A 46,821-nucleotide genomic window follows, 5' to 3' on the forward strand; every position below is an offset into this window, starting at 1 on the left:
GTTGTTGGCCCTATTATTGCTGGCAATTTTCTTCGGGCGTGATCCCAGCGGTGATTGGGCATTCACCGGTGCCAGCCTGTGGTCCGAGGTTCTACCGTATCGCATTCCGCGGGTGATCGGCGCTTTTGCGGCGGGCCTGATGTTGGGCACGGTGGGAACCTTGCTCCAACGGCTGACGGGAAATGAAATGGCGAGCCCGGAAGTGCTCGGTATCTCCGCCGGCGCCACTATGGGCGTGGCAGTAGCGTTGTTTATTCTGCCCGTCATGGGCTTGTTTACGCAAATCGGCTTTGCTGCAATTGGCGCATCGATTGTGCTCATCATCATCATTGTGCTTGGATTGCGTTCGGGCTTTGCGCCGGAGCGCGTGCTGCTAACAGGCATTGCGCTTACCGCCATGCTGGATGCAGCGGTTGGGATTATCGCAGCCAGCGGTGATCCGCGCGCCATCACCTTGCTGCAATGGATGAGTGGTTCAACCTATCTCATAAAAACTCCGATAGCGCTCATCGCTGCGGGAATCGGGCTAGCAGGTCTGTTGCTGGCACTGCTGATGCGTCGATGGCTCGACATGTTGCCGCTCGGACCTGTGGTAGCGCAATCGGTGGGTATTCATGTGATGCTCGCACGCTCGGCACTGCTGATGCTGGCAGCTTTTTTGACAAGTGGGGCAACGCTCGTGGTCGGGCCGCTGAGCTTCATTGGATTGATGGGGCCTCATGTCGCTCGCGAACTTGGCTTGCGTCGTGCAATTCCGCAGGTGCTTGGCGCTGCGCTGGCCGGTGCCGGGCTGATGGTTCTTGCCGACTGGATTGGCCGCATGATCGCCTTTCCTTATCAGATTCCCGCTGGCCTTGTTTCGGCATTGATCGGAACGCCGCTATTGCTGGTTCTTTTGTTGCAGCACAGGCGTTCAGTCTGAGTTCACAACTGGCTGCTTTTGACAAGTCCGAGTTGACAACAATCTGGAGAAAACGAAATGCGTAAAGTCGCTTTGGTAACCGGAGGCACACGCGGTATAGGAGCTGCCATATCGATAGCTTTGCACGAGGCGGGCTACAATGTCGCCGCCACCCATATCCGCGACAAAGAAGCTGCAGCTTCATTCTCTGAAAGCACCGGCATCCCGACATATCAATGGGACGTTTGCGATTATGCGGCCTGCGAAGAAGGAATCAAAAAGGTTGAGGGAGAGTTGGGTGCCATCAACGTTCTTGTCAACAATGCCGGCATTACACGCGACCGGATGTTTCACAAAATGACGCCGGGCGAATGGCATGAAGTGATCAGCACCAATCTCGGTGGTCTTTTCAATATGACACACCCGGTCTGGCAGGGAATGAGAGACCGCAGTTTCGGCCGTATTATCAATATCTCGTCTATTAATGGCCAGAAGGGTCAGATGGGACAGGTGAATTACTCGGCTGCAAAGGCCGGAGATCTGGGGTTCACCAAAGCTCTGGCTCAGGAAGGCGCGGGGAAAGGTATAACTGTCAATGCCGTATGTCCCGGTTACGTCGGAACGGAAATGGTCAGGCGGGTTCCTGATAATGTCATGAACGAACACATTCTCCCGCAAATTCCTGCGGGCCGTCTGGCGACACCAGACGAGATTGCGCGTTGCGTATTGTTCCTTGCTTCCGATGCGGCTGGCTTCATCACTGGCTCGACGCTATCAGTGAATGGCGGTCAGTATTTCGCCTGAGGTAAAGATCAATGGCGACCATTGGGCAGCGGGCACAATTGCCCGCAGCCGGCGACGCCCGGAAGAGTATAACGCAAGCAGCAGACCTTGCGCTGCACGATGGCATGATGCGCACCGCACGCCGGGCGTGCGGTGCGCATCATGCCATACATGGGGTTCTTTCCTCCGTCCGGCCATAGCGGTTCATCAAGGAGCGCGCGTCCTGCAAGGCCAAGATCGGGATTTACATGGGTGCCGATCTCATCGACAATCCACGAGTAATAGCCCGCGACATTGTTCCATAGAAGCTTTGGCGCAACCTTTGCATTGGAGCAAATGGCTTCAATCAATGGTTCTATATGGTCCCGCATCAAAGCGAGAAGATCGAAGATGCGCTCCGGAGCATTTGCGTCGTCGCCGGAGTGGTCGAGAAGGAGTGCAGTTGGTGCAGCATTGGCAGGTTTGCAGACGAGAACGGTCCTATCCAATTTTAAAGGCAGGCGTTTTCCACAAACGAGCCGCAGCACTGTCGGCGTGATGGAAACGATGCTGAAATAATACATCGTCCACATTGAAATTATGGCCCGACGGTCGCCGCCCGGGAATGAGGATGCGAAACGCTCGATGACCTCACTGAACACGGGGGCATCGGTCAGGTCGCTGCACGGAATTATTGCGTTCTCTTCGGGAGAAGCGAGCAGCATTTTGCCGCGACAGTAAGCGAAGCGTTCGTCAATCGCTTTGTCCAGCACATGGGGGTCCCAAGTCTTTGTGGTAAGAGCGTCCCGATGTGTTGATTTAGATACAGCCATCTCGCTTTACCAGCGATATTTGAGCGAGCCAGTCACGTTGCGGCCCTGACTGAGATAACAAAACCCGCTCTCGCAGACATCAAGGCGACGGTCGGCGATGTTGCGAACGTTAACGGCCGCTGTCAGACCGTCAAGATCACGATTGATCGCGCCGAAATCATACTTCATGCCTGCATCGACATAGAGCGCCGACGGGTTCTTATCGGTGTTGGCATTGTCGGTATAGCTCTTGCTGTTGAAGCGCAGGCCTGCACCGAGGCTGAGCCCCTTAATCACCGAAGCCTCGTCGAAGGTGTAGTTGGCCCAGAGCGACGCGGTATGCCGTGGGCGTGCCGCAACCTCATTACCGGAGTTCTCGCCTTCGGAGATTTCAGACTCGCTCAACGTATAGGCAGCAATGAGATCGAGCCCGGACGAGATTGCCATTCTCGCTTCGAGTTCCAATCCCTTTGTGGTGACTTCACCCAGTGATTGATAGGAGAGGGTGAGCGGATCAACTAATTGTGGCTTGTTCTGCTCCACAATGTGATAGGCCGCGGCGGATAGAAGAATATCCGTTCCGGGAGGCTGGTACTTCACGCCAACTTCGTATTGTTCGCCTGTGGTTGGTTTCAGCGTGTCGCCGGATGCAGAGCGCTGGGTGACGGGATCAAAGGACGTGGAATAGTTTGCATAAGGGGCTATGCCACTGTCGAACAGATAGAGCGCACCCAACTGCACCGATGTTGCGCTGTCGTCGACGTCCTGGCTTTCTTGCGTTCCTGAACTGACATAGGTGGTATTGCGCTTCTGGTTCACCCAGGTCTGGCGTGCACCCAGTGTAAATCGCCATCGGTCTAGTTCGATCTGGTCGAGCGCATAAATGCCGGTTTGGCGCAGGTCCATATCCAGCAAAGAGTAGTTGAAGTCAGGCGTCGCGCCGGTGATGCCGTATTGCGGGTTGGAAATGTCGAGATCGAAAGCTGGATCGACGGCGCCTATTCCATAACCAAAGGATGACGACAGGTTTGTGTAGTCCAGCCCAAACAACATCGTATGCGAAAGAGGTCCAGTGTCGAATTTGGCTTCGAGCTGGTTGTCTATCTGAAAGATGTTCGCCTCATCCTTGAGCGCGGTCGCACCGCGATGGGCAATCGTGTCAGTCCAGCTATAAATGCTGAGATAACGTGCGCGCAAATCCATATGTGAATAACGTGCATGTTGCCGGAACGTAATTTCATTGTCGAATTCATGTTCAAAACGATAGCCGACCTGCTGTTGCCGCACTTTCTGATAGTCATATTTCGGATCGCTGGCACGAAGATCAAATACTCGTCCATCGGCCGTAACAACGGCGCTGGGGCTAGCGTCGGATTCGTCTGACTGTATCAGCCCATAAACCGTAAGCGACGTCGCGGCATCCGGTTTCCATGTGAAGGACGGCTGGAACATATAGCGATCATCGGCAATATCGAAATTGGTTTCTCCAGCGCGTGCAAGACCGGTGAAGCGATACAAGAAATTGTTGTTGTCTTCATTAGCCGGTCCTCCAAAATCGAAGGTCGCTTGCGCGCGGCTTTGTGTGCCGTAGAGCACGCCTACTTCTCGGAACGTTCCTTCGGTCGGCGCTTTGGAGATCTTATTGATGATACCGCCCGGTGAGCCTGCGCCGTAAAGCACCGACACTGGACCTTTGATCACTTCGACACGTTCGAGCGAATATGGCTCGGTAGGGAAATTGCCGTAATTGACATAATACTGGCGCAAGCCATCGCGGAAGTCGCCATTGAGTGACAGGATTTGACCGCGCAACATGATGACATCGTAGCGGGGATCAAAACCGGTAGAGGCCGTGGTCACACCAGCGGTATAGTTGACCGCCTCGACGATGCTGTTAGTGGCGCGTTCTTCAAGCTCTTTTTGTGTGATGACCGATACCGCACGAGGCGTTTCGAGAATGGGTGTCGCAATCTTGGTAGCGCCATCGCTTCGTTTGGCCACGACGGTAGCATTATCCTCACTTACGCCGCCGATACCGCCACCGTCGATAACGATAGGCGCAAGCTGGGTAGTATTACTCGCACTATCCTGAGCAAAAGCAGAGCCAGCCAGGGCAAGTGTAGCTCCCACCGCCGAAGTTGATTGCAACAGTTGAAGAGTTATAAAGCGGAGAGATTTATTCTGAAGGCGAAGTCTGGTCACGTCAAACAAATCCTCTCCAGAAGGCTGCGCACGCGCGAAGCCAGTCAAGTATATCAACTGAATATATTGTTCACGTCGTAACGTGGCAGATTGTGTAACCGAGATATATAATCAACATGGAATGCCGTCAACTTATCATGACAAAATTTATCCACTTTTTATGTGAAATTGATGACAGATAGATTGATTCTATTAGAAAGTATATTTCGATTCTCTGTAATGTGTTTCGGAGACATAATTAAATAATATGCACGTATAGCGAAATCTAAACTAAGATGTATCAGTGCATGTTTCAAAAATTAAGATCATATTTTTACATCGGATGGCTTGTTAAGTTCTATTCCCAAGCTCTCAAATAGCACGGATGCCAGGCGCGCAACCTCAAGGCAGAGTGGCGGTTGGTCCAAACTCAAGGGGAGTTTAGCTAAACGTGGGTCGTTGGGAGCAATGATAAGCGGCTCTAGCGCCGCTTATCATTGCTTGAGCGACCGTTGCGAGGCGCTACCAGTCACGGGTCAATCGGGTTGGCGCCGTCATTGAGAGAGATCAACGCCACTGGCGTCGCGAACGAGCGAAACAGCCTGCAGCGAGATGAGTGTCAGTGTTGAAATATAGGCTCCGATAAGCCAGGAGCTTCCGAATGTTGTCATTACCCATTGCGCAATTGTCGCTGCGAAAGCGCCGCCGATGATTGTGCCCAGTGCGTAGCCTACCGATATGCCAGAGAAGCGGATTTTTGCGGGAAACATTTCGGCATATAGCGCCGCCTGAGGACCATAGGTCAGGCCGAGCGGAATGGTAAGAACCACGACTGCGACGAAGAACAACCTCATGTCACCAGTATCTATCAGGAACCACATCGGTATCGCCCAAAGCAATAGTGAAACATATCCGATCTGAAACGTGCGAACGCGTCCGATCTTGTCTCCAATGATGCCGCCAACGATGGTGAAGACAAGCCATGCTCCTGCCGCGATGGTGCAGGTAATAAGAACGGAACTGCCCGGCAGATGAAGCACGCTTTGGCCGTAGCTGACGAGGAATGCGATCAGAATATAGCCTGCCGCATTGTTGGCCATGAATATGAGCGCCGTCAGTATCACTTCGCGCGAATGGGTATGAAACAGCTGTCGGAGTGGCGCCGAGGCTTCTTTTCGCCGCTCACGGATTTCCTTGAACACAGGAGATTCTTCGACTGCGCGACGTATCATCCACCCGATTGCTATCAGTACGATTGAGAACAGAAAGGGTAGCCGCCAACCCCAACTCTGAAAGTCGTCATCACTCAAAACGCTTCTCAACGTGAACAGTGTTCCGGTTGCCATAATCAGCCCGATTGGAACTCCAATCTGAGGAAAAGCGCCGAAATAGCTCCGACGATTGACCGGCGCATGTTCCACGGCCATCAAGGCCGCTCCGCCCCATTCGCCACCGGCGGAAAAGCCTTGCAGGATGCGTAGGGTCACAAGAAGAATGGGTGCCCAAATGCCGATCTGCGCGTGGGTTGGGAGCAGGCCGATTAGCGAAGTCGCCATGCCCATGAGTATTAATGTGGTTGCGAGGACGAATTTGCGCCCGAACCGGTCGCCCAGATGGCCGAATATAGCGGCACCCAACGGCCTGAACAGAAAGGATATTCCGATGGTGGCAAAAGACAAAATCTGCGCGAGCTGCGGATTGTCCTGCGCGACAGGAGCAAAGAACAATGGCCCCAGCACCAATGCTGCAGCCTGAGCATAGATAAAGTAATCATACCATTCTATGGACGTGCCCACGAGGGTAGCAGTGAGCACTTTTCTCTGTTCGCTGCCGGAAATCTCGGCATGCGTTTCATTCATGGCTATGGCTTGCAAGTAAATTCCTCCCGGTTCCCTGCAGTCAGACGTAGTCTGATGCTCACTCCTCCAGCGAGATATTCCTATTTACGCTTGGATATGTAGTCAAAATGTCAAATAATAATGGTAATAAACTCCATTGTGAATGCATATTATTCTGTAGTTTCGGTTTGTTGTAGATATAGTATTCTAATCGTATTTCGTAAATTCGAACAATATTAGGCATATTTCTACGAAAATATCTTGCAATTTCGTGAGGTTCTCGATGAGAAATGCAATTCTGTTTCGTTTTAACGGACAGTATTGTGAGTATTTATGCGCCAGCACGTAAAGATGGGTGTTTAGCTTTCACTATGCTATTCATCAAATATTGTTCAGCACGAGATTTCGAGCCACGCCACGTAGGTGGCGACTGGAGATTGCCCGAATAGTGCGAGCGTGAGTTGTGTATTGGGGCGCGTCGATTTTCTGGAAACGATCGATGGGGCAATTTTGACACAGGCTGAAGACCGTTTATTATACATTGTATAATTATGGAGCTGAAGATGGTCACAGGACACGTATTCATTGCAACAAGCCTTGATGGCTTTATCGCCCGCGAAAACGGGGACATCGATTGGTTGCTAGCGCGCGACGACGCTGGGGAGGACCATGGCTATAATGACTTCATAAATGAAATTGACATTATCGTAATGGGACGAGGGACTTACGAGTCGATTCGAAAGATGGGGGATTGGTTTTATACCCGCCCGGTATTGGTCTTATCCGCGCAACTTGCAAGGCAAGCGGTTCCCTCCGATCTGGCCGGGCTGGTTCGCTTTTCGGACAAGTCACCGGAAGAAACGATGATGATGCTTAAAACGGAGGGTGCAAAACGCGCCTATATCGATGGTGGGCGGATCATTCAATCGTTTCTCTCGCGCGATCTGATCAGCGACATGGTGATAACGAGAGTGCCAGTCCTGCTCGGGGCCGGTCGCCCGCTTTTTGGCGGTGGTCAGCGCGATGTATCACTCTTGCATATGGGAACGAGGTCTTTTCCGTCCGGGCTCGTCCAGTCGCATTACGAGGTCATGAAATGACGGCGAGAAGAAGAGGTCGACCACCCACTCACGGAATGACCGTTGAGCCGAAAGCCATTCTGAGTGAGGCATTGTCTATGCTCGATGAAAGTGACCTCGACGGTGTGACAATGCGGGCGCTGGCGACACGTGTTGGCATTAATCCTATGACGATTTACCACCATTTCAGGGATAGGGATGGGTTGATCAAGGCGCTGGCGGAGCGCGTCTACGCGGACATTGGCGCGCCGTACAAAGGTGACGCGCTGGCGCGCGCCCACCATCTCATGACAGACTATTACGTCAAGGTGGTCCTTTACCCCTCACTGACCTTGGCAATTTTTGCCCGGCCAGCCACTTTTCCCGATCAAGCCAGAAGGATCACGGCTGAGTTGAAGGGCCTGTTGGGTGAACGCAGCGATTCTGCGCAACATATAGCGCGCTGGACGCACATCCTCGTGGATTACACCCATGGAGCTGCTCTCGCTGCTTCAAGCCAAGATGAGGGTACAGGACGTCGCGCGGTAGATAAATCGGTGCTTTCCGACTTCCAGAACGGACTTACCGAGCTATTGCACGGTTTTGACCGCTCTGGGGAGGGCCGAAATGCTTAGATCGCAATCTCGACCCTCGGAAGTATCTCAACGTACATCGATTACTACGAACCGCGTCAGAGCCCATTGAAGAATGTGCTGAGCCGGTCCATTGCCTGTTCAAGCCGTTCGTAGCTTTCCGAGCCGAAGCAGACCCGCAGGTGGTTGTCACCCGACTTGCCGTAGAAGCCGCCAGCCTCCACAACCACACCGACTTCCTCAAGAATCATGTCGGCAGCCTTTTGGGAGGTGAGGCCCGTGCCGCTAATGTCCGGAAAGGCATATATCGTGCCTTCCGGGCTCTCACAGGTCACACCCGGCATCTGATTAAGGCGGCTGACGACGAGGTCACGCTTGCGCCGGTCGTCGGTGACCATATCGTCCAGAATAGCCGCCGGGCCGGTAACCGCTGCCAGAGCGCCATACTGAATAAAGGTGTTGACGTGGGTGATCTCGTTCGCCGTTAGCTTGAGAAAGGCTGGCATAAAGGAGGCATCAGCAACGAGATAGCCCAGCCGCCAGCCGTCCATAGCATAAGCCTTGGTGAAGGCGAACATCGAGACGGTGCGCTCTTTCATCCCTGGCAGTGAGGCGATGGAGATATGTTCGGAGCCGTCGAACAGGATCTGCTCGTAAACTTCGTCGGAGACGATGACGAGATCGTGCTTGATGGCCAGATCGGCCAGAATTTCCAGTTCGGCGCGACTGTAGACGCGGCCAGTCGGGTTGGAGGGATTGACCAGCACGATCATGCGCGTGCGCGCCGTAATCAGCGGCTCGATCGACTCGCGGCTGATGCCGAAATTCGTTTTGGGGTCGAGCGGCGCCAGCACGACGCGGGCACCGGTCATCTCGATCTTGTTGATGTGCTGGGGATAATAGGGTTCCAGCAGGATCGCCTCGTCGCCCTCATCTAGAAGGGCCATGAACGCGACGAATGATGCCTGGGTGAGGCCGTTGACCATGAGAATTTCATCGGTGGTCACGTTGATCTTGTTGTATTCGAAGAGCTTTTTCTGCAGGGCGTTGCGCAGTTCTGCTTCGCCACGCAAGTCGCTGTAATGAACGTGACCGTCGCGCAAGGCCTTGATCGCAGCGTCTTTGATATGTGCGGGCGTATCGTGGAAGGGGCGGCCAAGCTCGAGATGAATGAGATCGACGCCGGAGGACGCCAGCGCCGCAGCCTTCTGGAACATACCGAAACTCTTGGGAGAAGTTTGCGTTATCCGCCGTGCAAAACGCGCCATCTGATCATTCCTGTGCTGGTTTGTCTCGGTCCGGATTAGGGGGGCCGGGGCTTTGATGCGCAATCTCTTATCGAGTTTTGAGCGTTTGATCAAATGATATATCGGCTTGTTTTCGGTTCTGCGACATGTAAATGTTTGGCTCAGTATTGTTCATCTATCAAAGAAGGAGTCCGGTTGTTGTCACTCGACGAAGGATTTGGTCCCGTTTCCGGCCGAGTGACCGTGCAGGACGCCGTCTACCTGCAGTTGCGCGAGGCGCTGTTGATCGGTCGTTTCGATCCCGGTCAGGTGCTGACCATCGCGTCGTTGTCGCAGACATTCGATACCAGCCATATGCCAGTGCGTGAGGCGCTCCGGAGGCTTGCAGCGGAAAACGCCCTCGAGGTGGCGCGCAATGGTTCGGCGCGGGTGCCGCCGGTGAGCGTCGCCAGGCTTGACGATCTGTGTCAGGCGCGGGCCACGGTGGAAGGTCTTGCAACCGAATTAGCGGCGCAGGCGATTACTGCGGAGGAAATTGAGGCGCTCGAAGCCAATATAGTCCTGCATGAAGCTTGTGCTGGCGAGGAGCAGGTTTACGCGATGCTCGACCGCAATCGCGAGTTTCATTATCTGATCTATAAGGCCTCCCATTCCGAAGTTCTCATGCAACTCATAGACACGCTATGGTTGCGGTATGGTCCGTATATGCGCATGTTGTCGGCCTATGTGCAGCCGCGCATGAAGGCAGAAGGCGACAAGGCTTATACGCGGAATCACCGTCGCATCGTGGCGGCGATGAAATCGCGTGACGCTGGCCGTGCCCGCGAAGCTATGGTGTCGGATATACGCGACACACAGGATCTTTTGCGCACACTTATCGTGGAGTAGCGCTCGCCATTTTTGCCGTCGCGCACGTCTGCGCATTTAAAATCTTCAATTATTGTATATAAAACAGTGACTTGAATGTTGATTGGTGAAGCGCGAGCTACAATTGTTCTGATCACTCAGGTCGCCGGATTGACGTCGCCCAAATACTGTGATCTTTTGATCAAAATATTTGAGGTTTGAAATGTCTGACTACTTCCTCTATCATTCGATCGGTACTTTCCCCGGCAAGGCGGAAAAGATGGGGGAGGCTTTGTCCGCTTTTTCCGCCGTTTGGTCTGCAGAGGATGATGGCCAGTGGCCTGCCGCGCTGGCGGCACGTCAGACTTTCATTGATGCTTGGCGCGGTGTGATCGATGCACCGGAAGGCTCGCTGACCACGGCCGAAAATGTCACAACGGCTCTTTACAGCTTCATTGGCGGCCTGCCGGAAGAGCGGCTGCGTGGTAAGCGGCTGCTCGTAGCCGCTGATTGTTTCCCCAGCCTGCATTTCATGCTGGCCGGTATCGCAGAGCGCTTTGGTTTTACATTGGACACGGTGCCCATGCGCCCCGGCGAAGCTTGGGTGCGTGACGAGGATTTCATTGCGCGCTGGCAGGATGATGTGGGTGTTGCGCTGCTGACATTCGTTTCATCGACCACCTCACATAAGGTCGATGTTGAAGCCCTTTGTGCGCATGGTCGGGCGATGGGAACACTGGTCGGTGTCGATATCACGCAAGGTGTCGGCGTTCTGCCATTCTCGGTGCAGACAATCGATCCGGATTTTGTCGTCTCTACCTCGCTGAAATGGCTATGCGGCGCTTCGGGTGCAGGGATTGTACAGGTCAGGCCATCGTTGCTGGCTGATTTGCAGCCAGAGCTTCGCGGCTGGTTCAGCCAGGAAAACCCGTTTTCCTGGGATCTCGACGGGTTTAGCTTTGCGGATGATGCGCGACGTCTGGATCACGGTACGCCCGCGATACTGGCCTCCGTCGCCTCTCTGCCCGGTATTCAATGGGCGATGGAACAGGGTGTCGATAATATTCGCGCGAACAATCTGGTCAGCGCTCATGCCATTATCGCACGTGCACAGAATCTGGGTTGGAAGCTCGTCTCACCGGTCGATGACGCTCGGCGCGGCGGCAGCGTAATGCTGAATCTGCCAGCCGGTGTCGCACCGGCCGCAGTGATATCGGCGCTGCGCGAGCAGAAAATCTATTGCGATGCGCGCGGTAGCACGATGCGGCTATCGCCCGGTTGGGTTACGTCAGCCGATGCGGTCGACCACCTCTTTACTGCGCTGGAACGTATCGTACCCAAACAAGCCGCCTGATGCAGGTGACAGGCACAGATAACTATCGATCATAATCAGAGACAAGAAGTCCAGAGAGGAACCATGTTTAAGAAAGTCGCTATTCTGACAGCTGCAGCACTGTCGTTGATGGTTTCGTCCGCATTCGCGGACGGCAAGATTGTTGTCGGCTCGTATGCCGCCAACCCGCCATGGGAATTCAAAAACGAGAAGGGCGTCTTCGAGGGATTTGAAGTCGATGTGGCTACCGAAGCCGCAAAAAGACTTGGCATGGATGTTGAATTCCAGCCCCTTGGTTTTCAGGCGCTGTTTGCCGCGACCAGTTCGGGTCGCGTCGATTTTGCCATTTCGTCGATCTCGGTCACGAATGAACGCCTGAAGACGCAGTCGTTCACGCAGCCCTATTACGACAGCGACGGCACAATCGTCGGCAAGGCAGACTCCTCAGTCAAGACGCTCGAAGACCTCAAGGGCAAGGTGATCGGCGTTGTCGCTGGCACCACCGGCGAGAACTGGGCAAAGGAAAATGCCGACAAGCTTGGTATTTCTGAAGTCAAAAGCTATGCGGCTCAACAGGATCTGCTGCTCGACGTGCAGACCGGTCGAATTGTCGGCGGCGCCGGTGAACTGGCTGGCTTCCAGTACGCGATCCAGAAAATGCCAGCTCTGAAGGTGCTCGTTCGTATTCCGACGGGTGAACGCTTTGCCATGATGGCCAAAAAGGATCTCGAAATCCTGCCAAAGGTCAATGACGAGATCTCCAAAATGAAGGAAGACGGCACTCTGGCCGCCATCCACAAGAAGTGGTTCGGTGTCGAACCGGATGCCGGCACCTCGACCGTCAAGCCGATGCCGGTTCCATCCGCACAGTAAACACAAGCAGCTGCGTCAGGTTCACTGGTGCAGCCGCCTCTCAAACCACCTCAGGATTTCCGGATTGACGCCATGGGTCTGATCGAAACGTTTTTCAATTGGGACATTCTCGTCCGGTCCTTTCCGATCCTGCTGCTCGGGCTGGGTAACACACTGCTGCTGGGCATAACCGCAATTTTCTTCGGTAGCCTTTTCGGCCTGCTCCTCTGCTTTGTGCGCCTCTACGCGCCCAAGCCGTTTCAGTATATCGCCATCGGCTATATCGATATTTTCCGAGCACTACCGGTTCTGGTGGTTTTGATCCTCATCTATTACGCGCTGCCTTTCGTCGGCATTTCATTCTCGTCCTTTACCTCGGCGACGCTGGCGCTATCCATGGTGCTGGCGGCCTTTACGGCCGAAGTCTGCCGCGCTGGCATTGAGAATGTGCCAAAGGGACAGTTCGAGGCAGCGGTTTCGCTGGGCCTGCCTTTCTGGCAGGCAATGCGCAAAATCATCCTGCCGCAGGCGCTCAAGGTCATGGTGCCGCCACTGACCTCCAATTGTATCTCGACCTTCAAGGATACGGCGCTGGCCTCAGTCGTTGCCATGCCCGATCTGCTCAAGCAGGCCAATGACACGCAAGCGCTGATGGCCAACCCAACGCCTTTGATTGGCGCTGCAATCATCTATTTCGCTTTCCTCTGGCCGATGGTTCGTCTGGTCGGCTATCTCGAGAAGCGCAGTGCTACCGCAAAGACTGCACGCTGATCTCGACAGAACTGGTTTCCCCGATGACCGATCAAAACTTCGCACAATCGACCGACCGACCAGCCATCATCATGAGTGGCATCAACAAGTGGTACGGCAATTATCACGCGCTTCGCGACGTCACCCTTTCCGTCGCGAAGGGCGAGCGTATCGTTATCTGCGGGCCGTCAGGCTCAGGAAAGTCGACCACCATCCGCTGCATCAATCAACTGGAAAAGCACGAAAGTGGCTCAATCGTCGTTGACGGCATAGAGCTTAACGGCAAAGGCCAGCAGCTGGATGCAATCCGTCGCGAAGTTGGCATGGTATTCCAGCATTTCAATCTGTTTCCGCATCTGACGATCCTCGAGAACTGCACCATTGCACCGATGACGGTGAAGAAGATTGGCAAAAAGGAAGCTGAAGAGATTGCTCGAAAATATCTCGAGCGTGTGCGGATCGGCCATCTGGCGGATCGCTATCCTTCACAGCTTTCGGGCGGCCAGCAGCAGCGTGCGGCAATTTCGCGGTCGCTTTGCATGCAGCCCAAGGTGATGTTGTTTGACGAGCCGACCTCGGCGCTCGATCCGGAAACCGTGGGCGAAGTACTTGATACGATGATCTCGCTGGCCGAAGACGGGATGACCATGCTGGTCGTGACCCATGAAATGGGCTTCGCCCGTCGCGTTGCGGACCGGGTGATCTTCATGGACCATGGCGCGATCTGCGAGGAAGCCAAGCCGCAGGATTTCTTCACCGCGCCAAAGAGCGAGCGTGCGGCAGCCTTCCTTCAGCAGATCATGCACTAGCCGCGAAAGCGGCACCGACATTTCGTTTGGGAGTATCTCGATGACCACAGCTTTTGAAAGCGCCGGAGCGTTTCCGGTGGATCGCGCGCGCGCGCATTTTCCGGCTTTATCCCTGCCGGGCAATCCGGTTTTCTTCGACAATGGTGCAGGCGCGCAGGTGCCTCAAGGTGTTATCGACGCTGTCAGCAACCATATGCTGCATCGCATGGTGCAGCGGGGAGGGCGATATGCTTCGAGCCGCGCGGTGGATCAGGCGATAGCCGACGCGCGTCAGAGCGTTGCCATTCTCGTCAACGCCTATGACCCAGCCGAAATTTCCTTTGGCATGAACGCTACTTCGTTTATCCGGCTTGTCAGTCTGGGCATTGCCAAAATGATCGATCAGCGCAACGAGATTGTCATTACCGACATGGATCATGACGCCAATATCTCGACATGGCTGGCGCTTGAAAGTCAGGGTGTGAAATGTGTCTGGTGGCGAATGCGCGACGATGGCAACCTGCATATCGATGACTTGAAGCCGTTGCTGAACAATCGCACACGTCTGGTAGCAGTGACGGTAGCCTCGCATTCCATCGGCTCGCTTGTCGATGTTCGCGGCGTGGCAGAACTGGCGCATGCTGCTGGCGCAGAAGTATTTCTTGATGCCGTCCATTATGGACCGCATGGTCTAGTTGATGTGCAGGCTTGGGATTGCGACTATCTTGTCTGTTCCGGCTACAAGAATTTCTCACCGCATATGGGTTTTCTCTGGGGCCGGTTTGAGTTGCTTAGAGCCCTGCCTACTTTCAAGGAAGATTTCATCCCCGATGTGCCCCCACATAAGATCGAAGTGGGCACCTTCACCTATGAAAATGCCGCGGGCATGGGTGCGGCAGTTGATTATCTGGAAGCGCTTGGCCGCAATTTCGAGGCGTCGTCCGGACGGTCACGTCGCGACGATCTAGTTGCTGGTATGGCAGCTATCAGGGCCTATGAGACGACGCTTTCGCTTGCTGTCCTGAAAGTACTCAAATCACACGGCGCTACCATTTATGGGGTGACAGACGAAACGCGTATCGCCGAACGCGTGCCAACCTTCTGCTTCAATCTGCCGGGCCAGCGGCCAGCTGATGTCGCTCAGGCCATGGCAGATGCAGGCATAATGATCCGCGACGGCCACCTGTTTGCGCCGCGGCTGATGGCGAGATTAGGGCTCGGCATGGATAGCGGGGCTATCCGCGCCACCTTGGTGCACTACAATACGATGGAAGAGATTGCTCACTTCGACAGGGTACTGACGTCAATTCGGGATTGAAACCGATATGGGCTCTTAGAGTGATGTACATCACCAGCAATGCGGGCCTAAATGACTAGGCCCGCATACTGATCTTAACGAATGATCACATCCGTCTTCTCGAAACGTGAGACGTCTATCAGACCGATATCGGAAATGCGCAGTTCTGGGATCACCACCAAAGCGAGCAACGAGTGTTGCATATACGCGTTGTTGAGCGTGCAACCGCATGAACGCATCGCTTCCACAAGACGTTTTGCCTTGTCCGCGACAATTTCGGCCCGCTCATCCGACATCAAACCCGCAACGGGAAGTTCGATCAACGCCAGTTCCTGGCCGCCAGCTATCAGCACAATTCCGCCGCCCACTTCCTGCAGGCGGTTGGCTGCCTGTGCCATGTCGGACTTGTTGGTGCCGACAACGATCATGTGGTGGCTGTCATGTGCAACCGTCGATGCCATAGCGCAATCGGTGTCATAGCCGAAACCGGAAACGAAGGCATTCACCACACCGCCGGTCGCCCGATGACGCTCGACCAGAGCGATCTGACAGACATCTGCATCCCGATCCATCTGAACGATGCCGTTCTTGACCGATAGCCTGCTTTGCAGCGCCTTTGTCGGGGCCTGATTTTCCACGACGCCGATCACCCGCACATCTACCTCTGCGGCGTTATCCGCAGCAATGTCAAAGTCTGCGGCGGCAAGGGTCTTGCCAAGCTTTACGGTGTTCTTCGCGCTGGCGGGATAGTCATAGGGCGGGATGTCGGCCACAAGCGAACCGTTTTCAGCGAGCAACAGCCCGCGCGCGAATACCATCTCGACCGGCAAACTGGAGAGATCGGAAGTTACGATTAGGTCGGCGCGTCGTCCAGGCGCAATTGAACCCAACTCCCGTTCCACTCCGAAATGTTGTGCCGTATTGAGCGTCGCCATCTGGATCGCGGTAATCGGTTTGAGGCCCTGCGCAATAGCATGGCGCACGACGCGGTTCATATGCCCCTCATAAACCAACGTGCCGGAGTGACTGTCGTCGGTGCAAAGCACAAAATTGCGCGGGTCAATGCCACGTTCTGTGATTGCCTTGACCGGTGTGGCAACATCGAACCAGGCAGAACCCAGCCGCAGCATGGCACGCATTCCCTGGCGCACACGGGCAATGGCGTCATCCACGCTGGTTCCCTCGTGGTCGTCGGCCGGGCCCCCCGCCGCATATGCGTGAAATGGCCGACCGAGGTCGGGAGAGGGGTAGTGACCTCCCACTGTCAGTCCGGCCTTTTGAGTGGCGGCGATCTCCGCAACCATCTTTGGATCATTCGACGCTACGCCTGGAAAATTCATCATCTCGCCAAGGCCGATTATGTTGGGCCAGGCAAGGGCCTCGCGCACGTCCTCAGCGGTGAGTGTCGCACCGGCGTTTTCGAGGCCCGGCGCGCTTGGAACGCAGCTGGGTACTTGTACGTAAATGTTGACGGGCAGGCTCTGAGCTTCATCGTTCATCAGTTTTACGCCGGCCATGCCGAGGACATTGGCAATTTCGTGCGGATCTATGAACATGGTTGTTGTCCCGTGAGGGATAACCGCACGGGCAAATTCGGTTACGGTAACAAGTCCGCTTTCGACATGCATATGTCCGTCACAAAGACCGGGAACGAGATAACGACCGCCCGCATCAACGACCTTGGTTCCCGCGCCGATCGTATGACTGGCATCAGGCCCCACATAGGCGAAGCGCCCGGCAGCAACCGCAATATCGGTGTTCGGCACGATCTCGCCCGAATACACATTGACCCATCGACCGTTGCGAATAACGAGATCTGCGGGCTTGCGTCCCATCGCAACATCCACAAGAAGCGGTGCGGTTTCAGACCATGATTGCAGCATTTTCGCCCTTTCCAATTCGACAGCAGTGAAGCGGCGGCGCTCACCGCGCCGCCAGCTCATAAACTCATTGTACCTGTGCAACCAGCATCGCGGCCAACACAGCCACGAACCACATTACCGGGCGCACTTCCCTCGCTTTTCCAAGGACAAGCTTCATCACGACAAAGCCGATTATGGCAAGCGAAAGACCCAGCGTGATCGAAAATGTCAGGGGAATGAGAACGATGGCGAGGAATGCCGGTATGGCATCTTCCATACTCTCCCAGTTGATGCGGCCCATTGGTTCCGACATGAAGAGACCAGTAAGGATCAGTACGGGTGCCGTTGCAATCGCTGGCACCAGCGAGAGCAGCGGCGAGAGGAAGAGAAAAGGCAGGAAACAAATGCCTGCGATGAAGGCGACCAGTCCCGTGCGACCGCCTTGTGCGATACCCGCGCCCGATTCCAGATAGACCGTGGCGGGGCTGGTGCCGAGCGGCGCTGAAATCAATGCGGCAACAGCGTCGACATGCATCGATTCCCGCACATTGCGCGGCATCCCATTTTCATCTTTCAGATTGGCCGCTTCAGCGAGGCCGAGAAAGGTGGATAGGGCTTCCACGAAATTGGTGAAAAGGAACACGAAGATGAACGGGATATAGGCGAATTGAAGTGCGCCGATGAGATCGATTTTCCCAACGAAACTGAAGTCGGGCGCTGCGAAGAGACCGCTCCAGTTGACCAGCGTATGCAGGTCCGGCGTACCTGCGGCAAAAGCACTGCCATCACCCCACCACCGACCGATTGGGAAAGCAAGAATGGTGGTGATGACCATGCCTGCCATCATGGCCCCCGGTATCCGTCGCACGACAAGTGCAGCGGTAATGATAAAACCGGCAATGAACGTCAGTGTAATTGGCGTGAAGGGCGTTAGTGCTACAATGGTATCGGGATTGGCCACGATGAATTTTGCGTTCTCAAACCCGATCAGGGCAATGAACAGGCCGATACCACAGGCAATTCCATAACGAAGGTCCTTCGGAATTGCATCGATGACAGCTGTACGAAGGTTCAGAATGGCGAGGATCGTAAAAAGTACGCCAGCCCAGAAAACACATCCGAGTGCGATTTCAAGCGGCACATTGGCCCCCATGACCATCGTATAGGCAAAAAGGGCGTTGATACCCATGCCAGGTGCGACGAGGATCGGGCTGCGGGCATAAAGCCCCATGGCGCAGCTGCCGATCAGACTTACCAGCACGGTCGCTGTCACGCCCGCAGAAAAGGGAATACCTGCGTTTTGCAGGATTGATGGATTAACCACGATGACATAGGACGCCGCCAGAAACGTTGTCAAAGCGGCGATGACTTCGGTGCGGATCGTTGATCCGCTCCGGGTGACCTCAAACAAGCGGTCGATGGTTCCACCGAGCCGGGTTTTCGCCCGACTGGTGGAATCTTCCGCGACTTTCGACTGATAGTTCATATTGTTGTTCCCCTTATTGAACTTCATCGAGTCGCTGGACGGTTTAGTTACTCCGCCGCCAGCGTGTTCGCCGCGCCGGTCCCGTCGGGATCGAGTGGCGAAATAATGCGCAGATTAACGCAGTCCACAACGCCCAGATCGGTGATGGCATAATCGGGGATCGCTGTGATCTGCAAAACGAACATATACATGAACGGCCAGGGCAGGTCGCAGCCAAGGCTCTGTGCTGCTTCATCAAGCCGCTTTTCTGCTGCCGCCATTTCGTGCGGATCGATATCGGATACGATGCCGCCGATTGGAAGATGCAGGAATTCAATCACCTTGCCCTTGTCGACAACGACCTGACCGCCATTGTTGGTAATCAGATGGTTGATGGCAACCGCCATATCCTCCGGATCTACACCAATGCAAATGATGTTGTTATCGTCGGGTGCGGTGGAACTGGCGATAGCACCTGATTTCAGATTGAAACCAGATGTAAACGCGACGGGACGGTTTTCCGTCTTGCCGTAGCGTTCAACGACAGTCACATATTGTATATTCCGAACTGGATCGGCAAGGACATTCCCGCCGACGACTGGCAGGACGACGTCACGCCGCGTCCGGACGAAGATTTTCTCTGGGGTAACGGCGATTGCCAACACGTCCGCGGAAGATGTTTTGCCATCGAAGGGAACTGCAATATCCGCAGCCTTCACGAGCTTCGCCTTGACCGACTGCAAAAGCCCGGCACTGCGTTGCGGCGCCACCAGTTCCACCGCCATTCGTCCCTCACGGGCGGCAAGCGTGCCATTGGCAACCACAGCGTCGACGCGGAAGTCGCGCAGATCGTTGACGATAAGAATATCGGCAGTGCGGCCCGGCGAAATTGATCCAACCTTGTCGTCGATGCGCAGGGCCTCGGCACCATTGATCGTCGCCATCTGGATTGCAGCCATCGGCGAAATGCCCATGGCAATCGCCATACGGACCATATTATCGAGATGGCCACGCGAAAGAATGTCGCTTGCAACCACATCATCAGTACAGAAGCTGATGCGGCGCAACGCTTTGACGCCCATCTCCGTCACAATGCGCAGATTGTCTGAAAGGAAGTGAGAGATGGATGATTCACGGACGACAACATGCATGCCAGCCCGCAATTTCTCCAGCATTTCCTCCGGCGTATAGCTTTCGTGATCGGCGCGAACCCCGGACTGCATATAGCCATTCAGGCGTGCGCCACGGGTCATGGGGCAGCAACCGAGGACCGGCAGGCGGCTCGCCTGACCGATCTCGATAGCCTGGAGCACGTCTTCATCTTCCTCCTGAATGAACTCGCGCACGGTTTCCCAAATGCCGACGCATTCCGGCCAGCTGTGCGTATCGCGGTGATCCTTCGGGCTGAAATAGTGCCCCACCGTTGATCGAGGCATGGTGTAGGGCGTCTTACAGGGCGCGCCCCAGAACACCTTCAACGGTGTCCCCTTGACCTCATCGAGGAATTCGCGCGCAGCATCAGGACCGCCAACGACGATAATCTGATCGAGGCCTGTCACGATCGACGTCGTGCCGAGCGGGACGACCGCCTTTGCGAAGCTGGTCAGGGATAGTTTGGAACATTCCACATGGAGATGTCCGTCGATCATGCCGGGTGCAAGATATTTTCCGGTCGCATCAATGATTTCAGTGGTTTGCCCTATATAATCGCTGATATCGCCCACCGCGATAATGCGCTCATTATAGATGGCGACGTCAGCCAGATAAATTTCTTCGGAAACGACGTTGACCAGTCGACCACCGCGAATAGCGACGGTTGCCTTTATATCCCCACCGGATGCAGCGCGGATGAATTCACGAATGTCGGACATTCTAACCTCCCTTGTTGAAGGGGAGTATCCCAGCCGTATAACGTTTGCACAACTGGCCGAAGTTGGCTTATTATAGAACGTATCGTCCAATAATATGAACGAAATGGATATGAAATGGATTTGTCGGTCATCGATTGTTTCGTGAAAGTTGCCGACGCGAAGTCGATTTCCGCTGCATCGCGTTTGTACCGTTTACCGAAGTCCACGCTCAGCCATCGCATTCGCCAGTTGGAAGATGAGTTCGGCGTTGAGTTGTTCGTGCGCGAAGGTCATCAACTGAACCTGACCGACGCCGGATCGGAACTTTTGCGTCACGCGCGAAAAATCCAGATGAGCTGCGATGACGCCGCATCAGCAATGGCTGACATGCACGAGGTGGTGGCTGGGACATTGCGGGTCGGATCGACGGGCGAATTCGGCACGACCATTACCTCTGAACTGCTCTATGCGTTCCAGAAGCAATATCCGCAGGTCATTCTCGACGTGGTGTTTCTCACAGCGCGCCAATCCTTCACCGACGTATCCGATATGGCGCTGGACGGCATTTTTCACTGGGGCGAACCATCAGATGTCGACTATGTCAGTCGTCGGCTGGCTACGGCCTCTTATGGGCTTTATGCTAGCCCCGAATATCTTGTGCAGTTCGGCCGGCCGACGAGTCCTGACGATTTGTCTCGTCATCGCGGACTGATCTTCCGTAACACGACCCGGCTTCAACCCTGGTATCTCTCCAGGCAAGGCAACGACGAAACGGAAATTTTGCCGACCGCGAGTCTGGTGGCCAACGACTACTGGACCCTGAAATATTTTGCGGTCGCAGGGCAGGGGCTGGCTTATCTTCCCGGCTTCTTTGTTGAAACGGAATGCCAAAGTGATTTGCTTCTCCCGGTCCTCCCGGAATGGCGTTCTCGGGAAACGGGTATCAACCTCATCTATTCGCGCCGCAGACACGTCTCGCGCCGTTTCAAAGCCTTTGTCGGATTTTGCCTCGAGTTCTATCGTCGACGGGAACGCGATCAGATTCCCCGTTATTTTGTTGAGAAGATCAGCCGATAAGCCTCCAAGTGCTGATCACCAATCCAAGCGGACGCCGAAGGTGCCAGCGGTTGCTGTTTGGTGACTGCGCCCGCTATCGGGCGACCAGCGATAGCTGGCCTGACCATACAGGCTCACATTCTGCTTCACCCGCGCGGTAAGGCCGCCTCCGACTTCAAAGGCTGTATCGCCGAAGCGGTTCTCAATTGCGGGCGAGGATGGTCCGAAGAACACAGTGTCATTGCCCGAGAAGGAATGCCAGACATTTAATCGCGCATAGGGCTGCCACAGTGTACCTCGCTCGTCGCGGGCTGAATATTGCAGCCGTGCTCCAAGCCGTCCGGTCCATGCTTTGCCCGCATCCCAGTCCACACTCGAATATTGATCGTGGGAGCCGTCCACCGACATGTCCTGATAGACGATCTGTGCTTGCGGTTCGATCAGCCAGCGATCATCCTCACCAAAGCGGATCGGATAGCCTGCTTCGAGCGATGCCGTATATCCGGTCGCATTTGTCGAGAGACCGGCGTTATAAGCCGATGTCGCGTCCACGTCGTACCAGCTTCCCTGAACCACTGCATCGAGATACCAGCCGGTCGGGCCAAAATGCGTCCAATAGGCTCCGAGCGATGGGCCTTTCAGCGTCAGCTCGCCCACAGCCAGGTTCTGTATTCCTTCCGCAAAGCCGCGCACCGAGCTCGAATTGTAGTTCGAATAAGCGAAATACAGGCCAGTATGGTCACGATGGCCGCTATCCGTTGTTCGACGCAGAATGTCGAGGCCCGTTTGGAAGCCGGTCAGATCGCCCGTTGCGCTGGCATCCACCGAACCGCCCCATCGGTTGCTGAGGTGCTCTCCGAATACACGTCCCCAGGCGCCGTTTACATAAGTCCGCGACTCCGGCACCCCGCGCAGGTTCTCTTCCTCGCCGACGCGCTCATGCAGCGTGCCCAAGGTGGCGAGACCCATCTGTCGCGCAATCGCGGGGATTGGCGCATAAAGCGCGACTTCCGGGCGATAAAGCGGGATGTCAGGTCCTTCCGTCGTGGGACCTGTCGGTGTATCGATGATATGGGAGCGGAGGAACCAGTCGTTCGCATCTGTGCTGCCACCGCGGAAAAGCTGATACTCGTAAGCGCCCGCAGCCACACGCTGGCCGAGCGTGAAAGTGTCGGCCGTGGTGGTGCCGCCATTGGTCACGTCCACCAGCATAATACCATCAGCGAGGGTCTGTGCTCCCGGACCACCGGTATTGTTCACGAACACCGATGTCGTGCCGCTGGCCTGGCCGCCATCGATCACCAACAGATTGCTTGGTGAGTTGTCCGCACCAAGATAGGTATTGAAACCGATACGGCTGCCAGCGCTACCGGTGTAGCTGCCAACTGTCAGGGTACTATAGGCGTCTGTCCGGGGCAGGAACTGGATCAGACCAGCATTCACAACCGCATCGGTTGCGTTGGAATCGCCAGTGACGTTCCAGATACTGCTGGCATCAATCGTGATATCCGTCGCGTTTCTGGCCAATCCCGTCCAAAGGCTGCCCTGCGCCAGTGAGAGATCCGCAGTGTTGCCAGTGTCGGCCAGCAGGTCACCCGTCCATTGCGATGCGGTCAGGCTGGCGCTGGCAGTATTGCGCGGGCCGGTCAGCATAAGATTGCCGGTCCAATGGCTGTTGCCGAGATTATAGGTGAGCGTCGAAGGATCAACGACGATGTCACCGGTGAGCGATGATATGCTATCAATATTGAGCGTCAGATTGCTGGAAGCACCCGCCGTATCCTCGGTCACCTTTGCCAGCAGGAGCTGCCCGTTGACCATAGCCGGGTTGATGGCTGTGTTGCCATTGATCGAGACAGTGCCGACGCCCCCCTCGGCCAGGATGATCGCGCCGTTGGCGGCGCTCAGGCTACCGCCAGTAAACGACACAGTGCTCGGCGTACTGCCGGTAAGATAAATAGCGGCAGACCCGGAGCCGTCTACCGCCACTACAGTGCCGGACGCGGTGATCGTACCGCCAGTGCCGGCTGAGAGACCATGGGCAGCGCTGCCCATGGTGGTAACGGTTGCACCCGTAGCGGAGATCATACCGCCCGCCATTGCGTGGAGACCGATGGCGTTATTGTTTTGCGTGGTGACTTCGGTGCTGGTCAAGGTGACAGTGCTGCCGGCATCTGTGGTACGGACACCGTCCGCGCCGCCAATTGAGGCGCTATCGCCACCCTTTGTTGTTATGGTACCGCCTGTTATCAACGCCGTGGCGCCCTGACTGACAAGAACGCCAATACTGCCGTTGCCAATCGTGGTTATGTCCGTATCTTGAGCTTGCAGTTTGCTGTCTGTCCCGACCACATCTGCGCCATGGCTTTCCAGGCCTATCTCAGCAACCGGAAACTGCAGGACTGGCGGGCTGCTGCCGGTCACAGTGTACCCTGTTGTGACCTCTGTTCCAGTCACGGTGATCGTGCCAGTATCGGTGATGCGCAGACCCGCGCTGGAAGGGCCGGTCGTCCGGATTATGGTGTTGGTCAGAATGATTGTGCTGTCCGCGCCACTCGCCTCTGCGCCGGTGGAATTGGGTTGGTAGGTGAAAATGCCATAACCAGCGTAGTCAATACTGCCTCCGGCATCAGCCCATATGCCCTGGCTGTTTGCACCATACGTGGCAGAGCTGGCGCCATTGCGGACCACGATGCTACTGTCGGCACCGCGGGCAAGCATGCCTGGCGCATCAGCGTTGATTGTTCCGCCATAGTAATCGCCGGAGGCGATGGCGCCGCCATACATGGTGACTGTTCCGCCGCCGGTTGCGAACAGCACAGCGCCACCGCTCCCATAACCGTTGATGTAACTATTATTGAGGATGAGGTTGCTGTCGGCTCCAGAAGCCACTGCGCCCGGAGCATTGTCGCCGTAGTTATAGGTATTCAGATCATTGAGAGTGATCGTTCCTCCGACATCCGCGAACACGGCAGAGGAGGCCGTACCGTCAATCATGAGGTCGGTGCGGGTAAGCGTGATAGTCCCGCCGCTGGCTGCATAGGCGCCGTGGGCGTTATCCAGCGCCGTGTATACATCGCTATCATTCAGTGTGACGCTGCTGCCTGCTCCAACTGCGCTGATGCCATAGGCACCGATGCCATAGGTGCTGATTGTCGCATAGCTGCCTGTAACCGCCCCGCCGTTCTCGGCGTAGAGGCCATGGCCGCCCGCGCCGTTGGTGGTAATCTCGGCACCCTCCGTCGAGGTGCCGATCAGACTGACGGTCCCGCTATCACTCGCGCGCACGCCATAACCGCTGCCAGTTGCTGTTAGCAGGACGGAGGTGCCGCTATAGCTTCCGGTACCCGAAACATCGACCACCGGCGCAGCACCAGCGCTTTCTCGCGTGGTGAGGGCGGGATCCGAACAGCTGCCTGAAGAAATACTGACAGACGCCGGTGCCGATGGAGCACATTGCGCCAACGCCTGCGCGGAGGGCAACAATACCGTTATCGCCGCGGCCAAGGTCGCAGGATGACAGCAAATAGAGCTTAATAGCGCCTTTTTCCGCATGTTGCAGACCCGCGCGCCACGGCTTGGAACGGCAACAGGTATTCCCATATGGTCAGCACGCAATCGACAGCCCCCTCTTCCGCAATGCATCCTGGGCAGGAAGCATTTCGAGAATCAATTAAATATATTAATATAATATACTTAGAAATGAGCAAGCTGGATAAGATGCTTTCGACGGAAACCTCAAGTTGCAACCGTTCGAAGCGATTTTTCTATTTCACCGCCGCAATAGGCAAGGCCATAATCGTTGAAGCTTTTGGTATTAAGCGCAGCAAGAGTAGGTATAGCCTGCACCCGTTTGGAAAGGCCTCCGATTATCGGCGAGGTTTCTTGAATGATCGTTTTGATCACTGCGAAGCGATCAGCCATCGTGGCCCAGAGGATGGCCGTCACTATATCGGCAACGCCGGGCTTTTCCGTTCCCAGCATAAAGCCTGCACTTTCCTTGAGCCCGTGACGTTCGCCGGTATCCTGAAAAATGCACAGCCATTTTTGCAGCCGGGGAATGAATTCCTTCCACTTTTCATGCGTCCACATCTCCCGACCGCCATTGAGCGTCAACTCGTCAATGACATCGTTCGCATCGTTTACGATCTTGGCAGTCAGAGCGCGGCCCTCTGCCGTCGAGGGGAGGAGCTCCAGGCGTTCTCCAAGATATATGGCAATCGCCGACATCTGCGATACCGCAAAATTGCGATGGTGATCGATCAAAACCGGTGGCCCCATGAATGCTATGGGTTGCTCTTCGACATCACGTCCCATGAGTTCTTCGATCTCGTCGAAGCCATGTTCATCCCACGAACAATCGCCATAGGCCAAAATCCCCCGAATAAATTGCCCACGGAATGGCACAGGCCAGTAATAAAGATCGAAATCGCTCAATTTCACCTCCTCTTGTCGTGCTCAGGAATAACTGACCAGATCACTTGCGGTTCCATGAAACCAAGATACCATGTTTCGCGAAAGGTCGATTCACGCTATGTGTAATTCGTAGGCACCGTCCTGCTGATTCAAACAACAAAGCGCATCATCTCGACCAGCACTGTCTGGAGAGGGATCGTGACTTTGCAATCAGAGGCTAAGCGATGAAGGATATCGCCGGTCAGGGCATCCGTTTTGGACGGATTGCCGCCACATTACCTGTAAGAGACATGAGCAAGGCACATGATTTTTATACTCAGCTGCTCGGGTTCGAGAAAACTTTCGAAAACGGCAACCCTGTTGGCTTCATGATCCTGAAGCGCGATCAGGGTGAACTGCATTTGACGTTACAGCCCGGACACAAGGCCGCGAATTTTAACGTAGCTCACCTGATGGTGGACAACATTGATGCGCTCCACGCTGTTTGTCAGCGACATGGTGCAAGGATTATCAAAAGCCTGCAGGACAAGGACTTTGGCTTGCGGGCATTTGTGTTCGCTGATCCGGACGGGAATCGCATCGACGTCGGCCAAGCAATATAAATCCAGGATCGCCATGTGCATAATCGCGCGTGGTTGTCGCAAGGCGCAGCAGCTGCGCCTTGCGTAAGTCAGTCGCCTAAAGACGGCTATTTTCCTTCGATTTTGTTCCAGCCATCCACAATGGACTTAACGGCGGCTGAGAAGCCGGTCAGATTGCTGGGGAAATGAACCTTGTCATAGCTTGCCTTTGGCAACATCTTTTCTGTGGTTTCTAACGGTAGCTCAATGTCACGGGTTGGATGAGCATAGCCTTCGGCCAACATGGCCTGACCTTGATCGGAGAAGAGAAAGTCGAGAGCGCCTTTGGCGGCATTTGGGTGAGGTGCAACCGAACTCACATACTGTGCAAACAGCATTCCAACCGTTCCGTCGGTGGGAATGATAACCTTGAGCGGCAGTCCTGTCGCATCACGCTTGGCAAATCCGTCAAAATCGTAAACCAGCGAGATCGGGCATTCGCCTTTCTGGATCGAAGCAACATTGAGGACAACGCCCTGGCGTAGATTTCCGCTGTCGCGCAGCTTCTTGAACCATTCAAGACCGGGTTTGGTGTTCTCCTCGCTGCCGCCATTGGCAAGAGCTGCCGCCAGAACCGAAGCGGTTGCATAGGTGGAAACGCGCGGATCGCGGCTGCAGACCATATCCTTGTATTCCGGCTTGAGCAGGTCGTTCCAGGTCGACGGCAGGGTCTTGATCTGATCGGTGTTTACAAGAAATGCGATGGCACCCCAATATGAGGAGGCCCAACGTCCTTCCGGGTCCTTGAATTGTGGCTTGATCTGGTCCCAGCTGGAATTCTTGTAGGTGTCGGCGAGCTTCTCATCGAGAAGACGGCCAAGAAAGTCGTAGCCAATATCGGCAATGTCCATGACCGGAGCATTCTTTTCGGCCAACAGATGCGTGATCTGTTCACCCGAGGTCATGTCGGTGTCGACATGTTCCACGCCATAGATCTCTTCGATCTTCCCGAAGATGGCACCCAGATTGACCCAATCGTCGGACATGCCATAGGAGACCAGTTTGCCTTCCTTCTTGGCGCCAGTGACAATGGCTTCCGGGTTTTGAGCAAAGGTTGCAGTCGAGATTGCACATAGAGCAATGGCGCCCAGGCTGTATTTCAAGGCTTTTGAGATCATGACATCAGTCCTTTCAGATTTCTGGTAAGGGAGGAATTTCAACGAGCGGCAAAGCGCCTTTGTTTTTTGGGAGAGGACGCTCGGCGTTTGCCGGCCGAAGACGAGAGAACCGCTAGCGAAATCATCCAGGCGCAAGCAAAGCTGATGAGCGCCAGTGCGCTGGCCTGACGGCCATCGAAGCGGGTGAATTCAACGAGATACATGGGGAAAGTCTTGAAGCGCGTACCGACGAGTAGATTTGCCAGCGCGAACTCAACGAACGCTGCGGAAAAAACCAGAAGGCTACCATTGACGATGCCGCTGCGAATGTTGGGTAGAATGACGAAGAGGAAAGTCTGGTATTCAGCAGCGCCAAGGCTGCCGGCTGCTTCCGTCATAAGCCCCGTATCAAGGGTCTCCAGCGCGTTCATGATCGGGCGATACATGAATGGCAGTGTTATCGCGACATAGGCGCAAACAAGCAGAACAGGTGAACTGACGAACGAGCCCGACATTCCGCCATAGAAGCGGATGAGACCGAGGGCGAGTACCACAGCCGGAAACCCGAATGGGATGATCGCCAGTATTTCCAGAAGCGGCTTGGCACGCGGCAGTTTCGTATGAACCCAGTAAGCGGTCGGAGCCACGAGTGAGAGTGACAGGAGAACCGTTACTATGGACACGGTCAGCGAGTTGGTCAGGGTTGTCCGAAACGCTCTCTTTTCTACCACCTTGCTCCACCATTGCATGGTGAAACCTTCGGGCCAAAGGCTCCGGTCCCAGCGGATTGATATGGCGAAAAGACCGGTTGCGATGATCGGGACAATCATGAAGAGCAGAAAGATGATGATCACCGTTACCCGCGCAAACGCGGTAGAACTGCTCGGTTTGCCAAATGCGTGATTGTTCATCGTGTATATGTCCGGGCGGAACGCACGAGCCATTGATGCACGAAGACGCAGATTGCCATGACCAGCAGCGACATGACCGCGATGGCATCCGCAAAGGCTGGCTCAAGTTGCACCTCACCACGAATGAGCGCGGCTATCTGGACCGTCACCAGATTGACCGATGAGCCGGTCAGGGTCCATGCGGTAGCATATGCGCCGAACGCATTGGCAAACAGCAGGAAAAAGCAGCTGACCAAGGCAGGTCGCAGGACGGGAAGCGCAATGAGAAGCCAATATTGCGTCTTTCCCGCGCCGAGGCTGGAAGCAGCCTCAGCCCATTCTTTGCGCAGTCCTTGAAAGGAAGGGATGAGCAGCAGGATCGCTAACGGAATCTGGAAATAGAGATAGGCCAAGGCCAAACCGCCGAGCGAATAGATCCTGAAGCCGGGATAGAGGTCGATACCGATCTTTTTCAGTATGAGCGTAATCACACCGGTCGAACCCAGTATGATGACGAAAGCGAAGGCTAGCGGCGCACCGCCGAAATTGGCAGTCACGTCGGCGAGTGCGGTGAGAGCCTCCCTTACTCTGGCGTTGCGACTTGTGACGATGATGTAAGCGATGACGGCACCGGCAATGGTTCCGGCAAGCGCAGTTCCAAGTGACAGGCCGATACTGTTACCGAAAGATGCCAGAACGGCCGATTGCATGACCCGTTCGAAGTTTGCAAGCGACAAGCCGTTGCCGGAAAGAAAGGCCGATTTCACGAGACCCAATAGCGGAATGATTTCGAAAGCGAACTCAAAGACGAGGAAGGGCACAAGACCCAGCCAGGCTCGATTACAGGACTTTACCGATAACTGCCTCAGCATTGGATTCTAGTCCCATCTGTCGCAATGGTGACTTGACCAGAAAAGCGTGCCGCCGCCTGTGTGTGTATCCGAGCCAGATCGACATGTGGATAGGTGTGGATGAGAACAAGCTGGCCTACGCCGGCTACACTGGCAATCGTCGCTGCGTCCTTTGGGGTTAGATGGTCTTCCGTGATGGTGTCATCTTCAAAGGAGCATTCGCAGAGGAAAATATCTGCCTGTCTTGCGATGTGTTCCATAGCCGTCTTGTCAATTGCATCGCCCGAATAAACGAAGATGCCGACTGGCGTTTCGATACGAAAGGCGATGCTATTGGAGGTATGCCCGGTCAGGCCGGTTTCGACGGTCAGATTTGCGATCTCGTGTCGACCGACCGACAGTTCGCGGATGTCGAGCGTGTAGGTTTCCGGCACTGCGTCGCGAAATATTTGGAGCAGTTGTTCGATAACGGCTTTCAGCCCGTAACAACCAGCAATGATCCGCGGCTCTCTACGAACCCAGCCGGGTGTTGCATTCAACGCATGCAGCAGAGTTACGATATCCAGCACATGGTCGGGATGAAGATGGGAAATGAAAACAGTGCTGATTTCGCGATAATCGACGCCGGCCAAGGCAAGGCGATTGAGTGAGCCCGGTCCAAGATCGAAAATTGCGCATTGCGAGCCGTATCTGAGCAAATGGCAAGACGGGCTGCGGCCTGTCGTGGGCAGAATTGTTCCCGCGCCGATAACCGTGACAACCAGTTTCTCACTATCGGCTGGTGCGCTGGCGCAACTTACTTCTGTGTTCGTCATCTCGGCCCCCTGTCGTTCACAGGGGTTTAAACATGCCTACGTAACAGGCCGGTGACATTCTTCATATTATTCATATTATTTGATTGTATGATCGACAGTATGATGATGGATGTCTCTTGGTATGGGCTCAACCCCCGAACAAGTTTCAAGAAACTGCGTTAGAGAGATATCGCAATGCCAACCTCCTCGGACCGTACAATGCAAAAAGACACATCGCAAAATTATGCCAGTTATCCGAGCCTGAAGGGCCGCAGTGTTTTCATAACAGGCGGAGCAAGCGGTATTGGCGAAAGCCTTGTCAGGCATTTTTGTGCGCAAGGCAGTAAGGTCGCTTTTGTCGATTTTGCTGAGGAAGCCAGCCATGCTCTCGTGCAATCCATTGCCGATTTGGGTCATCCCGAACCGCTCTTCCTTGCCTGTGACCTACGTGACATTACTGCTCTTCAAGCTGCGATTTCAAAGGCTGTTCAGGTCAATGGCGCGATACAGGTCTTATGCAACAATGCAGGAAACGACGACAGGCATCGAACGGAAGATGTAGACGTCACTTACTGGGATGATCGCATGGCGGTCAATGTGAGACACCAGTTCTTCGCGGCGCAATCAGTATTGCCGCACATGCGGGCCAAGGGTGGAGGTTCTATCATCAATTTCGGGTCCATCACCTGGATGGTCGGCGATCCGGACTGTCCGGCCTATGTCACTTCAAAGGCTGCAATCTATGGCATGACTCGTGCGCTGGCTCGCGAATTTGGCCCGCACAATATTCGTGTCAATTGCCTCGTCCCCGGCTGGGTCATGACTGAACGTCAGATGAAACTATGGCTTACACCTGACGGCGAAAGGCAGATTGACGAACGGCAATGCTTGCCAGCGCGTCTGCAGCCTTCGGACATCGCGCGCATGGCGCTCTTCCTAGCTGCCGATGATAGCGCGATGTGCACAAGCCAGCAGTTCATCGTGGATGGCGGCTGGGTTTAGGTTTGCACTTGGCCTTCGGTCATGGTTAGAAGGCTCGTATAGAGAACGGGGGCGCAAGCTATGATAGCTTTGCCTTCAGTCAGGTCGTCGCCTGGCAAAAAGCTACTGATCCGGCCTCCTGCTTCTTCCACCAGCAAGGCGCCTGCCATGACGTCCCAGCTTTGCAGTAGCAATTCACAATAGCCGTCCAATCGGCCTGCCGCGACATGGGCAAGGCCGATGGCAGCAGATCCATTTTGCACGAAGCCGAATGACGCGGATGTTAATCGGCCAAGCAGAGCAATATAATCCGAGACGGGACGTTTAGTGGAATAACCTGCGTCGATCACGGCGTCTTCCGGTCCTGTGGGCGTGCGTACCGACAGACGAGTATCATAAAGAAATGCGCCACGACCGCGTTGTGAACAAAACAACTCCTTGGTCGCCGGGTTATAAACGACGCCGATCTCGCACCTGCCATGGCTTACAAAAGCTATAGAGATGGCGAAGTGGCCGATACAGCGTGCGAAATTCTGCGTGCCGTCAATTGGATCGATGACCCAGAGATGAGGTGCATTTGTGCCGCCCAACTCTTCGGAAAGAATGCCGTCTTCTGGAAATTGTGCTTGAATTGCTTGTCTTACATGCCGATCAACAGCAAAATCAGCTTCCGTGACGAGATCATGCAATCCCTTGAATCTTGTTCCGAGTGTCGAGGGATTGCGAAAGTAATTCATGGCAATGCCGCCAGCTTCCAGCGCCATTTCCTTGGCCACAGCAAATCGGGCGTTCAGGTCTGGTGGTGTCATGTGGGTATCTCTGTCTAGCGCGTGCGACTACGCCTTGCCTCAAGCGAGCGGTTGACGTCTGCTTCCGAACCATCAAGAAGTTCAACGAGTGCTGCGCGTGCTCCTTCGGCATCATGCCTGCTAATGCAATCACAAACCTTTTCATGAAGGGGCAGAGAAGGACGCTGCCCCTGAGGATTATCATCTGAAAGACGAAAGCTGATGACCATAGCTGCTTCGGTCAGAGCGGCTAAGGAGCCGAATAGTTCGTTGCCACTCATTCGCAAAATTGCTTGATGAAAAGCAAGGTCAGCTTCGGAGAAACGTTCGTTGTCATCGACCCAATACTCCATTTTCTTATAGAGCTCGCGGAGTATCTCGGATTGTTCGGAATTTGCCCGTTCGGCCGCCAGTGCCGCCGCGGTTGGTTCTATCGAACGCCTTAACTCAAATAACTTCCGGACATCTTCAGGATCGGACGTACTGCCAAAACGCCAGAACAGGACGTCAGGATCGAGAAAATTCCAGTCATCTCGTTTTCTTATCCGCGTACCCGTTCTGGGGCGCGATTCCACCATGCCTTTGCCGGTCAAGACCTTGATGACTTCGCGCAGAACCGTTCGGCTGACACCATGGGCCGCGCTCCAGTCATCGGCGTTTGGGAGCGGATCACCCGGCAGAAGGTCGCCGCGCACGATACTTAGTCCGATTTCGTCAAGCAGTCTCGCGTGAAGGCTAACTGCTGCAGATCCGATAGCTCGATGATGCAAGAGGCGCATATCTCATCCGTCTATTAGTATGAATGATATGATTAATACGTGGATCGGAACGCTGTCAAACTTCTGTATCACGGGTGTGACAAAGTGAAATTTTCAACATGCTTCTCAGTGCAAATCAACAGCTGGGCAACGCGGTCAGCCTCATGCGTTGGACATGATCGCCCGGCGGGTACGAACATCGCGTGCGAGGCTGGATGGAGGATGGCGAAGGACGGCGCATCGATTTCCGCAACACTATCATAGTTCTGACCTCCAATGTCGGTGCCGATGTGATCGCCTGCATATGCAGTGATCTGCAGCTGATGCCAGAACCAAAGGTGTTAAGTGGTGTTCTTCGCGATCCGCTCTTGGTGGTATTCCCGGCAGCTTTGCTTGGTCGCATGTTGGTGGTGCCCTACTATCCGCTAACAGATGTTGCACTCGCCAATATCGTGCGCTTGCATCTGAACCGCGTGCAGAAACGCTTGGCTGAAAATCAGAATATCGTCTGCACTTTCGATGATGTCGTGATTGATCAGATTGTCGACCGTTGTACGGAGCTGGATTCTGGTGGGCGCATGGTCGACGCCATTTTGACCAACACTTTGCTGCCGGAGATCAGTGAGAGGCTGTTAACGGGTAGCCTCAAGGACCGACGCTATCGCCGATTACACATCGCGCTAAACCACAACGAATTTACTTATCAATTTGATGCGTAAACTCTGTCGGGTTGAGAGTGCTGATAAACATCGAGAACAACTCGCCCTGAGAGGCAATGCGGAGCTTGCCATAGATATTACGCCGGTGAATACGCACGGTTCCGGAAGAAATTCCCAGCGCATGTCCAGTTGCGTCTGCTGAAAACCCGCGAAGAATGTAGCCCACGATCTCAATTTCGCGCGGCGTCAACAGATTCCTATCCAGATTGCGGAAAGCGCGTTCGATAAGCCCCGACAGATTTTCTCCTCGCGGCTTTGTTGCATTGTGCTCAAATCGTTCTGCCAGATCGGCCCAGTTGTGACGTCCGACTGCTGCCACAAAAGGCACCAGCTCGTTCAGATCGCGAAGCTCGCGTGCCGAGAACGGCTTCGACGTTCGCATCGCTGATATGATGACACAAACGTTTGGCTCTACGCTGAATTTGAAGCCAATTTCCTCAGCCAACTCCGTCTGCGCATAATAATTGCGAAAATACTCTCCCTGATAAAATCGGTCCGGAGCCAGATCCCGCAGCCTTATGAGGCTTGGATCGCCGGGGAGCGATGATTGCAGGTAGAATGGATCCAGGAGATAGGGCCCCTCCTGATAATCCTCGACCATGACCTTGTGTTTCCACACGGGGAACTCGGAATGCAAAGCGATTGGTCGCCGGTTGCCGCAATATGCAAAAGTCACCGTATGTTCAAAAGGCACCACCGTGCGGATCGCTTCGATCAGCGCCGCCGCAAATTGCGGTTGGTGTAACGCATCAATGACCCGTGCAGAAGCCAGCGTCCAGTTCATCAGGAATCTCCGTCTATATGCCTTTTGTGATATATACACGTATTGCGTATTTTTATATGGTTTTTCAAAAATAAGGGATATGCCGCTCCAGGCAAAGCTCTCTAGGGGAATATATTTTGATGGTATACGCTACCGAGGCTTCAGTTGGTCGAAGCGGCGACACAGTTGCGGAATTTGTCGGCACCACGAAACGTTATGGCGCCGTGCTTGCTGCCAGCCAGCTGAATCTGCAAATCCGGCGAGGGGAATTCCTTTCTTTTTTGGGGCCATCGGGCTGCGGAAAAACGACCGCGCTAAGAATGCTGGCCGGTTTTGAACAGCCAAGCGAAGGCGAAATATTGATCGACGGATCAGAGGTTGGCGCTACACCTGCCTATAAGCGTCCTGTCAATATGGTGTTTCAGAGTTACGCCCTCTTTCCGCATATGACTGTGGCCCAGAATGTGGGTTATGGACTAAGACAGCGTCGCCCGAGATTGGCAAAGTCCGAGATCGACCGTCGCGTCGCGAAGGCACTGGAAACCGTACGCCTTGCCGACTTTGGTGGGCGGCGGATATGGGAAATGTCGGGTGGACAGCAACAGCGTGTGGCTTTGGCCCGCGCTATTGTGAATGAGCCCAAAATATTGTTGCTCGACGAACCGATGGCAGCACTGGACGCTAAACTGCGGACAGAGATGCAGCTCGAACTTTTGTCTCTGCAACGCAAGTTGGGCATTACTTTTGTGTTGGTCACGCATGACCAGCAAGAAGCACTGTCGATGTCTGACCGCATCTGCATCATGGGCAATGGTCGCATCGCACAGATTGGGACACCGCGAGAACTCTATGATCGCCCCGCTAACCGCTATGTCGCCAATTTCGTAGGTCGCGCGAACATCCTCACAGGGAAGGTTGAACATGCTGACGATGATCATGTGACGGTAAGCTTGGCCACGGGTCATAAGGTCGTGGTTGAGACAGCGTTTGCAGTGATGCCGGGTGATGCCGTCGACATCATGATCCGACCGGAGGCGCTTCGCCTGACCGTTTCGCCGATGGTAGGAGAGACGGCGATTGAAGTGCAGGTCGCAAACAAGATCTTCCTTGGTGAACATATTGAATTCTTACTCACCCATCCGGTTCTTGGCTCATTGCAGGTTCTGGTGCCAAGACAGGCTGAGCGCGTATTGCCGGGCGTTGATGTGGGTTCCACGGGTCATCTTGTCTGGGGTCACGGAACAGGCCTGATCCTTGGAGCTGAATGAGGTTTTAAAGGTGCAACATCGGGACCATGACCAAGTTCCGTACGGTTCGAAACACCAAACTCGGTCTGAAAATAATAAAATGAGAGGGATAAAATGACGAAGAAAGATACGCCGGTTTCCCGGCAGGCATTTATGGAGGAACTGCGCCGGTACCAGAAGGGCTCCGTTACACGCCGCCATTTTCTTGGCGTGACCGGGCTTGGTGCTGCAACAGCTGTTATAGCAGGCGCGCTGCCGGGGCTTTTGCCATCGCGTGCATGGGCTGGTGACATCGGCGACCGAGTTTCGATTGCAACTTGGCCAAACTATCAGGATCCCGATAATCTGGCCGCGTTCCAGAAAGAAACCGGCGCAGCCGTTCAGGTGAATGTTTTCGGTTCAAACGAGGAAATGTTCGCCAAATTGCAGGCTGGCGGGGCAGGCTGGGACATCGTTGTGGCGACGAACTACGCCATCAGTACCTATGCCGACAGCAAGATGATCGAGCCGCTCGATCTGGCGAAGCTACCCAATTACAACGCTGAGTCTTTTGAAGCGCGTTTCGCAACGCCCGGCACTGTGGATGGAAAGCTCTATGGTATCCCCAAACTTTGGGGCACGACGGGCATGGCCTGGGACAGCAGCAAGGCGAAAGCGCCTTTCACCAGCTGGAAAGATTTCTTTGATCTCACCAAAACCGACTTTTCGGGTCGCACGATCATTCACGACTATCAGCTGACCGCTATCGGCAATGCTCTGAAATATCATGGCTATTCCTTCAATTCTGTCGATCCGAAGGAACTGGCAGATGCCGAAAAGCTGTTGATCGAGGTGAAGCCGCATCTCTTTGCGATTACCTCCGACTATCAGCCATCCATGCGCAACGGCGACGCCTGGCTGACAATGTGCTGGACCGGTGACGCGAAGCAGATGAACCGCGACCTGCCGGAAATCCACTACACGCTCGGCAAGGAAGGTGGAGAAATCTGGTCCGATTTCTACACCATCCCGACCAGCGCACCCAATCGCGAAGGTGCTTACGCGTTGTTGAACTTCCTGCTCGACCCGTCGGTCAATGCACGCGAGGCGGCCTTCCACGGTTATCCTGTGCCTGATGCCCGCGTCGAAGCGCTGGTGTCGGAAGAAATGCGCAACGATCCGATCCTTCATCCTGCGGCGGAACTTCTGTCCACGCTGGAATTTGGCGCGGCAGTCACGTTGACCGATCCAAACCGGGCGGAACTGATCGCCCGCTTCAAATCGGCATAACCGGACGGGCATCAATGGCATTGTCTCAGCGAAAAATGCGCTGGCTCCTGCTGGGGCCAGCGGGCCTGTGGTACGCGGCGCTCCTCATACTGCCGCTTGCGGTCGTGCTCGTGTATTCCTTTGGGGAGCGCGGTGCGGCTGGCGGCTATCAGCCTGCTTTCACCTTTGCGCAATACGCCAATCTCGGAAGCCGCTGGGCTGCGTTCCGTAACACATTGACGCTCGCGCCCATCGGTACGATTGCAGCGCTCCTGTTTGCGTATCCGCTGGCCTATTATCTCGCATTGCGGGTAGGCAGGCAGTGGCGCACCTTGCTGCTGGTGCTGGTGATTGTGCCATTCTGGACATCAATCCTGATCCGCTCCTACGCTTGGATCTTCCTTCTTGGTGGACGCGGCATCCCGCAGTTGTTGTCTGCGTTTGGTCTCGGTGACTTCCGCCTGATCAACACGCCCTTCGCCGTTCTGGTGGGCATTGTCTACGGCTATCTGCCGCTGATGTTTTTCCCGATCTATGTGAGCCTGGAGAAGCTCGACCGCAGGCTGCTGGAAGCCGCTGACGATCTGGGTACGCCTCCATGGCGGCGCTTTCTGCAGATCACGTTGCCCCTATCGCTGCCCGGCGTGGCAACAGGATCGATGCTCGTCTTCATCCTGCTCATGGGGGAATATCTCATCCCGCAAATGCTCGGTGGCGGCAACGTTTTCTTTGTTGGTAATGCGCTTGTCGATCTGTTCCTGCAGTCGCGAAACTGGGCGTTCGGGTCCGCCGTGTCGATAACGCTGGTGGCTATAATGCTGCTCGTCGTCTCCCTTTATATGCGTTTCCTGCGTCTGATGGGGACTGCGCGCGAAGATGTCAGTTTGATGTGAGGAAATGATGCGCATTTATGCTACTGCGATTTACCTGTTCCTCTATCTTCCTATCGGGATCATCGCGCTTTTCAGCTTTTCTGCGGGCCGCTCGGCAAGTCAGCTGCAAGGGTTCTCGACGCAATGGTATTCCAAGGCGCTCGAAAATCCGTTCGTCATTGACGCTCTCAAGACCTCGGCGTCTGTCGCGCTGACTTCGGCTTTTATATCCTGCCTGCTGGGCACGATGGCGGCGATTGCACTGACCGGTCTGAAGGGCAAACTGCGCGTTCTCTTTGACGCCATGATCTACATCGCGGTGATGATCCCCGGCATCGTCATTGGTATTGCAACGCTGATCGCGCTGGTGACGGTATTCAATACGGTCAACCCCTGGCTTCAGGCGTTGACGGGCCTGAAGCTGTCTTTGGGTTATGGCTCGCTCATCGCGGCGCATGTGCTGTTCACCATGTCGCTGGTGATTATCCTGGTGCGTGCCCGTATCGACGGCATGGATCGCTCGCTGATCGAAGCTTCCTCCGACCTTGGTGCAGGACCGCTGGCAACCTTCCGGCAAGTAACTCTGCCCATGTTGATGCCAGCGATGATGGCGGGCTTTCTGCTCAGCTTCACCTTCAGCTTTGATGATTTCATCATCGCTTTCTTTGTCGCTGGACCGCAGACGACCCTGCCGATCTACATCTTCTCGTCCATTCGTCGCGGGGTGACACCCGAGATCAATGCCATCGGTACAATGGTGATGGTGTTCTCTCTGCTGCTGCTCGTCTTCGCACAAGTCATGCTTCGACGTGGAAAACCGGCAAGGCATTGATGACGCCATTTGAAGCGTCTGCTTTGCCCACACATTCCGCGATTATTCTAGGGAAAATACTATGAAATCTTGTCTTGAAGGCCGGGTTGCTCTTGTAACAGGCGCGGGATCTGGTATCGGCCGCGCCGGCGCAATCGCCATGGCGGCTGAGGGCGCAACCGTTATGGTCACGGATCTGCGCGCCGAACTTGCGGAAGCAACGGCAGAAGTGATCCGAGCCAATGGCGGGCAGGCCGAAAGCGCAGCACTTGATGCGCGTGACGATGCCGCGATCACTGAAACTGTTGCTGGTGTCGCCGCACGCCACGGCAGGCTCGATATCGTGCATTCGCACGTGGGCATTCAGATCGCCGGAAAACTTGAGGAAGTGACACCCGATCAAATGGACTTGGCGTGGGCGCTCAATGTGCGTTCGCATTTCGTCGTTGCGCAGGCGGCACTTGCGCCAATGCGGGCACAGGGTGGAGGGTCAGTGATCATCACCGCATCCAATTCCGGATGCCAGTATGATCGCGGCATGATTTCCTATGCCACCACCAAACATGCGGCTGTGGCGATGGTGCGGCAGATGGCGGCTGACTATGCGCGGGAAAACATCCGCTTCAATGCGCTTTGTCCAGGCTTTGTCGATACGCCTTTCAATGCCGGTTTTGAACTGCAGATGGGAGGCCGCGCAGCACTTGAAGATTATGTCTCCGAAACGATCCCGATGGGACGCTGGGCATCTGCGGAGGAAATAGCGGCAGGCATCGTTTATCTCGCCTCGCCACAGGCGGCATTTGTCACGGGACTGGCGCTTGTTATCGACGGCGGTGAAGTTCTTTAAAGAACTGATGGGTCATGATTATGCGGTGAGCACCAGCCGGCGGTATGGAACAAATGGCAAGATGGCCTATCCACATCATGAGGGCGCTAATTTTGTATTTATGGCCTAAGAAAAACCATGATTTGAGCGAGAACATCTGGAAGTAATAACGATGCAGACGGTCAGTAGGGACACTCCGTCTGCATCTTTCAGATCGAAGACGGTCAATGAAAAAGATGCTTACTGTCGTGGGCAATGGTCCACTGTCCCGCAATCTATCGAATGAAATCGATAGTTCCGATTATGTGTTGCGATTCAATGTTCCCCATGCCCTGGACGGCATGACCGGCTCCAGAACCGATCTGCTTATGCTGGCAACATCTGCCAAGCAAATGCAGGATTGGCTACGTGATCCAGCTTTTCTGGATTCCGTCTTCATGCGCAATGCGTCTGAAATTCTCTTTGCCGTTCATCCAAGCATCATCCGGCGTTTTCACCACCATCCCAACGTCCTGTCGCGCCTGAAGGGTAGACGGGCGGACTGGACGCTTCCGGCATTTGAAATCCTGAGCGCCACTGGAAAATCCATTCGGATACTGCCGCCGCAAGTCTATTTCGAGGTCTGCGCTGAACTGGGCATTGCCGAAACACAGATGAAGCAGATGTTTCCGAGCACTGGCTTTTTTGGTGTCTGGCACATGCTGCGAACGTTTCCCTCAACTGATTGGGAGATTCAATTGTGCGGTTTCAGCTGGCAGGGCTGGAAGCATCACGCTTGGGCAGCCGAACGTCACTGGATTGAAGAGAGAGCCAGCTCAGGTCAGATCCGGCTTCTGTCTTGAATTTGAGGTTGGGCGCGGTGAAAAACCCGCCCTTACCCCGTGTTCGAAACCGCGACTTATCAATGGGTCCACTATGTTCTACAGGCTTTTCGATAGGCTTCGGCCATGGAGCCGGGCGCATCGTTCGATGGCGGTGGCGTTTCCAACGCTGGCGGAACTGGCGTCCAGAAGGCGGATCAATACCGGGCCGACGGGAACAATTGTTGCCTTCTACACGACGAACAGTTTCTACGAACAGGAGAAGGAGCGCCTGCTGACGAGCGTTCGCTATCTTGGGCTAAAGATCATCTGCATTGCAGTTGAAAATACCGGAAGCTGGGTGCGCAATGCTGGCCTAAAGCCCGGCGTTCTTTTGGAGCAGCGCAAAACCGTCAGAGGTCCGTTGCTTTATGTCGATGTGGATGCTGTATTTCATCGTGATCCGTGGCCGGAACTACTGTCCATTCGCAGCGATATCGCTGTCTACTATGAAAAGAGTGGCCACCTTTTAAGCGGAACTGTGCTCATTAACGACAGCCCAACCGCCCTTGCTCTTTTGGAGACTTGGCAGAAAGGGTGCATGGATGCGCCGGAAATATGGGATCAACTGGTGCTGGAGCAGATTGTGGGGCACGACACTGCCAAGATCGCGCCCGACTATTCGATAACCAGGCTTCCTGTGTCCTTTTGCTGGATATTCGATAATCTTGAAAATGACCCGGTTGAACAGGTTTATATCGAACACCTGCAGGCCAGTCGGGAGGCAAAGAAGCGCCGACGTTTCCTTGGTCGTATCGGGAAACGGTTACAGCGCAGGCGCGACCGGATCGTGGAGATCGAAAGTATTCTATCGGGCGGGATCGGCGCAGATCCTATCCATGAAGTGCTGATGAGGGACGGTTGAATGCGGATACCCATTCTTTTATACCACCAGATCGCACCGTTGCCGCAAAAGGATATGCCTTTCCATGGATTGCTGGTGCATCCGGCCCGGTTCCGAAGCCAGATGAAATGGTTGAAGAGGGCGGGCTATCGCGGCCTATCGCTGCGTGACGCTCTGCCATACATCAAGGGCGAGAAGACCGGCAACGTGGCGGCCATTACTTTCGACGACGGCTTTCTCAACGTACTGGAAAACGCCGCGCCAGTACTTGCAGATTATGGCTTCACGGCAACCAATTATTTCGTCGCCAATCAGGTGGGCGGAAGCAATGTCTGGGATCAGATGCTCGGCGTTCCGAAGACGCCGTTAATGTCCGTCACCCAGTTGCGCGAGTGGGCAGCGCTGGGGCATGAGGTCGGCGCCCATACACTCGATCATGTCCATCTGACCGCGACGCCGGACGATGAAGCAAAAAGGCAGATCGCCCAATCAAAGATGGTTTTGGAGGATGTGTTGGGTGGCGAAGTCTCAGGTTTCTGTTTTCCATATGGAGAGAACAATGCCATTCATCGCGAGATGGTCAAAGAAGCTGGGTTCAAAACGGCCACGACGACAGTAAGACGACGGACTGACCCAGCCGATGATCTGTTTGAATTGCCGCGGATCAGCATTCGTCGCCGGGATATATGGCCGAAATTCCTCATGCGCTTATGCAGCAGTTAGCGCGACGGCGCTCATTGGCGAGCGCTGAAAAAGACAGTGCCAGCCAGCCGTACCCCGTGACAGCGCGTGCAAGGCGTGCCATAGGGAGGCCAAGTTATTACAAGGCCTCCCACGTTTATGATCCGTATCGATAATATCAGCAAGTCGAACAGCCATCGCATTCTGTTCATCGAAACCTCCGCGGCCCTCAATCGCGGCGAAAAAATTGGTCTTGTCGGGCCGAATGGTGCGGGAAAGACGACGCTTTTCCGTATGATCATCGGCGATGAACTGCCGGATGAGGGGCAGGTAACGGTCGAAAAAGGCGTGACGATAGGCTATTTCAACCAGAACGTCGGTGAAATGGGCGGGCGTTCGGCTGTGGCCGAAGTCATGGACGGAGCAGGACCGGTCAGCATCGTAGCAGCGGAGCTGCGCGAGCTTGAAGCCGCAATGTGCGATCCCGACCGTCTCGATGAGATGGACACGATCATCGAACGTTACGGAGAGGTTCAAGCTCGCTATGAAGAACTTGACGGTTATGGGCTGGATGGCAAGGCGCGAGAAGTTCTTGCAGGTTTGAGCTTCAGCCAGGAAATGATGGACGGTGACGTTGGCAAATTGTCCGGCGGCTGGAAAATGCGCGTGGCGCTTGCCCGCATTCTGCTGATGCGGCCCGATGTGATGCTGCTCGACGAACCAAGCAACCATCTTGATCTCGAAAGCCTGATCTGGCTGGAAGCCTTCCTCAAGAATTATGATGGCGCATTGCTGATGACCTCGCATGATCGCGAGTTCATGAATCGCATCGTCACCAAGATTATCGAAATTGATGGCGGTTCGCTGAATTCCTATTCTGGCGATTATGCCTTCTATGAAGGCCAGCGTGCGCTGAATGAGAAACAGCAACAGGCCCAGTTCGAACGCCAACAGGCAATGCTGGCCAAGGAAATCAAGTTTATTGAACGGTTCAAGGCGCGTGCATCCCATGCATCGCAGGTACAGAGCCGCGTGAAGAAGCTTGAGAAGATTGACCGCGTAGAGCCTCCACGCCGTCGTCAGACTGTGGCGTTCGATTTTTTGCCAGCTCCCCGCTCTGGCGAAGATGTGGTCAGTCTCAAGGGCGTCAACAAATCCTATGGCAGCCGCACAATCTATGATGGGCTGGATTTCATGGTTCGCCGCCGTGAGCGCTGGTGCATCATGGGCGTCAATGGTGCCGGTAAATCGACACTGCTCAAGCTTGTCACCGGTGCGACCGAGCCGGATCAGGGCATCGTTAATCTTGGCGCCAGTGTGAAACTTGGCTATTTCGCACAGCACGCGATGGATATTCTCGATGGTGATAGCACCATTCTCGAATGGCTGGAGCAGCGCTTTCCAAAGGCAGGGCAGGCTCCTCTGCGCGCACTTGCTGGCTGCTTCGGATTCTCCGGAGATGATATCGAAAAGAAATGTCGTGTGCTGTCGGGTGGTGAGAAAGCCCGGCTGGTCATGGCTGCGATGCTGTTTGATCCACCGAACTTCCTCGTGCTCGACGAGCCGACGAACCATCTCGATCTCGATACAAAGGAAATGCTCATCAAGGCGCTTTCAACTTACGAAGGCACGATGCTTTTTGTATCGCATGATCGCCGCTTCTTGGCAGCACTTTCCAATCGCGTATTGGAACTCACGCCCGATGGTATCCAGCAATATGGTGGCGGCTACACCGAATATGTCGAGAGCACCGGTCAGGAAGCACCGGGTCTGCATGTCGGTTGATGAATTTCAGGGGGCGTTAACTGCCTAATGTCGAAGCAATGCCCACAATCACTGGCCCCATAAGCGGCAAGAGCACGTTGGAGATGGCGTAGGTAACCGTGTATCCGATGACTGGCGTTGAGTTCCCCGCTTGAGACACGAGTGCACTGATTGTTGGCGTGCTGCAATGTTGACCGGCGATCGCACCAAGAAGGATTGGTGTGTCGATCTTCATGAGTTTTGCGCCGACAAATAGCGACACGAGCGCAGGTACGAATGAAACGACCAGGCCAAGCAGGGGAAGGATAAGTCCGTACTCCATGATCAGCTTGATTGCGTCAGGTCCGGCACTCAGTCCTATTGCTGCAATAAAAGCAGCCAGTCCGAAATCTTTCGCAAACTCTGCAGCAGGAACCGGAAACCCGCCTCTGGTTGGGTTTCGCATATTGAGCCAGCCAAATGCCAGGCCGGATATCAAAGCCCCGCCGCCCGACCCTAGTGACAGTTCCCAGCCGCGAATATTAAGGGAAAATTGGCCGAGTAGAAGACCAACGACGATACCAAGTCCGAGAAACACAAAATCAGTGCTGCCAACTTTGGGCAGGGCCTTGCCCAACGCCTGTATCGCTCGTGTGACGGGCTCCTCTTGGCCATAAAGGGTCAACACGTCACCTTCATGGAGAACTGTGCCCGGTAATGCCGGAACAGCCTGTCCGAGACGGCGGACGCTGGATATAAACACGCCCCGGCGCAGATTTGGTGACGCCAGCTGGCGCAATTGGCGAATCTGGCGCCCAAAGGCCTCTTTTCGTATGAGAACGACTTCCCGGGTTGCAAGCGCCAAACTGGTGCCGTCTGGCACGGGGACTTCTTCTCCAAAGGAATCCTGAACCGCAATAACGGCGTTGCGGCGTCCGTGTGCAATGACGATATCATCCGGCTTCATAAGAAAGTCGGCGTCCGTTTGGAGGATTTTCCCATGTCTGCGGACACGCGCAAGTGTAACGGTCCAGTTCCAGCTTTTTTCCAGATCGCCAACCATTCGTCCCGCTAGAGATCCCGCGCGGAAAGCACGGGCAACGAACATGGGTAAGCCTTCAACCTGGTCTTCGTCATCGTCTTCCGAGCCCAGTTTGCGGGCCAATGCCTGTGCTTCGGTTTTAAGGTCGACTTTCAGAAGCATCGGTGCAAGCTGGGTGGTGAAAACCACAATTGCGATAAGGCCGAACAGATAAGTGAGGCTATAGGCCGTCGCGACGTTGGCCTGTAATTGTTCGATGTGCTCCGGTGATATCGCGAGATGCGAGATCGCTTGCGATGCTGTTCCGATGACCGCAGATTCGGTCGCAGATCCAGCAAAAAGTCCGGTCGCTGTTCCAATGTCGAGCTTGAACAGAACAATCGCTGCGGAGACCAGGATGGTGACGCACACGACTTCGATTATGGAGAATACTCCATAGCGCCAACCGCCCCGAATATTGGCGAAGAATTGGGGTCCTGCTGTGAACCCCAAAGCGTAAATAAAGAGCGTGAATGCGCTGTCCTTCAGGTCTGGCGAAATGCGCACGCTGAGTTGCCCTATTGCCAGTGCTGCCAGCAATGTTCCGCAAACTCCACCCAAACGAACCAGGCCTATACGCAGTTTGCCAATAAGATAACCGATTGCGAGGGAGACAAAGAGTGCTATAACAGGGTCTTTGAGAAAATACACCGCAGTCCCCCAACCTAACCGATCTCTATTCTATAGATGGTGCATATCTAATATAATAATGGGGTTTTTCAGGCTGTCTAGATTCCGCAAAGATATTTCATTGCAATTCTTTATTCATTACTTGGAGCGGTTAGCACTCGACAGGGCCCCAATCCTTGGGCCACGCTTTCAAATTAGAATGCGATTGTTGTGGGGTTTTTCGGCGCGAAGCCGAATATGTTGATTTTCATCCCGGATTTGTAGCTTTTGGATTATACAGTTTCACGTCATTGATAGAAATATGAAGTTGCCATTTGCCTATTGAATAAATATTCAATCGAATTTAATTTCGATATGCGAAGATGATTTGCTAATATTGTTTATACGGGGATTATTAATCCTAACTAAATTAGAATGCTATATAATGCGTGCTGACGATTACATAAGAATACGTCGCACTACTGATCATCAACGGGTTTTGGGATGAGCATGGAAAAGCGACCACTTACCCTGACGGTCAATGGCGCCATTGTCGGGCCGATGGATGTCCCGCTTGGAATGCCAATGGTCGATTTTCTACATGAATATCTCGATTTGACTGGAACGCATTTCGGATGCGGTCAGGGCATTTGTCATGCTTGTACTGTTATCGAGGTTAAGCCTGATGGCACCAAAGTCGAAAGCCGTACATGCATCTATGACGCTCATTTCTTTGCCGGCAAGTCGATCCAGACGATTGAAGGTCATGCGCAGCGCGATGTGACCGGCAATATTCTCGCGCTGACACCCGTTCAGCAGGCATTTATCGACCACTTTTCCTTTCAGTGCGGCTACTGCACGCCAGGTTTTGTCGCGGGCGCTACCGTTTTTATCGAGCAACTCAAACGGCAGCCCGTGAAGCGCGCCGATCTGGAGACGGCGATCGAAGATGCGCTCGACGTCCACATCTGTCGCTGTACCGGTTACGTCCGTTATTATGAGGCCATCCTTGATGTCGCTCTGGCGACGCCCGGCTGCGTCATCGGTTAATCGGGAGCGCGGCGGTCGGACATGAAACACAAGCGTCTTTATCATTTTATCATAGCTGTCGTGTTGGTTGTCATCGCAGGTGGGCTGTCGGTCTTGTTGGGGGTGTTTCGAACGTCATCCGTGAGCCCCGATCTGAAAGCAGCCCTGTCGGCGGAACAGATGCAGGTGCTTGTCCCCCGTGGCCAGGAACTGGCGCGCGCCGCCGATTGTTTCGGTTGCCATTCTCTGCCGGAAGGTCCAATGGCGGCAGGCGGCGTCGCTATCAAGACTCCATTCGGCACTTTGCATTCAACAAACATTACGCCGGACCCGACCTACGGCATTGGGAAATACAGCCGGGCCGATTTTCATCGCGTGATGAAGTACCGTATCGCGCCGGGCCATCGCAATCTCTATCCGGCTATGCCGTTTGGAGTTGCCCCTTAAAAACCGGACATTTTCAGGTTTGAGCATTTCGGCTCAGGAACTCTCGTGGAGATTGATATCCTAAAGCCTTGTGCGGGTGAAGATTGTTATAGTGCTCGAACCATAATGGCAGTTGAGCCATGACGGTTTCGGCGTCCGGCGTCGGATTTATTCGGACATAATCGCGCTTGAATGTTTTGACGAAAGCCTCAGCCATTCCATTTGACTGCGGGCTGCGCACTGGTGTTCTGCACTGTTCCATACCGATATCCCGGAGCAGAGACGCGGTGTTTTTCGCAATGAAGCATGAACCATTGTCGGTAAGCCACTGGATGGGCTCTGCCAGCATATTGATGCGCCCGAAGCGGTTTTCTAC

Annotated in this window: 43 protein-coding genes (1 of these 43 cut by a window edge); 25 read left to right on the forward strand and 18 right to left on the reverse strand. The window is 54.6% G+C overall.

Annotated elements, in window-relative coordinates:
• Together fhuB and phbB are read left to right on the forward strand one after the other, a co-directional pair.
• Positions 1 to 922 carry the 3' end of a Fe(3+)-hydroxamate ABC transporter permease FhuB gene (gene fhuB / locus QBD01_RS23060; protein ID WP_280994691.1) on the forward strand. 1,070 nt of this gene lie to the left of the window's left edge, so 922 of the gene's 1,992 nt are visible here — the last part of the coding sequence; its start codon lies off the left edge, out of view; its stop codon occupies positions 920 to 922.
• 57 nt (positions 923 to 979) lie between these two features.
• On the forward strand, positions 980 to 1,705 hold the full coding sequence (phbB, locus tag QBD01_RS23065; RefSeq protein ID WP_280994692.1) for an acetoacetyl-CoA reductase: 726 nt from the start codon (positions 980 to 982) through the stop codon (positions 1,703 to 1,705).
• Between the two features lie 8 nt (positions 1,706 to 1,713).
• Here phbB and fhuF read toward each other — a convergent pair whose 3' ends face one another.
• From fhuF to QBD01_RS23080, 3 genes are all read right to left on the reverse strand, one after another.
• The gene (gene fhuF / locus QBD01_RS23070) at positions 1,714 to 2,436 is read right to left on the reverse strand and encodes a siderophore-iron reductase FhuF (RefSeq protein ID WP_280994693.1); all 723 of its coding nucleotides are present in this window, start codon (positions 2,434 to 2,436) and stop codon (positions 1,714 to 1,716) included.
• 66 nt (positions 2,437 to 2,502) lie between these two features.
• A complete protein-coding gene (locus tag QBD01_RS23075; RefSeq protein ID WP_392391470.1) occupies positions 2,503 to 4,677 on the reverse strand; it encodes a TonB-dependent siderophore receptor in 2,175 nt (724 codons plus the stop codon).
• Between the two features lie 533 nt (positions 4,678 to 5,210).
• Entirely contained in the window at positions 5,211 to 6,515 is a 1,305-nt protein-coding gene (locus tag QBD01_RS23080; protein WP_280994695.1) for an MFS transporter, read from the reverse strand.
• 542 nt (positions 6,516 to 7,057) lie between these two features.
• On the opposite strand from QBD01_RS23080, the gene QBD01_RS23085 reads away from it, so the two are divergent.
• The gene (locus QBD01_RS23085) at positions 7,058 to 7,594 is read left to right on the forward strand and encodes a dihydrofolate reductase family protein (RefSeq protein WP_280994696.1); all 537 of its coding nucleotides are present in this window, start codon (positions 7,058 to 7,060) and stop codon (positions 7,592 to 7,594) included.
• Positions 7,595 to 7,629: 35 nt separating this feature from the next.
• Positions 7,630 to 8,187: a TetR/AcrR family transcriptional regulator gene (locus QBD01_RS23090; protein ID WP_280994697.1), complete on the forward strand. Its 558-nt coding sequence runs from the start codon at positions 7,630 to 7,632 to the stop codon at positions 8,185 to 8,187.
• A gap of 56 nt (positions 8,188 to 8,243) precedes the next feature.
• On the opposite strand, the gene QBD01_RS23095 is transcribed toward QBD01_RS23090, so the two are convergent.
• On the reverse strand, positions 8,244 to 9,413 hold the full coding sequence (locus tag QBD01_RS23095) for a pyridoxal phosphate-dependent aminotransferase (RefSeq protein WP_280994698.1): 1,170 nt from the start codon (positions 9,411 to 9,413) through the stop codon (positions 8,244 to 8,246).
• Between the two features lie 177 nt (positions 9,414 to 9,590).
• Here QBD01_RS23095 and QBD01_RS23100 point away from each other — a divergent pair, with 177 nt between their 5' ends.
• The 6 genes from QBD01_RS23100 (at position 9,591) to QBD01_RS23125 (ending at position 15,279) form a co-directional block, all read left to right on the forward strand.
• Complete coding sequence (locus QBD01_RS23100; protein WP_280994699.1) at positions 9,591 to 10,280, forward strand: GntR family transcriptional regulator; 690 nt, start codon at positions 9,591 to 9,593, stop codon at positions 10,278 to 10,280.
• A 181-nt stretch (positions 10,281 to 10,461) separates the two neighbouring features.
• Positions 10,462 to 11,592, forward strand: coding sequence for an aminotransferase class V-fold PLP-dependent enzyme (locus tag QBD01_RS23105; protein WP_280994700.1), 1,131 nt, complete (start codon positions 10,462 to 10,464; stop codon positions 11,590 to 11,592).
• 63 nt (positions 11,593 to 11,655) lie between these two features.
• Positions 11,656 to 12,444: an ABC transporter substrate-binding protein gene (locus QBD01_RS23110; protein WP_182523191.1), complete on the forward strand. Its 789-nt coding sequence runs from the start codon at positions 11,656 to 11,658 to the stop codon at positions 12,442 to 12,444.
• Positions 12,445 to 12,516: 72 nt separating this feature from the next.
• A complete protein-coding gene (locus tag QBD01_RS23115; RefSeq protein WP_113534096.1) occupies positions 12,517 to 13,194 on the forward strand; it encodes an amino acid ABC transporter permease in 678 nt (225 codons plus the stop codon).
• A 23-nt stretch (positions 13,195 to 13,217) separates the two neighbouring features.
• Positions 13,218 to 13,982 carry an amino acid ABC transporter ATP-binding protein gene (locus QBD01_RS23120; protein WP_280994701.1) on the forward strand — a complete coding sequence of 255 codons (765 nt, stop codon included), beginning with the start codon at positions 13,218 to 13,220 and terminating at the stop codon, positions 13,980 to 13,982.
• 40 nt (positions 13,983 to 14,022) lie between these two features.
• Positions 14,023 to 15,279 (forward strand): cysteine desulfurase-like protein, encoded by a 1,257-nt coding sequence (locus QBD01_RS23125; RefSeq protein ID WP_280994702.1) that lies wholly within the window; start codon positions 14,023 to 14,025, stop codon positions 15,277 to 15,279.
• Positions 15,280 to 15,353: 74 nt separating this feature from the next.
• Here QBD01_RS23125 and ade read toward each other — a convergent pair whose 3' ends face one another.
• The 3 genes from ade to QBD01_RS23140 form a co-directional block, all read right to left on the reverse strand.
• Positions 15,354 to 17,141 (reverse strand): adenine deaminase, encoded by a 1,788-nt coding sequence (gene ade / locus QBD01_RS23130; RefSeq protein ID WP_280994730.1) that lies wholly within the window; start codon positions 17,139 to 17,141, stop codon positions 15,354 to 15,356.
• Positions 17,142 to 17,205: 64 nt separating this feature from the next.
• On the reverse strand, positions 17,206 to 18,606 hold the full coding sequence (locus QBD01_RS23135) for an NCS2 family permease (protein WP_280994703.1): 1,401 nt from the start codon (positions 18,604 to 18,606) through the stop codon (positions 17,206 to 17,208).
• 47 nt (positions 18,607 to 18,653) lie between these two features.
• Positions 18,654 to 20,456, reverse strand: a complete 1,803-nt coding sequence (locus QBD01_RS23140; RefSeq protein ID WP_280994704.1) for an adenine deaminase — start codon at positions 20,454 to 20,456, stop codon at positions 18,654 to 18,656.
• A gap of 114 nt (positions 20,457 to 20,570) precedes the next feature.
• Here QBD01_RS23140 and QBD01_RS23145 point away from each other — a divergent pair, with 114 nt between their 5' ends.
• Positions 20,571 to 21,512 (forward strand): LysR family transcriptional regulator, encoded by a 942-nt coding sequence (locus QBD01_RS23145; RefSeq protein WP_280994705.1) that lies wholly within the window; start codon positions 20,571 to 20,573, stop codon positions 21,510 to 21,512.
• 15 nt (positions 21,513 to 21,527) lie between these two features.
• Here QBD01_RS23145 and QBD01_RS23150 read toward each other — a convergent pair whose 3' ends face one another.
• Positions 21,528 to 24,854 carry an autotransporter outer membrane beta-barrel domain-containing protein gene (locus tag QBD01_RS23150; RefSeq protein WP_280994706.1) on the reverse strand — a complete coding sequence of 1,109 codons (3,327 nt, stop codon included), beginning with the start codon at positions 24,852 to 24,854 and terminating at the stop codon, positions 21,528 to 21,530.
• Between the two features lie 375 nt (positions 24,855 to 25,229).
• Complete coding sequence (locus QBD01_RS23155) at positions 25,230 to 25,928, reverse strand: glutathione S-transferase (RefSeq protein WP_182523183.1); 699 nt, start codon at positions 25,926 to 25,928, stop codon at positions 25,230 to 25,232.
• Between the two features lie 203 nt (positions 25,929 to 26,131).
• Between QBD01_RS23155 and QBD01_RS23160 the strand changes: the two genes are divergently transcribed.
• A complete protein-coding gene (locus tag QBD01_RS23160; RefSeq protein WP_280994707.1) occupies positions 26,132 to 26,509 on the forward strand; it encodes a glyoxalase superfamily protein in 378 nt (125 codons plus the stop codon).
• 86 nt (positions 26,510 to 26,595) lie between these two features.
• Here QBD01_RS23160 and QBD01_RS23165 read toward each other — a convergent pair whose 3' ends face one another.
• From QBD01_RS23165 to QBD01_RS23180, 4 genes are read right to left on the reverse strand one after another with little or no spacing between them, the layout of a single operon-like run.
• Positions 26,596 to 27,645: an extracellular solute-binding protein gene (locus QBD01_RS23165; protein WP_280994708.1), complete on the reverse strand. Its 1,050-nt coding sequence runs from the start codon at positions 27,643 to 27,645 to the stop codon at positions 26,596 to 26,598.
• Positions 27,646 to 27,683: 38 nt separating this feature from the next.
• On the reverse strand, positions 27,684 to 28,535 hold the full coding sequence (locus QBD01_RS23170) for an ABC transporter permease subunit (RefSeq protein ID WP_280994709.1): 852 nt from the start codon (positions 28,533 to 28,535) through the stop codon (positions 27,684 to 27,686).
• Positions 28,532 to 29,386: an ABC transporter permease subunit gene (locus QBD01_RS23175; RefSeq protein ID WP_280994710.1), complete on the reverse strand. Its 855-nt coding sequence runs from the start codon at positions 29,384 to 29,386 to the stop codon at positions 28,532 to 28,534. The genes QBD01_RS23170 and QBD01_RS23175 overlap by 4 nt, the downstream gene beginning before the upstream one ends.
• On the reverse strand, positions 29,380 to 30,180 hold the full coding sequence (locus tag QBD01_RS23180; protein ID WP_280994711.1) for a ribonuclease Z: 801 nt from the start codon (positions 30,178 to 30,180) through the stop codon (positions 29,380 to 29,382). Before QBD01_RS23180 ends, QBD01_RS23175 begins: the two co-directional genes overlap by 7 nt.
• A 198-nt stretch (positions 30,181 to 30,378) precedes the next feature.
• Between QBD01_RS23180 and QBD01_RS23185 the strand changes: the two genes are divergently transcribed.
• On the forward strand, positions 30,379 to 31,161 hold the full coding sequence (locus QBD01_RS23185; protein ID WP_280994712.1) for an SDR family oxidoreductase: 783 nt from the start codon (positions 30,379 to 30,381) through the stop codon (positions 31,159 to 31,161).
• On the opposite strand, the gene QBD01_RS23190 is transcribed toward QBD01_RS23185, so the two are convergent.
• Positions 31,158 to 31,949 (reverse strand): inositol monophosphatase family protein, encoded by a 792-nt coding sequence (locus QBD01_RS23190; RefSeq protein WP_280994713.1) that lies wholly within the window; start codon positions 31,947 to 31,949, stop codon positions 31,158 to 31,160. The two genes, QBD01_RS23185 and QBD01_RS23190, sit on opposite strands and share 4 nt — an antisense overlap.
• Before the next feature lie 14 nt (positions 31,950 to 31,963).
• Positions 31,964 to 32,707, reverse strand: coding sequence for a FadR/GntR family transcriptional regulator (locus QBD01_RS23195; RefSeq protein WP_392391471.1), 744 nt, complete (start codon positions 32,705 to 32,707; stop codon positions 31,964 to 31,966).
• A 194-nt stretch (positions 32,708 to 32,901) separates the two neighbouring features.
• Here QBD01_RS23195 and QBD01_RS23200 point away from each other — a divergent pair, with 194 nt between their 5' ends.
• The gene (locus tag QBD01_RS23200; protein WP_280994715.1) at positions 32,902 to 33,405 is read left to right on the forward strand and encodes a hypothetical protein; all 504 of its coding nucleotides are present in this window, start codon (positions 32,902 to 32,904) and stop codon (positions 33,403 to 33,405) included.
• On the opposite strand, the gene QBD01_RS23205 is transcribed toward QBD01_RS23200, so the two are convergent.
• Positions 33,383 to 34,189, reverse strand: coding sequence for a LuxR C-terminal-related transcriptional regulator (locus tag QBD01_RS23205; protein ID WP_280994716.1), 807 nt, complete (start codon positions 34,187 to 34,189; stop codon positions 33,383 to 33,385). The two genes, QBD01_RS23200 and QBD01_RS23205, sit on opposite strands and share 23 nt — an antisense overlap.
• Positions 34,190 to 34,308: 119 nt before the next feature.
• On the opposite strand from QBD01_RS23205, the gene QBD01_RS23210 reads away from it, so the two are divergent.
• The 9 genes from QBD01_RS23210 to QBD01_RS23250 all read left to right on the forward strand — a co-directional run bounded on the left by QBD01_RS23210 (position 34,309) and on the right by QBD01_RS23250 (position 43,342).
• On the forward strand, positions 34,309 to 35,436 hold the full coding sequence (locus QBD01_RS23210) for an ABC transporter ATP-binding protein (protein WP_280994717.1): 1,128 nt from the start codon (positions 34,309 to 34,311) through the stop codon (positions 35,434 to 35,436).
• 93 nt (positions 35,437 to 35,529) lie between these two features.
• The gene (locus QBD01_RS23215) at positions 35,530 to 36,684 is read left to right on the forward strand and encodes a spermidine/putrescine ABC transporter substrate-binding protein (protein ID WP_280994718.1); all 1,155 of its coding nucleotides are present in this window, start codon (positions 35,530 to 35,532) and stop codon (positions 36,682 to 36,684) included.
• Positions 36,685 to 36,698: 14 nt separating this feature from the next.
• The gene (locus QBD01_RS23220) at positions 36,699 to 37,556 is read left to right on the forward strand and encodes an ABC transporter permease (protein WP_210277430.1); all 858 of its coding nucleotides are present in this window, start codon (positions 36,699 to 36,701) and stop codon (positions 37,554 to 37,556) included.
• Between the two features lie 7 nt (positions 37,557 to 37,563).
• Complete coding sequence (locus tag QBD01_RS23225; RefSeq protein WP_280994731.1) at positions 37,564 to 38,367, forward strand: ABC transporter permease; 804 nt, start codon at positions 37,564 to 37,566, stop codon at positions 38,365 to 38,367.
• Between the two features lie 61 nt (positions 38,368 to 38,428).
• The gene (locus tag QBD01_RS23230) at positions 38,429 to 39,193 is read left to right on the forward strand and encodes an SDR family NAD(P)-dependent oxidoreductase (protein ID WP_182523171.1); all 765 of its coding nucleotides are present in this window, start codon (positions 38,429 to 38,431) and stop codon (positions 39,191 to 39,193) included.
• Between the two features lie 206 nt (positions 39,194 to 39,399).
• Positions 39,400 to 40,014, forward strand: coding sequence for a glycosyltransferase family 29 protein (locus QBD01_RS23235; RefSeq protein ID WP_280994719.1), 615 nt, complete (start codon positions 39,400 to 39,402; stop codon positions 40,012 to 40,014).
• A gap of 127 nt (positions 40,015 to 40,141) precedes the next feature.
• On the forward strand, positions 40,142 to 40,897 hold the full coding sequence (locus tag QBD01_RS23240; RefSeq protein WP_280994720.1) for a putative nucleotide-diphospho-sugar transferase: 756 nt from the start codon (positions 40,142 to 40,144) through the stop codon (positions 40,895 to 40,897).
• Positions 40,898 to 41,599, forward strand: a complete 702-nt coding sequence (locus QBD01_RS23245; RefSeq protein WP_280994721.1) for a polysaccharide deacetylase family protein — start codon at positions 40,898 to 40,900, stop codon at positions 41,597 to 41,599. It abuts the gene before it with no gap.
• Between the two features lie 117 nt (positions 41,600 to 41,716).
• The gene (locus tag QBD01_RS23250; RefSeq protein ID WP_280994722.1) at positions 41,717 to 43,342 is read left to right on the forward strand and encodes an ABC-F family ATP-binding cassette domain-containing protein; all 1,626 of its coding nucleotides are present in this window, start codon (positions 41,717 to 41,719) and stop codon (positions 43,340 to 43,342) included.
• A 16-nt stretch (positions 43,343 to 43,358) separates the two neighbouring features.
• Here the strand turns inward: QBD01_RS23250 and aspT are convergent, their stop codons facing one another.
• Positions 43,359 to 45,032: an aspartate-alanine antiporter gene (aspT, locus tag QBD01_RS23255; protein WP_280994723.1), complete on the reverse strand. Its 1,674-nt coding sequence runs from the start codon at positions 45,030 to 45,032 to the stop codon at positions 43,359 to 43,361.
• 468 nt (positions 45,033 to 45,500) lie between these two features.
• Between aspT and QBD01_RS23260 the strand changes: the two genes are divergently transcribed.
• Together QBD01_RS23260 and QBD01_RS23265 are read left to right on the forward strand one after the other, a co-directional pair.
• On the forward strand, positions 45,501 to 46,040 hold the full coding sequence (locus QBD01_RS23260; RefSeq protein ID WP_280994724.1) for a 2Fe-2S iron-sulfur cluster-binding protein: 540 nt from the start codon (positions 45,501 to 45,503) through the stop codon (positions 46,038 to 46,040).
• Positions 46,041 to 46,061: 21 nt separating this feature from the next.
• Complete coding sequence (locus QBD01_RS23265; protein ID WP_280994725.1) at positions 46,062 to 46,466, forward strand: hypothetical protein; 405 nt, start codon at positions 46,062 to 46,064, stop codon at positions 46,464 to 46,466.
• A gap of 13 nt (positions 46,467 to 46,479) precedes the next feature.
• Here QBD01_RS23265 and QBD01_RS23270 read toward each other — a convergent pair.
• A partial coding sequence (locus tag QBD01_RS23270; RefSeq protein WP_280994726.1) for an integrase core domain-containing protein occupies positions 46,480 to 46,821 on the reverse strand: 342 nt, incomplete at its 5' end.

This window comes from Ochrobactrum sp. 19YEA23 (assembly GCF_029909865.1).
Lineage (GTDB): Bacteria > Pseudomonadota > Alphaproteobacteria > Rhizobiales > Rhizobiaceae > Brucella > Brucella gambitense.

Bases quoted from the DNA above. Each gene is read 5' to 3' on its own strand.
- QBD01_RS23105 (WP_280994700.1), top strand. From the start codon at position 10,462: ATGTCTGACTACTTCCTCTATCATTCGATCGGTACTTTCCCCGGCAAG.
- QBD01_RS23225 (WP_280994731.1), top strand. From the start codon at position 37,564: ATGCGCATTTATGCTACTGCGATTTACCTGTTCCTCTATCTTCCTATC.
- QBD01_RS23195 (WP_392391471.1), bottom strand. From the start codon at position 32,707: ATGCGCCTCTTGCATCATCGAGCTATCGGATCTGCAGCAGTTAGCCTT.
- QBD01_RS23125 (WP_280994702.1), top strand. From the start codon at position 14,023: ATGACCACAGCTTTTGAAAGCGCCGGAGCGTTTCCGGTGGATCGCGCG.
- QBD01_RS23175 (WP_280994710.1), bottom strand. From the start codon at position 29,386: ATGCTGAGGCAGTTATCGGTAAAGTCCTGTAATCGAGCCTGGCTGGGT.
- QBD01_RS23140 (WP_280994704.1), bottom strand. From the start codon at position 20,456: ATGTCCGACATTCGTGAATTCATCCGCGCTGCATCCGGTGGGGATATA.
- QBD01_RS23095 (WP_280994698.1), bottom strand. From the start codon at position 9,413: ATGGCGCGTTTTGCACGGCGGATAACGCAAACTTCTCCCAAGAGTTTC.
- QBD01_RS23135 (WP_280994703.1), bottom strand. From the start codon at position 18,606: ATGAACTATCAGTCGAAAGTCGCGGAAGATTCCACCAGTCGGGCGAAA.
- QBD01_RS23170 (WP_280994709.1), bottom strand. From the start codon at position 28,535: ATGAACAATCACGCATTTGGCAAACCGAGCAGTTCTACCGCGTTTGCG.
- QBD01_RS23200 (WP_280994715.1), top strand. From the start codon at position 32,902: ATGGAGGATGGCGAAGGACGGCGCATCGATTTCCGCAACACTATCATA.
- QBD01_RS23110 (WP_182523191.1), top strand. From the start codon at position 11,656: ATGTTTAAGAAAGTCGCTATTCTGACAGCTGCAGCACTGTCGTTGATG.
- QBD01_RS23215 (WP_280994718.1), top strand. From the start codon at position 35,530: ATGACGAAGAAAGATACGCCGGTTTCCCGGCAGGCATTTATGGAGGAA.
- QBD01_RS23080 (WP_280994695.1), bottom strand. From the start codon at position 6,515: ATGAATGAAACGCATGCCGAGATTTCCGGCAGCGAACAGAGAAAAGTG.
- QBD01_RS23240 (WP_280994720.1), top strand. From the start codon at position 40,142: ATGGCGGTGGCGTTTCCAACGCTGGCGGAACTGGCGTCCAGAAGGCGG.
- QBD01_RS23185 (WP_280994712.1), top strand. From the start codon at position 30,379: ATGCAAAAAGACACATCGCAAAATTATGCCAGTTATCCGAGCCTGAAG.
- QBD01_RS23265 (WP_280994725.1), top strand. From the start codon at position 46,062: ATGAAACACAAGCGTCTTTATCATTTTATCATAGCTGTCGTGTTGGTT.
- QBD01_RS23210 (WP_280994717.1), top strand. From the start codon at position 34,309: ATGGTATACGCTACCGAGGCTTCAGTTGGTCGAAGCGGCGACACAGTT.
- QBD01_RS23205 (WP_280994716.1), bottom strand. From the start codon at position 34,189: ATGAACTGGACGCTGGCTTCTGCACGGGTCATTGATGCGTTACACCAA.
- QBD01_RS23190 (WP_280994713.1), bottom strand. From the start codon at position 31,949: ATGACACCACCAGACCTGAACGCCCGATTTGCTGTGGCCAAGGAAATG.
- QBD01_RS23145 (WP_280994705.1), top strand. From the start codon at position 20,571: ATGGATTTGTCGGTCATCGATTGTTTCGTGAAAGTTGCCGACGCGAAG.
- QBD01_RS23085 (WP_280994696.1), top strand. From the start codon at position 7,058: ATGGTCACAGGACACGTATTCATTGCAACAAGCCTTGATGGCTTTATC.
- QBD01_RS23235 (WP_280994719.1), top strand. From the start codon at position 39,400: ATGAAAAAGATGCTTACTGTCGTGGGCAATGGTCCACTGTCCCGCAAT.
- QBD01_RS23090 (WP_280994697.1), top strand. From the start codon at position 7,630: ATGACCGTTGAGCCGAAAGCCATTCTGAGTGAGGCATTGTCTATGCTC.
- QBD01_RS23220 (WP_210277430.1), top strand. From the start codon at position 36,699: ATGGCATTGTCTCAGCGAAAAATGCGCTGGCTCCTGCTGGGGCCAGCG.
- QBD01_RS23230 (WP_182523171.1), top strand. From the start codon at position 38,429: ATGAAATCTTGTCTTGAAGGCCGGGTTGCTCTTGTAACAGGCGCGGGA.
- QBD01_RS23245 (WP_280994721.1), top strand. From the start codon at position 40,898: ATGCGGATACCCATTCTTTTATACCACCAGATCGCACCGTTGCCGCAA.
- ade (WP_280994730.1), bottom strand. From the start codon at position 17,141: ATGCTGCAATCATGGTCTGAAACCGCACCGCTTCTTGTGGATGTTGCG.
- QBD01_RS23260 (WP_280994724.1), top strand. From the start codon at position 45,501: ATGGAAAAGCGACCACTTACCCTGACGGTCAATGGCGCCATTGTCGGG.
- QBD01_RS23120 (WP_280994701.1), top strand. From the start codon at position 13,218: ATGACCGATCAAAACTTCGCACAATCGACCGACCGACCAGCCATCATC.
- QBD01_RS23115 (WP_113534096.1), top strand. From the start codon at position 12,517: ATGGGTCTGATCGAAACGTTTTTCAATTGGGACATTCTCGTCCGGTCC.
- QBD01_RS23250 (WP_280994722.1), top strand. From the start codon at position 41,717: ATGATCCGTATCGATAATATCAGCAAGTCGAACAGCCATCGCATTCTG.
- phbB (WP_280994692.1), top strand. From the start codon at position 980: ATGCGTAAAGTCGCTTTGGTAACCGGAGGCACACGCGGTATAGGAGCT.
- QBD01_RS23160 (WP_280994707.1), top strand. From the start codon at position 26,132: ATGAAGGATATCGCCGGTCAGGGCATCCGTTTTGGACGGATTGCCGCC.
- QBD01_RS23165 (WP_280994708.1), bottom strand. From the start codon at position 27,645: ATGATCTCAAAAGCCTTGAAATACAGCCTGGGCGCCATTGCTCTATGT.
- QBD01_RS23180 (WP_280994711.1), bottom strand. From the start codon at position 30,180: ATGACGAACACAGAAGTAAGTTGCGCCAGCGCACCAGCCGATAGTGAG.